The sequence below is a fragment of the Ruegeria sp. HKCCD7221 genome (genome assembly GCF_013031225.1).
Lineage (GTDB): Bacteria > Pseudomonadota > Alphaproteobacteria > Rhodobacterales > Rhodobacteraceae > Ruegeria.
Genome location: NZ_WPZE01000011.1, coordinates 1 through 57,671, shown reverse-complemented (window position 1 = coordinate 57,671; position 57,671 = coordinate 1). Strand labels below are relative to the sequence as shown.

44 protein-coding genes and 1 pseudogene (1 of these 45 running past the window's edge) are annotated in these 57,671 nt (G+C 58.3%); 9 read left to right on the top strand and 36 right to left on the bottom strand.

The features are described 5' to 3' along the window. Together sseA and GOX73_RS19035 are read right to left on the bottom strand one after the other, a co-directional pair. A protein-coding gene (gene sseA, locus GOX73_RS19040; protein ID WP_171126641.1) for a 3-mercaptopyruvate sulfurtransferase crosses the window boundary here: on the bottom strand, positions 1-706 show its 5' portion. It extends 149 nt beyond the left edge of the window; the window shows 706 of its 855 coding nt (coding positions 1-706); the start codon lies at positions 704-706; its stop codon lies off the left edge, out of view. Positions 707-788: 82 nt separating this feature from the next. Then, a complete protein-coding gene (locus tag GOX73_RS19035; protein ID WP_171125850.1) occupies positions 789-1,334 on the bottom strand; it encodes a helix-turn-helix domain-containing protein in 546 nt (181 codons plus the stop codon). Between the two features lie 106 nt (positions 1,335-1,440). On the opposite strand from GOX73_RS19035, the gene ilvD reads away from it, so the two are divergent. Continuing rightward, positions 1,441-3,273, top strand: a complete 1,833-nt coding sequence (gene ilvD / locus GOX73_RS19030) for a dihydroxy-acid dehydratase (protein ID WP_171126640.1) — start codon at positions 1,441-1,443, stop codon at positions 3,271-3,273. 200 nt (positions 3,274-3,473) lie between these two features. Here the strand turns inward: ilvD and GOX73_RS19025 are convergent, their stop codons facing one another. Then, positions 3,474-4,292, bottom strand: a complete 819-nt coding sequence (locus GOX73_RS19025) for a sulfotransferase family protein (protein WP_171126639.1) — start codon at positions 4,290-4,292, stop codon at positions 3,474-3,476. 142 nt (positions 4,293-4,434) lie between these two features. Between GOX73_RS19025 and GOX73_RS19020 the strand changes: the two genes are divergently transcribed. After that, positions 4,435-6,012, top strand: a complete 1,578-nt coding sequence (locus GOX73_RS19020; protein WP_171126638.1) for a DUF5928 domain-containing protein — start codon at positions 4,435-4,437, stop codon at positions 6,010-6,012. Between the two features lie 38 nt (positions 6,013-6,050). On the opposite strand, the gene GOX73_RS19015 is transcribed toward GOX73_RS19020, so the two are convergent. Both GOX73_RS19015 and GOX73_RS19010 read right to left on the bottom strand, forming a co-directional pair. After that, a complete protein-coding gene (locus GOX73_RS19015) occupies positions 6,051-7,547 on the bottom strand; it encodes an aldehyde dehydrogenase family protein (protein WP_171126637.1) in 1,497 nt (498 codons plus the stop codon). Positions 7,548-7,565: 18 nt separating this feature from the next. Next, positions 7,566-8,672, bottom strand: a complete 1,107-nt coding sequence (locus tag GOX73_RS19010; protein ID WP_171126636.1) for a saccharopine dehydrogenase family protein — start codon at positions 8,670-8,672, stop codon at positions 7,566-7,568. Between the two features lie 430 nt (positions 8,673-9,102). Between GOX73_RS19010 and GOX73_RS19005 the strand changes: the two genes are divergently transcribed. Continuing rightward, positions 9,103-12,732 (top strand): flavoprotein, encoded by a 3,630-nt coding sequence (locus GOX73_RS19005; RefSeq protein WP_171126635.1) that lies wholly within the window; start codon positions 9,103-9,105, stop codon positions 12,730-12,732. On the opposite strand, the gene GOX73_RS19000 is transcribed toward GOX73_RS19005, so the two are convergent. The 8 genes from GOX73_RS19000 to GOX73_RS18965 form a co-directional block, all read right to left on the bottom strand. Then, entirely contained in the window at positions 12,729-13,892 is a 1,164-nt protein-coding gene (locus GOX73_RS19000) for a hypothetical protein (protein WP_171126634.1), read from the bottom strand. The two genes, GOX73_RS19005 and GOX73_RS19000, sit on opposite strands and share 4 nt — an antisense overlap. Positions 13,893-13,902: 10 nt before the next feature. Beyond that, positions 13,903-17,172, bottom strand: coding sequence for an adenylate/guanylate cyclase domain-containing protein (locus GOX73_RS18995; protein ID WP_171126633.1), 3,270 nt, complete (start codon positions 17,170-17,172; stop codon positions 13,903-13,905). Between the two features lie 123 nt (positions 17,173-17,295). Next, on the bottom strand, positions 17,296-19,005 hold the full coding sequence (locus GOX73_RS18990) for an ABC transporter ATP-binding protein (protein ID WP_171126632.1): 1,710 nt from the start codon (positions 19,003-19,005) through the stop codon (positions 17,296-17,298). A gap of 4 nt (positions 19,006-19,009) precedes the next feature. Further along, positions 19,010-19,960 (bottom strand): ABC transporter permease, encoded by a 951-nt coding sequence (locus tag GOX73_RS18985; protein WP_171125819.1) that lies wholly within the window; start codon positions 19,958-19,960, stop codon positions 19,010-19,012. After that, positions 19,957-20,937: an ABC transporter permease gene (locus GOX73_RS18980; RefSeq protein ID WP_171125816.1), complete on the bottom strand. Its 981-nt coding sequence runs from the start codon at positions 20,935-20,937 to the stop codon at positions 19,957-19,959. The genes GOX73_RS18985 and GOX73_RS18980 overlap by 4 nt, the downstream gene beginning before the upstream one ends. 48 nt (positions 20,938-20,985) lie before the next feature. Next, positions 20,986-21,933, bottom strand: coding sequence for a glutathione S-transferase family protein (locus tag GOX73_RS18975; RefSeq protein WP_171126631.1), 948 nt, complete (start codon positions 21,931-21,933; stop codon positions 20,986-20,988). Between the two features lie 4 nt (positions 21,934-21,937). Continuing rightward, positions 21,938-23,503 (bottom strand): ABC transporter substrate-binding protein, encoded by a 1,566-nt coding sequence (locus GOX73_RS18970; protein ID WP_171135064.1) that lies wholly within the window; start codon positions 23,501-23,503, stop codon positions 21,938-21,940. A gap of 128 nt (positions 23,504-23,631) precedes the next feature. Then, positions 23,632-25,212: an ABC transporter substrate-binding protein gene (locus tag GOX73_RS18965; RefSeq protein WP_171126629.1), complete on the bottom strand. Its 1,581-nt coding sequence runs from the start codon at positions 25,210-25,212 to the stop codon at positions 23,632-23,634. A gap of 353 nt (positions 25,213-25,565) precedes the next feature. Here GOX73_RS18965 and GOX73_RS18960 point away from each other — a divergent pair, with 353 nt between their 5' ends. Genes GOX73_RS18960 through GOX73_RS18940 form a run of 5 tightly spaced genes read left to right on the top strand, consistent with a single transcriptional unit; the run spans position 25,566 to position 29,772 of the window. After that, positions 25,566-26,558 (top strand): alpha/beta fold hydrolase, encoded by a 993-nt coding sequence (locus tag GOX73_RS18960; protein ID WP_171126628.1) that lies wholly within the window; start codon positions 25,566-25,568, stop codon positions 26,556-26,558. Next, on the top strand, positions 26,555-28,042 hold the full coding sequence (locus tag GOX73_RS18955; RefSeq protein WP_171135063.1) for an FAD-binding oxidoreductase: 1,488 nt from the start codon (positions 26,555-26,557) through the stop codon (positions 28,040-28,042). Before GOX73_RS18960 ends, GOX73_RS18955 begins: the two co-directional genes overlap by 4 nt. Then, positions 28,039-28,449, top strand: a complete 411-nt coding sequence (locus GOX73_RS18950; RefSeq protein ID WP_170567454.1) for a DUF4383 domain-containing protein — start codon at positions 28,039-28,041, stop codon at positions 28,447-28,449. Before GOX73_RS18955 ends, GOX73_RS18950 begins: the two co-directional genes overlap by 4 nt. Then, positions 28,446-29,492 (top strand): hypothetical protein, encoded by a 1,047-nt coding sequence (locus tag GOX73_RS18945; protein WP_171126626.1) that lies wholly within the window; start codon positions 28,446-28,448, stop codon positions 29,490-29,492. Before GOX73_RS18950 ends, GOX73_RS18945 begins: the two co-directional genes overlap by 4 nt. Further along, positions 29,482-29,772, top strand: a complete 291-nt coding sequence (locus GOX73_RS18940; protein ID WP_171126625.1) for a hypothetical protein — start codon at positions 29,482-29,484, stop codon at positions 29,770-29,772. Before GOX73_RS18945 ends, GOX73_RS18940 begins: the two co-directional genes overlap by 11 nt. Before the next feature lie 3 nt (positions 29,773-29,775). Here GOX73_RS18940 and GOX73_RS18935 read toward each other — a convergent pair whose 3' ends face one another. The 19 genes from GOX73_RS18935 to GOX73_RS18845 form a co-directional block, all read right to left on the bottom strand. Further along, the gene (locus GOX73_RS18935; protein WP_171126624.1) at positions 29,776-31,062 is read right to left on the bottom strand and encodes an amidohydrolase family protein; all 1,287 of its coding nucleotides are present in this window, start codon (positions 31,060-31,062) and stop codon (positions 29,776-29,778) included. A gap of 1 nt (position 31,063) precedes the next feature. Next, positions 31,064-32,005, bottom strand: a complete 942-nt coding sequence (locus GOX73_RS18930) for an ABC transporter permease (protein ID WP_170779406.1) — start codon at positions 32,003-32,005, stop codon at positions 31,064-31,066. Beyond that, positions 32,005-33,075, bottom strand: coding sequence for an ABC transporter permease (locus GOX73_RS18925; protein WP_371808671.1), 1,071 nt, complete (start codon positions 33,073-33,075; stop codon positions 32,005-32,007). Before GOX73_RS18925 ends, GOX73_RS18930 begins: the two co-directional genes overlap by 1 nt. Further along, the gene (locus tag GOX73_RS18920) at positions 33,075-34,592 is read right to left on the bottom strand and encodes an ABC transporter ATP-binding protein (protein WP_171126622.1); all 1,518 of its coding nucleotides are present in this window, start codon (positions 34,590-34,592) and stop codon (positions 33,075-33,077) included. Before GOX73_RS18920 ends, GOX73_RS18925 begins: the two co-directional genes overlap by 1 nt. Positions 34,593-34,631: 39 nt before the next feature. After that, positions 34,632-35,621, bottom strand: a complete 990-nt coding sequence (locus GOX73_RS18915; protein WP_171125791.1) for a BMP family protein — start codon at positions 35,619-35,621, stop codon at positions 34,632-34,634. Positions 35,622-35,812: 191 nt separating this feature from the next. Next, positions 35,813-36,745, bottom strand: coding sequence for a sugar kinase (locus tag GOX73_RS18910; protein WP_254429255.1), 933 nt, complete (start codon positions 36,743-36,745; stop codon positions 35,813-35,815). Then, positions 36,739-38,823 carry an FAD-binding protein gene (locus GOX73_RS18905; RefSeq protein ID WP_171126621.1) on the bottom strand — a complete coding sequence of 695 codons (2,085 nt, stop codon included), beginning with the start codon at positions 38,821-38,823 and terminating at the stop codon, positions 36,739-36,741. Before GOX73_RS18905 ends, GOX73_RS18910 begins: the two co-directional genes overlap by 7 nt. A gap of 22 nt (positions 38,824-38,845) precedes the next feature. After that, positions 38,846-40,009, bottom strand: a complete 1,164-nt coding sequence (locus tag GOX73_RS18900) for a Gfo/Idh/MocA family protein (RefSeq protein ID WP_171126620.1) — start codon at positions 40,007-40,009, stop codon at positions 38,846-38,848. Between the two features lie 35 nt (positions 40,010-40,044). After that, positions 40,045-41,022: a LacI family DNA-binding transcriptional regulator gene (locus GOX73_RS18895; protein ID WP_371808670.1), complete on the bottom strand. Its 978-nt coding sequence runs from the start codon at positions 41,020-41,022 to the stop codon at positions 40,045-40,047. A gap of 66 nt (positions 41,023-41,088) precedes the next feature. Next, entirely contained in the window at positions 41,089-41,397 is a 309-nt protein-coding gene (locus tag GOX73_RS18890; protein WP_171126618.1) for a Dabb family protein, read from the bottom strand. Then, positions 41,394-42,995, bottom strand: a complete 1,602-nt coding sequence (locus tag GOX73_RS18885) for a GMC family oxidoreductase (RefSeq protein ID WP_254429254.1) — start codon at positions 42,993-42,995, stop codon at positions 41,394-41,396. The genes GOX73_RS18890 and GOX73_RS18885 overlap by 4 nt, the downstream gene beginning before the upstream one ends. Next, positions 42,983-44,479, bottom strand: a complete 1,497-nt coding sequence (locus GOX73_RS18880; protein ID WP_171126617.1) for an FAD-dependent oxidoreductase — start codon at positions 44,477-44,479, stop codon at positions 42,983-42,985. Before GOX73_RS18880 ends, GOX73_RS18885 begins: the two co-directional genes overlap by 13 nt. After that, complete coding sequence (locus tag GOX73_RS18875) at positions 44,479-45,591, bottom strand: ABC transporter ATP-binding protein (protein ID WP_171126616.1); 1,113 nt, start codon at positions 45,589-45,591, stop codon at positions 44,479-44,481. The genes GOX73_RS18880 and GOX73_RS18875 overlap by 1 nt, the downstream gene beginning before the upstream one ends. Before the next feature lie 6 nt (positions 45,592-45,597). Next, positions 45,598-46,479 (bottom strand): carbohydrate ABC transporter permease, encoded by an 882-nt coding sequence (locus GOX73_RS18870; protein WP_171125776.1) that lies wholly within the window; start codon positions 46,477-46,479, stop codon positions 45,598-45,600. Beyond that, positions 46,479-47,372, bottom strand: a complete 894-nt coding sequence (locus GOX73_RS18865) for a carbohydrate ABC transporter permease (protein ID WP_171125774.1) — start codon at positions 47,370-47,372, stop codon at positions 46,479-46,481. The genes GOX73_RS18870 and GOX73_RS18865 overlap by 1 nt, the downstream gene beginning before the upstream one ends. Before the next feature lie 91 nt (positions 47,373-47,463). Beyond that, positions 47,464-48,714, bottom strand: coding sequence for an ABC transporter substrate-binding protein (locus GOX73_RS18860; RefSeq protein ID WP_171125772.1), 1,251 nt, complete (start codon positions 48,712-48,714; stop codon positions 47,464-47,466). A 59-nt stretch (positions 48,715-48,773) separates the two neighbouring features. After that, on the bottom strand, positions 48,774-50,345 hold the full coding sequence (locus tag GOX73_RS18855) for an aldehyde dehydrogenase family protein (protein WP_254429253.1): 1,572 nt from the start codon (positions 50,343-50,345) through the stop codon (positions 48,774-48,776). Further along, complete coding sequence (locus tag GOX73_RS18850; protein WP_171126615.1) at positions 50,302-51,069, bottom strand: enoyl-CoA hydratase/isomerase family protein; 768 nt, start codon at positions 51,067-51,069, stop codon at positions 50,302-50,304. Before GOX73_RS18850 ends, GOX73_RS18855 begins: the two co-directional genes overlap by 44 nt. Continuing rightward, on the bottom strand, positions 51,066-52,637 hold the full coding sequence (locus GOX73_RS18845; RefSeq protein WP_171126614.1) for an acyl CoA:acetate/3-ketoacid CoA transferase: 1,572 nt from the start codon (positions 52,635-52,637) through the stop codon (positions 51,066-51,068). Before GOX73_RS18845 ends, GOX73_RS18850 begins: the two co-directional genes overlap by 4 nt. A 498-nt stretch (positions 52,638-53,135) precedes the next feature. On the opposite strand from GOX73_RS18845, the pseudogene GOX73_RS18840 reads away from it, so the two are divergent. Then, a pseudogene (locus GOX73_RS18840) lies at positions 53,136-53,372 on the top strand (sugar transferase); the annotation flags it as partial. Positions 53,373-53,428: 56 nt separating this feature from the next. On the opposite strand, the gene GOX73_RS20830 reads toward GOX73_RS18840, so the two are convergent. The 4 genes from GOX73_RS20830 to GOX73_RS18820 all read right to left on the bottom strand — a co-directional run bounded on the left by GOX73_RS20830 (position 53,429) and on the right by GOX73_RS18820 (position 57,202). Continuing rightward, positions 53,429-54,172 (bottom strand): glycosyltransferase, encoded by a 744-nt coding sequence (locus tag GOX73_RS20830; protein ID WP_371808669.1) that lies wholly within the window; start codon positions 54,170-54,172, stop codon positions 53,429-53,431. Between the two features lie 5 nt (positions 54,173-54,177). After that, positions 54,178-55,626, bottom strand: coding sequence for a mannose-1-phosphate guanylyltransferase/mannose-6-phosphate isomerase (locus GOX73_RS18830; RefSeq protein ID WP_171126612.1), 1,449 nt, complete (start codon positions 55,624-55,626; stop codon positions 54,178-54,180). Between the two features lie 232 nt (positions 55,627-55,858). Beyond that, complete coding sequence (locus GOX73_RS18825) at positions 55,859-56,590, bottom strand: metallophosphoesterase family protein (protein ID WP_371808668.1); 732 nt, start codon at positions 56,588-56,590, stop codon at positions 55,859-55,861. Between the two features lie 111 nt (positions 56,591-56,701). Beyond that, complete coding sequence (locus tag GOX73_RS18820; protein ID WP_254429251.1) at positions 56,702-57,202, bottom strand: hypothetical protein; 501 nt, start codon at positions 57,200-57,202, stop codon at positions 56,702-56,704. Between the last annotated feature and the right edge of the window lie 469 nt (positions 57,203-57,671).

The following is a 57,671-nucleotide window of genomic DNA, read 5'->3' as shown; positions in this document are numbered from 1 at the left end:
CGGGTTTCGACAGGTCCACGCCAGCGGCCTCGAACACGGTGCGGCATTCATCGGGCGACTTCATCGTGCCGTTCTTGTTCAGCAGCGTACCAAACGGCACATTGCGCGAGCCTGGAATATGACCCGAACGCAAGCCTTCACGCGGCTCCGCGCTTGTCCCTGCAAATCGGGCGGCAGAGCGTGCATCAATGATCTCGTGATCGGCCAACTTCGCCGCCGCAGACACCTGCGTGACGTCCCGCACCAGATGGTTTTGCACGCGCACCGTCATGTGACGGTCACGAATGACCGGAGGAAGGTCTTCGATCTCACGCCCTTCAGCCTGCCATTTGGGGAAACCGCCATCCAGAACAGCGATGTTTTCCTGACCCATCAGACGGAACAGCCACCAGACCCGCGCGGCGGACATCAACCCGGCGCCATCATAGACCACCACCTGATGACCATCCCCAACCCCCATCGCCCGCAGGCGCGACATGAACTTTTCAACCGGGGGCGCCATGTGCGGCAGATCCGAGCGACGATCCGAGATCTCGTCAATGTCAAAGAACCGCGCGCCGGGAATATGGGCCGCGTCATACTCGGCCTTTGCATCCCGCCCTTGCTGCGGCAAATACCATGAACCGTCCAGAACCCGCAGGTCCGGGTCCTTGAGATGGGCTGCAAGCCATTCGGTTGAAACGAGGGTTTTCGGATCGTCCTGCATCAAAGCCTCCCCAAAGCGAGTTTGGGTTTTCCCTATACGCGCAGGGTTGAGGGTTCAAGGCTGGATAAGGTCGCGGGTCCGCTTATCCGGCCTGACCATAGTGGTGCATGTTCAGAAATGCGGCACCCTCATCACCCGCCCGATAACCATGGGGAATGTCTGCAGCAAAGCGCAGGCCCTGTCCGGCTTGCAACGGCACCCATTCCGCGTCGCGCAAGATTTCCAATGCACCTTTCAGCACGAACACTTCCTCGGTCACGCCGGCGGCATGGGCGGCGGATTCGTGGCTCTGGTTTGGGGCAAGATCAACGTGGAAGGTTTCCGCGCCAAGTGCGGGATCATAGGGGAAGACGATCTTGACCTCGATGCTGCCGGGAAAGGTCACTGTGCGGAACAGGCTGGAATCGGCAGGGTCGCGCAGCGCCGACGACCCGATCAAAGCACTAAGTGGCAGTTGGAATCCTTTGGCGATCTTCCACAGGGTCGCGATGGTCGGGCTGGATTCGCCCCGCTCGATCTGGCCCAGCATTGCCTTGCTGACGCCTGTCATCTCGGCCACCTTGGACAGGCTCAGCCCCGAGGCCGCGCGCACATCCCGCAGTTTCAGCGTTATATCATCCGGTGCCATATCGTTCGTCTTTCGAATCCTCTTGTGCGTTATAGCGCACATGTGTTACGTGCGCTATAACGCACACACCCCGCCATCGCAACCGGGGCATAAGGGAAACAGCATCATGCCAATGTACCGATCCAGAACCTCTACCCATGGCCGCAACATGGCCGGTGCCCGCGGTCTGTGGCGCGCCACCGGGATGCAGGATGACGATTTCGGCAAGCCGATCATCGCAATCGTCAACTCGTTCACGCAGTTTGTGCCGGGCCACGTTCACCTGAAGGACCTCGGCCAGATGGTTGCCCGCGAGGTCGAGGCCGCCGGTGGTGTCGCCAAAGAGTTCAACACCATCGCCGTGGATGACGGGATCGCCATGGGTCATGACGGGATGCTGTATTCGCTTCCCTCACGAGAGGTGATCGCAGATTCGGTCGAATACATGGTCAACGCGCATTGTGCCGATGCGATGGTATGCATCTCGAATTGCGACAAGATCACGCCGGGTATGCTGATGGCTGCCATGCGCCTGAATATACCCGCGATCTTTGTCTCGGGCGGGCCGATGGAGGCCGGAAAGATCGACATCGCCGATCTCGACGTCAAAAAGATCGACCTCGTGGACGCGATGGTCGCCGCGGCCGACGACAAGTACACCGACGAACAGGTCCAGCATATCGAGGAAAACGCCTGCCCGACCTGTGGGTCGTGCTCGGGCATGTTCACCGCGAACTCGATGAACTGTCTGGCCGAGGCGCTGGGTCTGGCCCTGCCGGGCAATGGGTCCACGCTGGCCACGCACTCAGACCGCAAAGAGCTGTTCCTTGAGGCCGGTCGCCGCATCGTCGAGATCACCAAGCGCCACTATGATCTGGATGAAAAGGGCTTCCTGCCCCGCGAAATCGCCACATTTGATGCGTTCGAGAACGCCATGTCGCTGGACATCGCCATGGGCGGGTCCACCAACACCGTGCTGCACCTGCTGGCTATCGCGCATGAGGGCGAGGTGCACTTCACCATGTCCGATATGGACCGACTCAGCCGCGAAGTACCCTGTTTGTGCAAGGTCGCGCCGAACACAGAGAACGTGCATATGGAAGACGTTCACCGCGCGGGCGGCATCTTCTCGATCCTCGGCGAACTCAGCCGCGCCGGTCTGCTGCACGATGATTGTAGCACCGTGCATTCGGCAACGATGGGTGAAGCAATTGCCAATTGGGATATTAAGGTCGCCAACAACCCCAAGGCGCAGGATTTGTTCAAGGCCGCGCCGGGTGGCGTCCGCACCACGCAGGCGTTCAGCCAATCGAATAGGTACAAGGAACTGGACACTGACCGCGAAGGCGGCGTGATCCGGTCCAAGGAACACGCGTTCAGTCAGGATGGAGGTCTGGCGGTGCTGTTCGGCAACATCGCGCGCGACGGCTGTATCGTGAAAACCGCCGGTGTGGACCCTGCCAGCCTGACCTTCACCGGCTCGGCCTATGTCTGCGAAAGCCAGGATCAGGCGGTGAACGACATCCTGACCGGCAAAGTGAAAGAGGGCGACGTGGTCGTTATCCGGTACGAAGGCCCGCGCGGTGGCCCGGGGATGCAGGAAATGCTGTACCCGACCTCGTATCTGAAATCCAAGGGGCTGGGCAAAGCTTGCGCGCTGCTGACCGACGGGCGGTTTTCGGGTGGCACCTCGGGCCTTTCGATCGGCCACGTCTCGCCCGAAGCGGCCGAAGGTGGCGTCATCGGTCTGGTGCATCAGGGCGACAAGATCGAGATCGACATCCCCAACCGCTCGATCCATCTGGCGGTGTCCGACGAAGAACTGGCCGCGCGCCGGGAAGAACAGGACGAAAAAGGCTGGGAACCTGCCGCCGCACGCAAACGCAAGGTGTCCACGGCACTGAAGGCCTATGCCAAACTGACGACAAGTGCGGCTAAGGGAGCAGTGCGCCAGTTGTGACTGTGTTGACCCGGCGCGCGATTATGACGGGCCGGGTTTTCCAACCACCCAAACCCTCCCGCGCCCGAACTACGCCATCGGCTGCGCCGATACCCCGTTCAGTCTTGGGCCCGGCGCCGCGCGGTGCGCGGCGCCGGGCCCAACCAGAGGAGATGTCTTGTCAGAGACATTGATGATGGGCGGGAGAACCTGCCCCTTACTCAGTCGCCAAGTTTGGCATGAACCTCATCCAGATCAATTTCACCAATTGGCATCTTGTTAGCCGGGTTCTCAAAATCATACCGGAACAGCTCGAAATCCTGCTTGTAGATTTCGTAGACCAAGTGCATCGAGAGGTCGTCAAAATAGTCTGCAACCGGATGCGCGCGCTTTGGGCCATGCCCCTCAGATTCGTTGAAGCGCGGGATTGTGGACAGCTCCACATTATGCGGCGTATCCAGATGGTTCAGGACATCCTGCATTCCGTCGTTGAACGCTTCGGTCCAGAAAATCTTGTCATACCGTCCGCCATTCACGATGAAGGTTGAGACATGGCCCGACATGGCGGACCAATGAATGTCGGGGTCCATCGGCCTGCGCCACCGGATCGTGTCGCGCGCGAACAAAAGAAACCGACGGAAGCTGGCGATCTGATCGAACTCACCCTTGCCGTCATCGCCGCCAACCTCGATCCCGTAATTGTAGATCAGCGTCGGCACCAGATTGCCCCGGTACCGTTTGCCGTTTCGCTGAATGCCGCAGATCTTGTCAAAAAAGGAGCTGAGGATACGCGTGTAAGGATTGCGGACACAGGTGAAGGTATAAGACGAGTGGTTTCGGATATTTTGGGAAATCACATCCTGACTGGTCTCGAACGCCCATTTGTGCATTCCGTCATCTGCGTCGTGAATATCACCATCAAAGAACCGACCATGATCCGAATAATACATGATCTGTCCAATGGTCGAGCAGGCGCATTTCGGCACAACCCGATACACCATGCTTTCGCTCTCGGTCATCCATGTGCCGGGAAAACCCATCTGCTTTGCCTCCTCCGCGTGTCAGAACCTAAAATTTCTGCCCGCTTTTGAGATCAAAAAACCAAAAATATTATGTTTATTCAATCGCTCATCCTCAGTATCACGGTTGGAAACGGGCAGAAACGGAATTCACAGAACTGAAATGGCCAGGATTGCCTATATATTGCTGTGCCACAAAGACCCCGAGGCCATCATTGCACAAGCCGAGCAATTGACCGCCGCTGGGGATTGCATGGCCATTCACTTCGACGCACGCGCCAGCGCCGCGGCCTATGCCCAAATTCGGGACGCTCTTGCGCACAACGCAAACGTCACTTTCGCAACCAAGCGGATCAGATGTGGCTGGGGAGAGTGGTCTTTGGTTCAGGCCACCCTGCACGCCATCGAAGCGGCGGTGGATGCATTTCCTCGTGCAACGCATTTCTACATGCTGTCGGGCGACTGCATGGCAATCAAGACGGCGGAATACGCACATCGTTTTCTGGACGAGCGCGACATGGATTTTATCGAGAGCCACGACTTCTTTGAAAGCAAGTGGATCAAGACCGGGATGAAAGAAGACCGGCTGATCTATCGGCATTACTTCAACGAAAGAACACAAAGCCGGTGGTTCTATGCCGCTTACGAGCTGCAAAAGCGGTTTGGTTTGACACGCGACGTTCCCGACGACATTCAGGTCATGATCGGCAGCCAGTGGTGGTGCCTGCGCCGCCGGACGATCGAGATGATTCTGGAATTCCTGAAGAAGCGCCCGGATGTGATCCGCTTTTTCTCAACCACCTGGATTCCGGATGAGACTTTCTTTCAGACCCTGGTTCGCCATCTTGTTTCGAAAGAAGAAATCGAGAACCGCACGCCCACATTCCTGATGTTCTCGGACTATGGAATGCCGGTTACGTTTTACAACGACCATTATGATATGTTGCTGGGGCAGGATTATCTGTTTGCCCGCAAGATCAGCTCTGAAGCTCATGATCTGAAAGACAGGTTGGGCAAACTCTATGCCACCGAAGGCGTCACGTTCCGGATAACGGATGAAGGGCGAAACCTGCACAGGTTCCTGACCGGGCGCGGCCGCGTTGGACGCCGGTATGGTCAACGGTTCTGGGAGGCGGGCAATACCCTTGGACCGAACCGCGAAGTTTATCTGATCGTCTGTAAGAAATGGCATGTAGCCAAACGGCTCGTCGATCAGATCATGTCCGAGACAGACATCCCCTGTATCGAATACCTGTTTAATGAAGAAGACACGGCCCTGCCCGATCTGGGCGGCATTGAAACCACGCTGGGCAAACGGTCTCGGCACCGGCGCGCGGTCGTGCGTTTGCTGTTCGACAATTTCGAAACGGACAAGCTGGTTATTTGCGTCGATCCCGCCAACCTTGAGATCATTGAGGATTTTAATACCGACCAGTCCCATGCGCATGTGTTGGAGATTGATTGCGCGTATTCAGATGCTTACTTGATCGGCCACGCCCGACGCATAGGTCTGGCTGGTGAGAACAGCCCCGACGAGACCGTAGCCGAACTTGTGCCAACCCTACGCAACGCGCTTGCCTACGAATCCGAGTTGATACAGGGGGCCGGTCTTGGCAGTTACCAGCGTATTCGGGAAACCGATACTCCTGCAGAAAAGGAAGCGGCAATTACAGCGTTTTTGGGTGTCTCACCAGACAAGGCCCGGGCAATCTTGCAGTTGGACTACCTGTTCGCCGATTGAAAAACCGGCGACGCTTGGGGCATCGCCGGTCTGGATGTTCAGATGTCGAACTTGACGCCCTGCGCCAGCGGCAATTCAGCCGAGTAGTTAACCGTATTGGTCTGGCGCCGCATATAGGCCTTCCACGCGTCAGAGCCGCTTTCGCGCCCGCCTCCTGTTTCTTTCTCACCGCCAAAGGCACCGCCGATCTCGGCCCCCGACGGCCCGATATTGACGTTGGCGATTCCGCAATCCGATCCGGCTGCGGTCAGGAATTGCTCGGCCTCGCGCATGTTTAGGGTGAACACGCAGGACGACAGGCCTTGCGGCACGTCGTTCTGGATGTCGATGGCGTCGTCGAAATCGTCATAGCCCATCACATAAAGGATCGGCGCAAAAGTCTCGGTTTTCACGGTCGCCGTCTGGCCGGGCATCTCAACGATGGCGGGTTGCATATAGACACCATCCGGCACACCGTCGGTCACGCGCTGGCCTCCGAATACCGCACCGCCCTCAGCTTTGGCCGATTCCAAAGCAGCGATCATGGCCGCGCCGGATGCCTCATCGACCAGTGGGCCGATCAAAGTGCCCTCGGTCAGCGGGTTGCCGATAGGCAGACCGGCATAGGCCCTTTTCAGGCGGCCCACCAGCTCCTCACGGATCGAGTTATGCACGATCAGGCGGCGCAGCGTGGTGCAGCGCTGACCAGCCGTACCCACAGCCGAGAACACGATCGCGCGCACCGCCATTTCCAGATCGGCCGAAGGGCCAACGATCATCGCGTTGTTGCCGCCCAGTTCCAGAATGCACTTACCAAAGCGGGATGCCACCACGGGGGCAACCGCGCGGCCCATGCGGGTGGAACCGGTGGCCGAAATCACCGGCACATCCTCGCTGGCGACCAGCGCCTCGCCCAGCGCGGCACCGCCGATCAGGGTTTGCAGCAGGTGGTCGGGCGCATCGCCGAAACGGGCTAGTGCGCGTTCAAAGATCTTCTGGCAGGCCATCGCGGTCAGCGGCGTCTTTTCGGACGGTTTCCAGATCACCGTATCGCCGCAGACCAGTGCAATCGCCGCGTTCCACGACCAGACCGCAACCGGGAAGTTGAAGGCCGAGATCACGCCGACCGGCCCCGCCGGGTGCCATGTCTCCATCATCCGGTGGCCGGGGCGTTCAGAGGCGATGGTCAGGCCATAAAGCTGCCGCGACAGACCTAAGGCAAAGTCGCAGATGTCGATCATCTCTTGCACTTCGCCCAAACCTTCCGAGGTGATCTTGCCAGCCTCCCAACTGACCAGCGCGCCCAGATCTTCTTTGGCGGCACGTAGTTCCTCGCCCAGCAGGCGGATCAACTCGCCCCGGCGCGGGGCGGGTACAGTACGCCAGGCTTTGAATGCAGTTTTGGCATTGGCAAACACCGCCTCCATGTCGCTCGCAGGGGTTTCATGCACCTCGGCCAGCAGGCTGCCGTCGATGGGGGAATGCACCGGCAGAGTGCCGCCGGTCAGCTCAGCCGCTGTCAGGTCCAGATTGGCAAGGGTTGTTTGCGCAGTCATCACGATGTCTTTCATATCTCAGGCCGCCTTGTTCTGTGGGGTTGCGTCGCCAGCGCGGTAAAGCTGACCAAATTCGGTGTTCAGGAAATCAGACAGGGCCACCTGTTCCTGCCGGATAAAGCCCTTGGCAGGCAGCGCCCCGGTGCGCATCAGATCAACCACGCCCAGGACGCCTGCGGCGGTGGTGACCTGAATGGCGCTCCAGACCTGTCCGTTGATCTTGCGGGCATAGCTTTTGTTGATCAGGGACTTCTCGCGCAAGCTTCCGTCGATCATGCCTTTTGCGGTGCAATAGACCAGCACCACGTCTTGATCCGTGCGCGGAAGGGCGGCCTCGAAAATATCCTTGAGCAGATCGCGGCGACGCTCCAGCCCCAGATCCTTGAGCAGCAGTTTCAGGATATCGCAATGGCCGGGATATCGGATCGAGCGATAGGATACTGCCCGCGCCTTGCCGTCCAGCGTTTCGGGTAATGTGCCCAAACCACCCGAGGTGTTGAAACACTCATATTCCACCCCGTCATGGCCCAGCACCTCGTAATCTTCCAGCGGCGCAGTCTTGACCCGGTCGCCGTTCACGATGGCATCGCAGGGGTTGCAGTATTCGTTGATCAGCCCGTCGGTAGACCATGTCAGATTGTATTTCAGCGCATTGGTCGGATAAAGCGGTAAAGCACCAACCCGCATGTGCAAACTGTCCAACTCATCAAACTCTGACGCCAGCGCTGCCCCGGCGATTCCGACAAACCCGGGTGCCAGACCACATTGCGGCATGAATGCTGTTGCGCTGTCTTTGGCCAATTCGCGCACGGCATTGGTGGCCGCAACATCCTCGGTCAGGTCAAAGTAATGTGCGCCTGCAGCCTTGGCGGCATTGGCGATTTGCGGGGTCAGAAAAAACGGAGCGGCCGAGATGACGGCATCAAAGCCGGTCAGCGCCTTGGCCAATTGCGCCGCGTTGCTGACGTCGATCTGCCGGGTCGCAATGCCTTGGCGGTTCAGAACCGACAGGGCTGACAGATCACGATCCGCAACCGTGACCGAGTAATTGGACGAAGATTTTAGCAGGGTCGCGATCATCTGACCGATCTTGCCTGCTCCGATAACACAGATATTCCAGCTCAAAACGCGCCTCCTCTTTCGTTTTCTGAAAGTATGACGGGCCGCTTGTCCGGCTCGCAGGGGTTATCTTGTCGGAAACACGGAATGATCCGTCATAGTGTCGGAGTTTTCATCATGGTGACGAAATCTTGGCGCCATCCGCCGCGACCGACCCCTATTGCGTGTTGTGACCTGAACGCAATCAACCATTGACCCCCGTGCCGTTGGCAGGGGGCGCCACCCCAACTGTATCAGTGATTTTCGTCAACAAATACGATAATGTGCGCTCTATTGGGCCGGTATTGCGCACTAATTCCTTGCAAACTCCAGCCCATCCAGCGCCGGGCGCTATGAGGGGCGGTTTCGTTTCCAGCTAACCGATTTGGGGCCCGTTACCAGCCAAGAGCCGGTGTTGGTCAGTGATAGTTTCAAGACGAGTTCAGGGGGAATAAGCGTGCCAAAAGATCCGATTGATAATTCAAAACCATTCGAGCCGACGGATGGGGATTGGAAACTGATTCATTCCATTCTTTCATCCAGCGACAGCGCGGCAATTAACGCGCATTTCGAATTCTTCGACATTGCAGAAGAAACGGTTCTGCCTCCGCAGGGCATGTATGTCGTTCTTTCCGGCATCGTCCAGTTACGGCAGGACGGAACAACTTTGACCACCGCCGATACCGGCGACTATTTCTATGAAGAGCATCTTGAAATCTTTGACATTCCCGTCAGCCTCGAGGCCGTGGCCACGCCCGGCACCAAGCTGGCTTACCTGTCCAGCAACCAATGGTTCGAAATCCCGGTCAAAATCCGCGAAGCCTGTTACGCAACCCTGTTCGGCGATCTGGTCAGCGTGCATTTGCAGAACTTCCAGCAACCGATCAACTGTTGCAGTGTCACGGCGGCCGCGCTCAGCATGTCGGCATTGGGCTTCAGTTGCGAGGTCAACGACATCTTCCGCGAATGCGCTTTGCCCACATCCTTTGTTGTGAATGACGGGATTTCATTGGGCGAGCTTTATGACGTCGCCTGCACATTCATCCACACGCAGGGCCTGCGCAAGAAGATACAAGTGCAGGCCTATTTCATGGACGAGGCCACGACCTCGGTCGATCTGCTGCTTGCGGCGATTGACGAATCCAACCGGGTGGGCGGCGACAACGACATTCTGGTGGCGAATTTTCAGGTCGGCGTGGCGCATGGCAAACAGAACATGCCCGGCGGTCACTTTGCGATCATCGCGAAATGCAACCCCAGCACCGGGTTGGTGCATATGATGGATGTCCACCCCGAGAAATACGGCAAGCTGTGGGTGACGACGATTGACCGGCTATGGGCAGGTATGTCCGACCGCGACGGAACCTCGATGCGGTCGCGGGGGATTTTGCGGTTCTCGGCATTGGATGCGGTGAAGACCACGCTGCAAACGCTGCAACAGGATTGCAATTACGTAGACAGCACCGAATATCTGGCAAAAGACCCCAAGAAACGCCGCAACCTGTTCCGGCGGGCCAGCCCTAACATGAATTCGATGGGGGTTTTGGCCGAAAGCCTGAACATTCTGGGCGACCAGCAGGTCGACGAAGACAAGCTGCTGATCGCGACACAGGCCAATCTGACAGACGCGCTCAGCCGGGTTTCCACGGCCAAGGAGATGCACGCGCTGGCGCAGCGCTATCTCAGCCAGACACCTGACGTGCATCTGGGCAGCACTTTCCGAAGCTATGCAGAACGCCCCGACAAGGACGACAAATCGCCCGAGGACTGGTTCCGCGATCAGTTGCACAGCCTGAATGCGCACGACGATCGCCATCTGATGATCAATATTGATTTCAACCGCGTGCTGGGGTTCGAAGTCATCCGCCCCCCCGCAAATGTCTTTCGCGAGACAGCCCTGCTGGAAGAGTTCTGGTGCCTTTGCATCGCCTATGACGAAAAGACCGATCTGGTTACGGTCGTGGATATGAGCCCGGCAACCTCGCAAGTCTGGCAGGCCCCGCGCGGGCATATCTTCCGCGGTCTGCGCGACCTCGGAAACCCGGCAATGTTGGTGATCGAGGAACATGAACCGCCCGAAGACCCCACGGATGTCGAACGCATCGTCAACACCAACCCGATTGTGCTGTTCTACGCGGATGAGGACCCCTGGTCCTATATGCTGCGCAGTATGTTGGCCAATATCGGCATCACCAGTGCCCGGCTGATTGACGTCGAAGGCCACGGGGCCAACGTAATGAAAATGCGGCGGCAATTGACGATAATGACTGGGAAGGAAAACCCACCCTACCTGTTCTTCAAGGGCGAATGCCTGGGTCGCAGAAAAGATATTGTCGATGTGGTGCTGGATGGCAGCTTTCAGAAAAGCGTCAAGGAAGCCGGGCTGCCGGTGCTGCTGCGCCATGAATCGCCCAGTCTGGACAAGAACATCTTTGGCTACCCCAAGGGCGGGTTGACCGATGCGCCCAGCGAAAAGCGCAATGTGCTGCTGTGTGCCTGCGGGTCGTCGGCGGCAGACAAGGTTCCCGATCTGGTCAAGCGGATCAAGGATGCGGGGCATAACGTCAAGCTGATCCCGTCCGTGTCAGCCGAGAAGTTTTTCCGCGATATCGAGGTCGAAGAGGAAACCGGCAATATCAAGAAAGCCAAACCAAAGACGATCGAGGATTACATCTCGCATCACGACTATTACCGCGACGATGACGAATGGAATTTCCGCTATACCGAGTTCGGGATGCCCCTGCGCGCCTCGCATCTGGCGCTGTGTGACTGGGCCGACTGCGTGATCGTGGCGCCGGTGACCTGCAACACGATGGGCAAGATCGCCAACGGGATCGCCGACAACCTGCTGACCTCGGTCTTTGTGGCATGGCAATACCGGAACAAGCCGGTGATCCTCTGCCCGGCTTGCAACACAAACATGTGGAACAATGTCACCACCCAGAACAATGTCGAAAAACTGCGCGATCTGGGGGTCGATATCGTTGGCCCGCGCAAGGGTCGATTGTCCAACGGCATGATGGGGATCGGCATGATGGCCACCCCGGATCAGATCATGGAGGTGTTGGACGAGGCGTTCGAAGAACTGGCCGATCAGGAACACAATATCTGCAAATGGGCGCAGGAGGCTGCAGCCTCGGACGAGTTCGCGCAATGGACTCGTGTTTTTGACGCTATCGACAAGGGCATGGCCGGGATCGACATCGTGGATGACAGCAACGGCGATACCCTTCTGCACTATGCGGCGGGTGGCGAAGGCGAGCTGCATGAAAACGGCCAGAACCTTGGCAAGCCCGATCTTGAGGCGGCGCAGGAGTTGATTAACCGCGGCATCGACGTCAACGCCACCAACGATCACGGGTTTACCAGCCTGCATGTGGCGGTGATGAACAACTCGGCCAAAATGGTCGAAGTGCTTCTAGGCGCGCCGGGGATCGACGCCAGCAACTGCATCAACTTCCTGCGGGACCCGAAGAATGCCAAAGACGTAAAGCAGGTCAAACCCAAGATCAGGGCCATGCTGGATGACTGGGCCAATGCCCATACCGTCATCGCGCCCGAGGAAGACCACGACAATGATCTGATCGACGACCGCGAGCGGACCTATCTGTATTTCACCTACGGGTCGCTCAAGAAAGGGTTCCCCAACCACGACGCCCATGCAGACGTGCTGGACGATTTCGTGGGTGAGGCCGTTACCCGGCAACGCATGCCCCTGATCGTCCCGCACGAGCCGCATTGCGACAATCCCAATTGCGGCTACCTGCACCGGATGGCCACGCTGGTCGATCAGAAAGGGCGTGGCGAACCCATCCGGGGTGAGGTCTATCGCGTCTCATCCTCGGGGCTGAAGGAGTTGGACAAGCTCGAAGGCTATCACGGCCCCGGCTCGCCCGAGAATGTCTATGTCCGCAAGCGGATCAACGTGCTGATGGACGGGGTCAAGAAGCCTGCCTATGTCTACGTCATCGCCCACCCGACCAAATATCTGGACCAATGGGCCGACGGCACGTCCGGCATCGTGGCGGAATACACGCTGGACATGGCCACGGGCACGCCGAAACCGGGGTTCCAGCCAACGCCCTAGTTAAGCATCTCGATCACGGCTTCATCCTCGGGGTCGGCCTTGAGACTAAGGTTGTAGGCCGTGATCGCCACCGTGCAAATCAACACAAAGGGCCAGAACGCGGCCTTTGGGATCAGGTTGTCCCGGTAGTGGATGAACCGCAGAGACGGCACGGCCTCGGACGCGAACAGGTAGGTGTTCACCGAAACGGCCAGCAACAGGAAATACATCAGGAAAAAGAACGATTCCATATAGATCACCGGCGATCCGGCAAAGCCTTCACGCAGTTGCACATGCGCCAGCAGGATCACGAAGAACAGAACCGAACAGGTGCCAATCACGCTAGAGGTGCTGAAATCGTGCCGCTCGATCAACTCGGGCCGGCGGGTCACGGTCATGACTGCGCCAAACAGCAGCATCGTAACGACGATCAGGGGGATCATGTGAACGACGAAGGCGTTGCCGAAGTTGCGCTTGATGACAAAGTTATAGTGCAACTCGGGCAGGTTGGTCTGGAATTCGGCATCACTGATGCCCAGCGTGGTGCCCAGATCGGACAGGCGATAGTCGAAATAGGTATTCTCGCGCTCCCACGTGCCCATGACGATGCGGCTGTCGATCCCGAATATGTCATCGGGGCCCGTGGCTGGATAGGCCGCGAAATCGGGGATCAGGGCCACGGCGGTGTCGAAACTGGCGGGCCAGAACCGGACCCATACGGTTTTATGGTCGAAGGGATAGCTGGTGTAGTCGAAATTCTGCCGTAGGGTCTGTTCAAAATACCAGCCGATCAGTTCTTCGCCGTCCTGATCCATGCGATAGGCTTCTTCGATCATCCCGCTGGCGGCGTCCGAGGCATCGGGCAGCACGAACCCGACAGCATCGCCGGTCGGTTTGATCGCGTCATGCACACCGTCTTCGTAATGCTGCCAGACATATCCGGTGACATGGACATCGCTGGCATCGGTGAAAACAAACGACTTGATGAAAATTCCGGTCCTGACCTGATACTCCGGCACGTTTTCCAGGTCTTGCAGATAGCCGTCGACCGATGCCTGATCAGGCAGTTGCGTCGGGTCGCCTTCGAAATGGTTCAGCGCCACCAACAGCCTGAACAACAACACAAGCAGTCCAAGCGTCAGGGCACCGGAAATCAACCAAACCTTCTTTTCGATACTCATTCAGTCCCTTTCAAACTTGGTCCAGACGTCCGACCAGGGACTGTGTGATACCCATCTCAGAGAAACCAGCGCCCAGCGCTTCGAACTCTTCATGTGCGCTTAACGGGATGCCCCAACCACCGCACGCGGCCAGAACCTTGGTGTGCTGGATCGAAAGATCGACCATTGGCAAAGGCTCATCGGCGGTAAAACGGGCCAATGCGTCGGCATATCCGGTGGCCTTGTCCCATTCCTGCCGCGCCAGCATGACGGCGCTTGCATCGGGGTAGAAATGCAAATGGCTGTGCCCGACGCAGCCCTCGGCAATGATCTGTGCGCCCAGTTTCAAGTGTTGATCCTGTTTGTCAGGGTCTGTTTCAGCCAAGGCCAGCGCCGACAGCGCCTTTGGCCCCACAAAGTTGCGCCCATGTTCCAACGCAATGTCCACGGCCCGCCGACCTGTTTCGCGCGCCTGATCCTTCTGCCCGGCATAGACCTGTGTACGTGCCAGATGCTCCAGCGCCTGCGCCTCCAGCCGCTTGGCCCCAACTCGGGCGGCAATTTCGGCCGAGAGGGTAAAGGACTCCAGCGCGCCGTCCATTTCACCCAAAAAGGTCTGCGCCACACCAAGACATGTTTGGGCCACACATTCCGGCACAAAGGCAAAGTACTTCTGCGAAATCTCTATGGCTTCCTGCGCGTCCACCTTGCCTTGCGCCACGTCGCCGGAATAACTGCGCGCAACACTGAGATTGTGCAGGTTTGCAGCCATATCCCGCACCAACCCTTCTTCGCGCGCACGCTCGACGGCCTGCGTGTAAAACCCGGTCGCCGACCGCATGGTGGCATTCATGAAATTGGCGTCACCAAAGCCGCTAAGAGCGCCCACCTCCAACCGCGCCGATTGTAACTTGCGCGCCAAAGTCAGCGCTTTTTCATTGCTGGCCAGTGCCTTTTCGACCTGACCCAGCGGGAAATAGATGTTGCCGCGCACATAGTTGATCTGCGCGATGTCTCTTTCCGATCCGCAGCGTTCAGCGGCAGCCTCGGCGATTTCAAGGCTATCCAGCGCCTCTTGGTACAGGCTTGCCTGCCGGTCGGTTTGCGCCAACCCGATATAGGCGCGGCAGGTCTGCTCATCGGTTTCGGCAAGACTGGCTGCTTCTTTGAACTCGCGCAGCGCGTCTTCTGAATATCCCTGCAACCGGTGCGTTTCCCCGCGTGCGCACAACAGATCGAACCGAACACCATCCGGGGCCGGTAATTCCAAAGCGCGCTCGATCAGGGGGCTGGCTTCATCATATTGGAAGCCCTGAATCAGGTTTTCAGCGGCCTCAAGATAGGCTTGCGCCGCGTTGCTGGCCCCGGCGCGATCCAAATGCTGTGCGCGCAGGGTCGCGTCCCGCTCTTCAAACCATTTGGCAGCCTCGCGGTGCAGCCGTGTACGCTCGGACTTTACCAGCGTGGCATAGGACCCGTCCCGGATCAGGGCGTGCGCAAACATCAGATCTGTCCCTGCCTCGCGGATCAGGGCCGAGCGGATCAGTGTCGAGGTATCCAGATGCCCTTTTCCCAGAATAAAGTTCAAAACCTCAGGCCAGAAACGCTGCCCCAGAACCGAGGCCGCCTGAATCGCGGATCGGCTGGACGGATCCAATGCATCCAGCCGTGACTGAACAATGCCTTGGATGCTGCCGGGAACCGAGTCTCGCTTGAGCACGTCGATATTGCGCAGCAACTGCTCAAGAAACAGCGGGTTGCCACCTGCCCGACGCACACAGGCGTCCAGAAGTTCGGGGTCTATGCCGGTGAACTCTTCGACCAGTTGCCGGGCCTGATCATCCCCCATAGGTGCCAGTTCCAGTTTCGAAACCAGCGCGCCCTCGGTGCCAAGCTGCCAATCGCGATCAATCGGGTCGCCTTCGACACGGCTGGTCATCAGCAACACACAAGGCAGGTCACGCGTAGCGGCCGCGATATGGGCGCAAGCCGTCAGGATGTCGGGCGTCGCCCAGTGGATATCCTCGATCTGGATCAAGAGCGGGCTGTCCTGACTGCAGGCGGCAATCAACTCGTCAATCACCTGACGCCGCCCGCGCAGGCGGGTGGCATTGTCCATGACTGCATAGACTTCGGCCAGTCCGGGGTCCTGTTCAAGCTCAAGCAGCGCGTTCAGATGCGTGGCATTGGACGGCGACACCCAACCCTTGCCGATTGCGCTTTTGGCCACCTCAGCGCAGGTTTCGGCGTTATCGGTTGCCTCAAGCCCCAACATGCTGCGGGCCACGGATTGAATGGCTGAATGCCCCTCGCGCGCACCGAAATCCATGACGACGCCGGTATGCACGGCGTAAGACAAGCTGTCGGCAAGTTCGGCAACCTGTTCAGACAAGTGCGTCTTGCCGATGCCCGGCTCACCCAGAACGATATGAACCTCGCCCTTGCCGTGCCGCTGGCATCGGTCGAACGTGGCCGAGAACAACGACATCTCGCGCTCGCGACCCACAAAACGGTGACGGCGCGAACGGATGTTCCTCGCCATCCGATCCAGCCGCCAAAGCTCGATGGGTTCGTTCAGGCCCTTGATGGCCTTGGCCCCCATAGACTCGCCCACGAAAAGCGGCCCCAACGCGCGCTGAATGTCATGTGACACAAGCGTTTCACCCGGCGCAGCCATGTCTGTCACCCGCGAGGCAAGGTTCACCCCGTCGCCGGTGACGGTGTATTCGGTATGGGCTTCGCTGCCTGTCGTGCTGGCGATGACCTGCCCCGATGCGATTCCGATATGGCAGGACAGGGGCCGTGTCAGGGTGGGCAGAGCCGCATGAATCTCCAACGCAGCCCGCGCTGCGCGTTCGGTATCGTTGGTGTGTGAAATCGGCGCGCCGAATACAGCCATCACCGCGTCGCCGATATGCTTGTCGATCCGTCCTCCGAATTTTTCGACGACGTGATCCACCTTGTGAAAGAACTCGTTCAGCAGCGCGTGCATGTCCTCGGCGTCCAACTCGCTGGACAGCCGGGTAAACCCTGTGAGGTCCGCGAACATGACCGTGACTTGTCGCTTTGCGGGCTCAAGCGGGGTTTGCGGTTCATAAGGTTGAACAAGGTCGACTGGTTCAAGTTCGGAAATCGCACGCAAAAGACGCCGGCGGTCACCGACGGCGGTCACTCCGATTTCGATCAGGTCTTCGCCCGTCAGATCGGGCAAAATTGCGAAATCAATTTTGTTATCCAAAAAGGCCTGCGCATAGTCAGACAAACCAAGTGCGCTTAGCCAGTCCCTAAGGTCCTGAGACATATCGCCCCTCTGAAGCCCCCAACTTCAGACATAGGCGTAGCACAGCAGACCCGTCCGAGTCTGCAATCGTTAACTAATTTAATTTTTTGGTATAGCCCAAAGCCCGAAAATCGGGCGTTGGGTTCAAGTTTCAGCTTCTAACCCCTCGGTCGACAGATCGTCGAGTTTGGGCATCAGGCGCAGCAATTCGCTTGCGTATTCAGTTTGCGGGTTGGCAAACAGATCGTTGGTCTCTTGCAGTTCGACCACCTTGCCCTGTTTCATAACCGCGACCCGGTCGCACATCTGGCGCACCACCGGAAGGTCATGGCTGATGAACAGCAAGGTCAGACCCAGATGTTCCTGCAAATCCTTCAGGATGTTCAGGATTTGAGCCTGAATCGACACGTCCAGCGCACTGGTCGGTTCGTCACAGATCAGGAAACGCGGCTGCGTGGCAAGGGCGCGCGCAATCGAAATCCGCTGACGCTGACCGCCCGAGAATTCATGCGGGTATTTCAACCCGGCCTCGTGACCCAGCCCCACCTGATCCAGCAGCTCATCCACGCGGCGCTTGATGTCGGTTCCGTCCATCAACCTGTGATGACGGATCGGTTCGGCCACGATCTCATCCACGCGCATCCGTGGGTTCAACGAGGAATACGGGTCCTGAAAGATCATCTGGATGTTCTTGCGATAGGCATCCAGCGCGGCTTTGTCGGTCAGGTCGCTGACCACCTTGCCTTCAAAAGTGATCGACCCGCCGTCAACCGGATACAGCCCTGCGATCATCCGCGCGACCGTGGACTTGCCCGAGCCGGACTCGCCCACCACGCCAAACACCTCGCCCGCGCGAATATCAAAGCTGACATCGTCAACTGCGGTGAAATAGGTGCGGTCCCATGGCAAAAGCCCACGCTTTTGCAGGAACTTCTTGGTCAAGTTGCGAATTTCGAACACAGGCTTGCTGGTGTCATTGTCGACCTTGGGCCAGTGGCGGGCCATATCCTCGATCGCAAAGCGGGTTTCGCGCCCGCCATAGCTGATCTGGGGAAAGCGATGCAGTTTCAGCGTCGGGCGCGGCACGGCGGCGATCAGGGATTTGGTATATTCGTGGGTCGGCTGGCCCATGACCTGCGATGTCGGGCCACTTTCGACGACCTTTCCCGCATACATCACCGTCACCTTGTCGGTGGTGTCTGCAATCACACCCATGTCGTGCGTGATAAGAATGACGCCCACCTGCCGTTCGGTCGCGAGTTCCTTGATCAGGTCCAGAATCTGCGCCTGAACAGACACATCCAGCGCGGTCGTCGGCTCATCCGCAATGATCACGTCGGGTTCTGTGCAAAGCGCCAGAGCGATCACAACGCGCTGCCGCATCCCGCCCGAGAACTGGTGCGGGTATTGATCCAGCCGCGTATCAGGGTCAGGGATACCCACCCGGTCAATCAGATCGCGGGCCCGTTTGTTGGCCTCGGCATCCGAGCCACCCAGATGCGCCTGAATAGTCTCGACCAGTTGCTCGCGCACGGTGAACAGCGGGTTGAGCGAAGTCAGCGGATCCTGAAAGATCATCGAGATCTTCTTGCCGCGCAGCCCACGCATCGCCTCGGCGTCGATACCGCTGATCTGGTCGCCGCTCAACTTGATCGTACCGCTTGCGATACGACCGGGGCGGTCCAGCAGCCCCATGATGGCGGCCCCGATAGTGGATTTACCGGCACCGGATTCGCCCACAAGCCCATGGATTTCACCCGGTTCAACCGACAGATCCACATGGTCCACGGCGGTAAACAATTGGCGGCGGGTCGGGAATTCGACCGTCAGGTCATTGATTGTCAGAAGGCTCATGAAATCACCGCAGCTTGGGGTTCAGCGCGTCGCGCAGCCAGTCGCCCAGCAGGTTTACGGACAAGGCCAGCGCCAGAAGGGTGCAGGCCGGGAAGAACAGAATCCACCACTCACCCGAGAACAGGAAGCCCTGCCCAATGCGGATCAGCGTGCCCAGCGACGGCTGAGTCGGAGGCGCGCCTACACCAAGGAAACTCAGCGTCGCCTCGGCAATGATCGCCAGCGCCAATGAGATCGTGGCAATCACCAGAACCGGGCTGAGGACGTTGGGCAAGATATGGCGGAACATGATCGGGAAAGACCCGCGACCGATCAGGCGCGCGGCCTGAACGTATTCCTTGTTTTTCTCAACCAGCGCCGCGCCGCGCACCACGCGCGCGAATTGCACCCAGTCGGACAAGGCAATCGCGACGATCAGAACATAGATCGCCATCTCATCCCTGTATTCCGGTGGGGTAACACCCTTTGCGATACCAAAGATCAGCATGGCGACCAGAATGGCCGGGAAGGTTAGCTGTACGTCGGCAATCCGCATGATCAGAGTCTCGATCCAGCCACCGAAATAGGCCGCGACCAGACCCAGAACAACGCCGATAATCAAAGCCAGAAGCACCGCTGAGGCCCCCACGAACAGGGAAATCCGCATCCCGTACAGGATGGTCGAGAACACGTCCCGCCCCTGATCGTCGGTGCCCAGCAGAAATGTCTCCTGCGTGAACGCGTTGGGTGTGCCAGGCGGCGTAAACCCGTTCATCAGGTTCAGCGACGAAGGATCGAACGGGTTATAAGGTGCAATCAGCGGCGCAAAGATCGCCGACAGCACCAGAACAACGACAACCAGCGTGGCAATAATCGCCACAGGCGAATGCCGGAAGGACCAGGCGAAATCGCTGTCCCAGAACTTGGCAAACCGCGTCTTTTCCGGGGCTTTGGGGGTATCGAGAGTATCGGTCATGTGGCCCTCGCGTCGACACGCAGGCGCGGGTCAATGGCATAGTAAAGAAGATCGACAATCAGGTTGATCGTCACGAACATGACCGAAATCAGCATCAGATAGGCGGCCATGACGGGAATATCGACGAACTGGATCGCGTTGATGAACAACAGGCCGACACCCGGCCACTGGAACACAGTCTCGGTGATGATGGCGAAAGCGATAATCGACCCAAGCTGCAATCCGGTGATGGTAATCACCGGCACCAGAGTGTTCTTTAGCGCATGGCGGAAGTTGATCACCCGGTCCGACAATCCACGGGCACGGGCAAAGCGGACATAGTCAGCGCGCATCACCTCAAGCATTTCAGACCGCACCAACCGCATGATCAGTGTCATCTGATAGAGGCCCAGCGTGATCGCCGGGAGGATCAGCGCCTTGAGCCCCGAGGTCGTCAGAAAACCTGTGGACCACCAGTCTCCAATCATAACGGTCTCGCCCCTCCCGAAGCTGGGCAGAAGGTCAAGTTCAACCGAGAAGATATAGATCAGCAAAATACCGATTAGAAACGTGGGCAACGAAACCCCGATCAGACTGACAGTCATGATCACGTTCGCAGCGAGCCCTTGTCGTCGTATCGCCGTAAATACGCCCAGAGCGATGCCCAACGTGATCGCAAGGAAACCGGACACAAAGGCAAGCTCCAAAGTCGCAGGCGCGCGCTCGGCTATGATCGTCGACACCGGGCGGCCTTGGCGGTATGAAACGCCGAAATTGCCCTGCACGGCACCTTGCAAGAACTTGAAGTATTGAACTGGAAACGGTTGATCCAAACCAAGCTCGGTGCGAAGGCGGTCGATGTCAGCCTGAGTGCGCTCTTGCCCCAGCATGTTGTCGATCGGATCGCCAACAAACCGGAACATTGAAAACGCGACCAGACCCACGACCAGCAACACGATCACGGATTGGAACATCCTTCGGACGATATATGCGAACATTCACTTTCCCCATTGATCTTCGTGTCTACGCACGCCCTGACCGAATGGTCAAGATGTCGCGGATGACAGCGACCGTCTATCCTGCGGAGCCGTCCAGTCGACCTCTGGCCCCAACGGGACAATACCCAAAGGATTTCTCAGCTCGGATGGTGAGAAATACCCTGCCTTATAGATGTCTGGTTTGACTGTCCGCCCGATCTCGGGTCGTGCATAGAGATCGCGCGCATATCCCCACAGGTTCGGGTAGTCAACCAGCCGCCGCAAATTGCAGCGGAATGCGTAGTGATACGCCACATCAAAGCGCGCAAGCGTCGGAAACAGGCGCAGATCAGCTTCGGTCAGGACGTCACCGCAAAGATAGCGGTTGGTGTCCAGATGCGATTCGATTTCGTCCAGCATGGCGAAGACGTCCTGAAACCCGGCTTCATACGCCTCTTGCGTGCGGGCAAACCCGGCGCGATAGACGCCATTGTTCAGGTGCGGGTAAATCTTTGCGTTCCAGTAGTCGATCTGCTCCAGCTTATCCGGCGGGGCAAGGTTCGGGCCATATCCTTCAAGCGTACCCAGCATCCGCACCAGATCGGCGGATTCATTGGACACAGCACAGTTTTCGACACGATCCCACAGCAAGGGAACCGTGATACGCCCGGTATAGGCGGGATCAACCCTTGCATAGACCTGATGCAGCGCGGTGACGTTGAACAGGGAATCGGAATACTCACCCTCGAAGTCATAGACCCAACCATCGGGCGTTCGACGCGGGCGGGCATAAGCAACCGTGATCACGTCTTCCAAACCCTTGACCGCGCGGGTCAGCAAAACCCGATGCGCCCAAGGGCAGTTCCACGCGGCGTAAAGGTGGAACCGACCCGCTTCAACAGGATCACCCGGCAAAGCGTTGCGGATGGTCGACGCCTGACGGCGGTATGCGCCGTCAAGCTTTGAGTCCGGGGCGGGGTCTTCCAAATGGTAGACCCCGGCGATCATTACACCCATGCGGTCAGTTCACCGTCACCCAGCGTAGGATGAAGAAATTGTCCGGGCGTTGTGTCAGGTCGATATTGCTGCCGGTCCCCCAGACTAGGGGCTGCACATACATCGGCACGTACACATGGTCGTCCTGATAGATTGCCGTCACCTCATCCAGCATGGCCTGACGTTTTGCGGCGTCCAGTTCGGACTGAATCATCGGCAATAGCTCATCTACCCGCTCGTTCGAGTAGCCGCCGAAATTCCAACTGCCCAGTTTCTTTTCCTCGTTCGGCGTGGCGACAAGGAAGCGCACGGGATGTTCGGCATCAAAGGTTCCGGGGCTCCAGCCCAGCAGATACATGTCGTAATTGTCTTCACGCAGTTCCGGCCAATAGTTGCGGACAGGCATGGCGTCCAGTTCCGCCGTCACTCCGATCTGAGCCAACATGCTGACAATCGCCTGACAGACCGCTTCGTCATTCAGATATCGGTCATTCGGGCATTTCAGACCGAACGAGAACCCATCGGCATAACCGGCCTCGGCCAGCAACGCCTTGGCCCCTTCGACATCAAAGGCGGGGCGTTCGGCATTGGCCTCGGAATAACCACTCATGACTGGGCTGACCAATTGCGAGGCGGCCTCGGCATTGCCACGCATGGTCGTGGCGAGAATGGCATCGACATTCACCGCGTTCGCGATGGCCTGACGGACCCGCACGTCACGGAACGGGTTCGGATTGCCTGCGTCATCGGTGTATTTCAACGCTTCGGCTTCGTGGTCAAAGCCCAGCATGATCACGCGCGCCTCGATCCCCTGAATGACGTCGACATCGCCATTTTCCTTCAGGCGCGCAACGTCCTGAATGGGGACAGGGTTGATCATGTCCACATCGCCCGACAGCAGCGCCGCCACAGCGGTCGCCGGGTTTTGGATCGGGTTGAACTCGGCGCGGGTAATGTTGTGCTCGACCTCACCCCACCAGTCGCCATGCGGCTCTAACACAGTCTTTAACCCCGGTTCTCGCTCTGTCACCTTGAAGGCCCCGGTGCCATTTGCGTTGATCGTGGCGTAGTTGCCAGATTCCTTGTCGGGCACAGCGGCATCATTGGCTTCGGTCCATCCCTGATCCATGATCATCCAGTTGGCGATCGAGGACGGGAACAGCGGGTTGGGTGCTGTGGTCATGATGTCGACGGTGTAATCGTCTACCACAATCACCTCACTGACCGGGGCGAACCAACTGCGGGTATCGGCGGCCTCACCCGAGGCGCGCTGATAGCTGAACAGAACGTCCTGCGCATCAAAACTGCTGCCATCATGAAAGGTCACGCCCTCACGCAGCTTGAATCGCCAGCCGTCGCCCTCTCCGATGGGCTCCCAGCTTACGGCCAGTGCGGGTTCGACCGTCATGTCTTTGCCGCGACGCACCAGCCCTTCGTAGACATTGTTGAGAAAGCCCAGGACCGGGGCCGAGTTGACGGCGTGCGGATCCATGGTCTGCGGATCAGTGGTCGAGGCCCATTTGAACTCGGCCGCCTGAACACTGGTCGCAGCTAAAAGGGCCAGGCCAATGGCGCTGTTTCTGAGGATCATTGTGATGTCTCCCTGTTTTCTGCTGCCGAGTGTTCTTGGTTTTTTGTGCGCACGCAAGGAATTCTCAGGCCGACACAAAAAAACAGGGCGCGGAACTCGCGCCCTGCCTGATACTTGTTGGAACCGATTTAGTTCATGGTAAAGTATTTGACCTTGGGCTGGTCTTCGGCATCCACTTCGATGCCTACACCGTCGGCCATACCCCAGTTCAGGACCTGGTGGTGAATGGGGATGTAAAGTGCTTCATCCTGAACCACTCGCCAGATGTCGGCGATGTCGGCATTCCGTGCGTCAAGATCAGTGTTGGACGCCAGCGACTTGATCTTCGCGTCCAGCGCATCGTCCTGATAGCCGGTACCATTCCAAGTGCCGATATCGTCTTCGCGACCATGTACAAGGAAGTTGAAGATGTATTCCGAGTCATATGTCGGCACACCCCAACCCAGCATGTAGAAGTCTGTCTTGCTGTCGGTGATCAGCGGGAAGTGCTGCGCTTTGGGCTTGGCGTCCAGATTCACGGTCACGCCAATCTGACCCAGCATCCCAACGGCCGCCTGACAGATCGCCTCATCGTTGATGTAGCGGTCATTCGGGCAGTCCAGCCGCAGCGAGAAACCGTCAGGATAGCCCGCCTCGGCCATAAGTGCCTTGGCTTTTTCCAGATCGGTTGAGGATTCACCGTCCATTTCGGCGGTCCAGCCGTTGACGAATGGCGGTGCGATCATACCCGCAGGCTGCGACTGACCGCGCATCACGACCTGCTTGATCGCATCGCGGTTGATCGCCATCGACATCGCCTGACGCACCCGCACATCGGCCAGAGGATTCTTGCCATCGACGTTATCCGCTTCGATGTCGTCCGAACCCTGGTTCATACCAAAGAAGATGACGCGGTTCTGCGGGGCTTGCTTGACCATCAGGCCATCGGCGCCGTTTACGCGCTCAATATCCTGCACCGGCATGTCCTGCAGGAAGTTCACCTCGCCCGACAGCATCGCTGCCACACGGGTCGCAGCGTTCTGGATGGGGGTATAAACGATCTCGGTCACTTCCATCGGGAACTGGTCGATGCCCCAATAGTCGTCGTTGCGCACCATCACGGTTTTCACGTCAGGCTCGCGGCTTTGCAGTTTATATGGCCCCGTGCCGTTGGCGTTGGTGGTCGCATAAGTGATCTCGCCACCTTCGAAATCCTGCACGTTGACGGTGTTGTTCGCCTCGGCCCAGCCTTTGTCCAGAATGAACAGGTTGGTCAGGTTCGACGGCAGGATCGGGTTCGGGCCATCGGTGACAATCTCGACGGTATAGTCATCGACCGCGCGCACTTCGGTGATAGAGCCGATCAGCTCTTTCATGTCCGAGTTCGGCTGCTTGGCGCGCTCAAAGCTGAACACCACGTCTTCGGCGTTGAAGTCAGCGCCGTCATGGAATTTCACACCCTCGCGCAGCTTGAAGACCCAGACATTCGGGTCATCTGCCTTGGGCCCCCACTCGGTCGCAAGCGCGGGTTCAAACGCACCGGTCACATCGCGGATGATCAGCGGCTCGTACATCTGGTGGCGAATGGTGTGTGACGGACCTTCGTTTTGCGAGTGCGGGTCAAGCGTCAGCGCATCGCCAGCACGCGCCCAGCGCAAGGTTTCAGCCGATGCGCCTGCCGCCATCAATGCAGTCGCACTGGCAGCAATCATCAGGTTTCTTAGGATCATTTTAGTCTCCCCGGGTTTTCGTTAATGCCGCCTTTCAACGGCCGACCGTTTTTTCGGTCCTGGTGGCCATGATCATCCAGATCATTTTGACAGTTGCAACACCTGATTGTGACCAAACCGAATTGAAGTCGTTTGAACCTCCGTTTTCCCAAAGAACAAGTCCTCACCCCGACGTCTAGGGTGTTGCTACAGGTACGGTCGAGGAAAGATTTGATACCAACATAGGCTCTAATCAGGGTGAAACAGCTAAGAACACTAGCAGGCTCACCCAGTATGGCCCAAGCGCCGCACTATTGCGCAGTAGGGTTTTCCAGCGGTTGTTTTATTTCCGCAGGCGCACAACTATCGTCCCAATGAAGAAATTTATCAGGTTTTTTGTTTCAGGCTTATTGCTTGTTGCCGTGGTTCTGATCTGTTTCCGTCTGGCAGCGGACGTTCGCGAAACCATCGCAGCCGGTCACGACTTACCGGATGGTGGGCGGCTAATTGATACGTCCGACGGCGCTATTTTCGTGCTGGAACGCGGACAGCCCCAGAATATTCCTGTTGTTTTTGCGCATGGTACAGCCGCCTGGTCAGGCTTGTGGCAGCCAACTCTCGACGCGGTATCTGAGGCCGGGTTTCGCGCAATCGCCTTTGACATGCCGCCGTTCGGTTGGTCGGAATATCCGCACCCCCCCGAATATGGCCGTGTAAAACAGTCAGAGCGCGTCGTCGCCCTGTTTAAGGCGTTGGATCAGCCGCCTATTGTCGTTGCCCACTCGATCGGCGCAGGTCCGGTGTCCGAGGCCGTCATGCGCCGGCCCGACCTTGTTTCGGGAATGATCATCGTGAACGGGGCCATTGGTCTGGGCACTCATGAATCCGCAACGGAAACACCCGTGTTTCTGATGAATCAGACCCTAAATAGGCACATTGTCGCCGCAACCATATCCAACCCTATGCTGACCCGGACATTCCTCCGCGGGTTTATCCACAACAAGTCCGCGGCAACGCCCGAACGCGTGGCCCTGTTGCAAGCCCCAATGCAGCGTGAAGGCTATACCGCAGCCGTGGCGCAGTGGTTGCCACATCTTTTGGTTCCGCCTCAGGATGCACTCAGCACCCGGCCAGATAACTGGCGGGCGCTCGATCTGCCTGTTGGGATCATTTGGGGTGTCGAGGATACAGTAACACCGCTGGATAAAGCCGCAGACTTGCGTGCTTTGATTCCAGACGCCCAATATGATGCCCTCGCTGGGGTCGGGCACATTCCGCAAATCGAAAGCCCTTTGGAATTTCAGGATACATTGATCAAAATGCTGACAAATATTGCCAACTCGCAGGGACATGAGGCCGAGTCATGACGAATTTCACCAGACGGGCCGCCCTGTTTGCCGCAGGGGGCGTTGCAGGATGGGGGCTTTCTCGTTGGTTAGGCTCGGATCTGCCGGTCTATGACGGGACCGACCGAACCTTTGCCCCGACGTCCGATACCATCATGAATGACGCCAGCGGGCTGTCACCGACACCGATCAACAAGCATCTGGTTCTGACCGAAGACGCAGGGGACAGGCTGATCACAGCGCTTCGCAACGAACTAGCCGAAGCCACCGCCGAAGGTCGCCCTGTCAACGTGGGCGCAGCGCGTCATTCAATGGGCGGGCAGGCCATTCCACGCGACGGGACGGCAATAACCTTTGACAATGGCGCTTTGCAGATCGACAGCGCAGCCAAAACCTATCGCGCACATGCGGGTGCGCGCTGGTCACAGGTAATTGCCGCGCTGGACCCGGCGGGGTGGTCGCCCAAGGTAATGCAATCGAACCATGATTTCGGCGTTGCGGCCACTTATTCGGTGAACGCCCATGGTTGGCCCGTGCCGTTTGGACCGATGGGCTCGACGGTTCGGTCGCTGCGGATGCTTCTACCAACCGGAGAGCTGGTGACATGCTCACCCACCGAGAACACCGACCTGTTCAATCTTGGCATGGGTGGGTACGGCCTGATTGGGATCATCGTCGATATGGACGTGGAAATGGTCCCAAACACCCGCCTGTCTCCATCATTCGAAGTGATGGAGGCACAGGGCTTTGCGGCGGCCTTTCAATCCGCGATCGACGACCCTGCGGTCACGATGGCTTATGGGCGGCTCAACGTGGAACGCGACACGTTTTTCGAAAAAGCGCTGCTGATCACCTATCGCGAGACAGATGACCAGACCGAATTACCGCGAGCCGCAGGATCAGGGTGGATGTCGCACGCGGCCAGCCGCCTGTATCGGGCGCAACTGGGAAGCGAAGCATTCAAAAGCTTCCGCTGGTGGAACGAAACAACGCTTGGGCCGGCTCTGGGCGGCGGCGACGCAACCCGCAATTCCCTGATCAACGAACCGGTCGTCACACTGGACGACCGCAACCCGGACCGCACCGATATCCTGCACGAATACTTCGTGGGTTTCGATGCGTTCGACAATTTCCTGACCGCCTGCCGCGAGGTGATCCCCGCCTCGTATCAGGAGTTTCTAAACGTCACCCTGCGCTATGTCGCGCAGGATGATCAGGCGGTTTTGTCCTTCGCGTCCGAGCCCCGGATCGCCGCCGTAATGTCGTTCAGTCAGGAAATGACCCAACGCGCCGAGGCGGACATGGCTCGGATGACGCAGGCTTTGATAGACCGGATCGTCGAGATCGGGGGCGCATATTACCTGCCCTACCGTCCGCATGCGCGGCTGGATCAATTGACCTCGGCCTATGCGCGGGCAGCGGAATTTGCGCAGGCCAAACGCCAACTGGACCCCCGGCTTGTGCTTCGGAACAACCTTTGGGACAGCTATCTGGGGCAACTATGACCAATCTGCAAAAACTCTGCCTTGTATATTTCGTCGCGCTGATGATCGCGGCATCGCTGAATTATGTCCCCGGCCTGACGGATGAAAACGGACTGGCGTTCGGGATCTTTGCACTCGATATCTACGACGACGCGCTACACGTCGCCTCGGCGGTCTGGGCGCTGGTGGCCGGACTGTGGTCACACCGCGCCGCGCGCACCTTTTTGATCCTGTTCGGGCTGGCCTATCTGGGGGATGGCGTTTTCGGGTTTTTCACAGGCTATGGCTATCTGGATCTTGGCATCTTCACCAACGCGTCCGCAGGAATTGACCTGTCGATGGGACGTATTTTTGCAAACCTTCCACATCTGGCCTTGGGCGGTATCGCGGCTTGGGCGGGTCTGCGTGATATCAGGAGAACGGCATGAGATTTCTACTGCGCTGGATGCGCCGACTGGTTCTGCTGATTGTGGTCGTCGCGATCTGCCTTGTTGCCCCGATCGTCTATGTCGAGACAAGCTGCAAGGGAACGGCGCAGTTTAAACCCTATGACGCCCTGCTGCCTCCCGAACACCACCGGCCTGAGACCCGGACGCTGATGACCTATCCGGAATGGCACATCGTGCACGCCTATGAGGATTACGCCGAGGTTCTGCGGCAGGGCGATCCGCATGACTATGGTTTCTGGCAGGGAATCACCGGGTTCTGGAGCTCGCTCTGCGCCCTGTCGCAAAGCGCATCGGCCCATGGCGAGGTCGATGCTGCGACCAAGCAGATGGTCTATGTCATCAGCACCAGCTTCACGGCCGAGCTTGCTCTTAAGGCCGCCTATGAAGAGACACTGGGCCGCTTGTTCACAGCTCTGCGTGGGCCGCAACGTGCACCGCTGGATGACCTGTCGGCGCAGCAGGCGGCAGAATACGCCCGGTTTCTGCAACAGGTGCCTTGGTACAAATGGCCCTTCGCAGAGAATGCGCATGACCTGTTGAGCCAATCCAGTGGGTCATTGCGTGACAGCGAACGCGCAATCGCCTTGGGGTTCGAAAACACGGTCAAAGACGGTTACGCCGGCCTTATCGAACAGGCAGTCGCTCAGGTGGGCACGGATGAACTGACCCTGCGCATGATTATCACCGCGCCCGAAACGCTTCCGGCTTACCCGGATGTGCAGGTCATCGGCTCTAGACCCGAAGGGACCGAGATTGAAACGCCCCGGTATCGCGTATTGACAAACCTTCTGGTCGAAATGGCGCGTGATGGCGTTGATCTGGTCGAAATCGCAGGGAATGATGACATCATGTTTACGGCCCTGTCCGATCAGCCAACCGAAGAGGGAGCGGTTTTCAGCGCGCCGCGCCAGGGATTTGACGATTACCGTCACCTGATCGTGGTCAAGGTTCCGCAGCTTGCCGAACGACTGCGCCAGTTGGACGGCTCTGGCCTGACGCTGGAACACATCCATGACTATTAGGTCCGTTCTGATCGCCCTGCCCCTGTTGGTGCTGGGCTGGCTATCGACATTGGTGGTCGTGGCGTTGCTAACGGACGAAGCGCCAGCCTATGTGGTCGTGCTGCCGCAAGACCGGATGCTGGATAGGTTGCCGGGTGACACGGCAGTTCTGGCCGCGTCGCGGTTTAGCGTGACGGTGGCGTCAGACGCGCCGGGCTTTGCCAAGGCGCTCTATTCCAGCGGTGCGCGGTTGGTTCTGCCTGCGGGCCTGCCGGGGTGCCTGCCCTTGCCAAAGGTATGAGGCTTACCCTTCGAACGGCACGCGCGCCTCGTCCAAAGTTCGCTGGGCAGATGGCAGGTTCAGCGCATGTGTCACCGGGGCCGAGCGCGAGATCACCCGCCCCTTGCGCACCACGGCCAGACGATGGGCGCGCAGGCGGATCGCCTCGATCGGGTCGGCGGCCTGCAACAGCACGAAATTCGCGTCACACCCCTTGGCGACGCCATAGCCCTCAAACCCCATGATCCGGGCAGAATTCTGCGTCACCGCGTCAAAGCACCATGTCATATCGGCACGGCTGGACAATTGACCCACATGCAACCCCATGAAGGCCACATCCAGCATGTCGGCCTTGCCCAAAGAATACCAAGGGTCCATCACGCAATCGGACCCAAAGCCCACCGTGATCCCCGCATCGCGCAGCTCGCGCACACGGGTTTGACCCCGGCGCTTTGGATAGGTGTCGTGGCGGCCTTGCAGCATGATGTTGATCAATGGGTTCGGGATCGCATGAACCCCTGCCTCGACCATCAGCGGAATCAGTTTCGAGACATAGTAATTGTCCATCGAATGCATCGAGGTCAGATGTGATCCCGCAACTCGCCCATTCAGACCCAAACGCTGGGTTTCAAAGGCCAGCGTTTCGATATGACGGCTGTGGGGATCGTCGCTTTCGTCGCAATGCATATCGACCATCAAGCCGCGCTCGGCCGCGATTTCGCACAGCAGACGCACGGATTCCGCCCCGTCCGCCATGGTCCGTTCGAAATGCGGGATGCCGCCCACCACGTCCACGCCCATATCCAGCGCACGGATAGTGTTTTGCATCGCGGTTGGGTCGCGCAGCACACCGTCCTGCGGGAAGGCCACCAGTTGCAGGTCAAGGTAATCCTTCACCTGTTCACGCACCTGCAACAGCGCCTGCACGCCTTTCAGTTCATCATCGCAGGTATCCACATGGCTGCGGATCGCACCGATCCCCTTGGCCACCGCCAACTCGCAATAGCGCAACGCGCGGGCGACGATGTCATCAACGGATTGCAACGGCTTCAACTCGCCCCACAGCGCGATGCCCTCAAGCAAAGTGCCTGAGACATTCATGCGCGGATTGCCCAGTGATAGGGTCGCATCCATGTGGAAATGCGGGTCGACGAAGGGGGGTGAAACTAACTGACCTTCGGCATCTATGACCTCGGCGGCGTCTGCGGTGATCCCGGCCTCGACCGCTGTGATCCTGCCGTCGGCGCAGGCGATGTCCACTCCGGTCTGACCGTCCGTCAGGGTGGCGTTTTTGATAAGCAGATCGACCATATCAGCGTTGACCTTTGAACCAAGGGGTAAGCAATGCACGCGGATAATCGGCCGAGCGCGCTGCGATCACAAGGGCGATGATCGACAGAACATAGGGCACCATCAAGAAGACCTGACCGGGGACCAGCGCGCCGACCTCGGTCTGTAATCGTACCTGAAGCGCATCGAACGCGCCAAACAGCAGCGCGCCCAGCAACGCCTTGCCCGGACGCCAACTGGCGAAAATGACCAACGCGATACAGACCCAGCCGCGCCCATTGACCATACCGAAGAAAAAAGCGTCAAAGGCGCTCATGGTCAGGAAAGCGCCCCCCAGCGCCATAAGCGCCGACCCGACCACGATAGCCCCGATCCGCAGGCCGTAAACCGACAGACCCTGCGCATCAACGCTGTCAGGGTTGTCCCCAACAGCCTTGATCGCCACGCCCAGCGCTGTGCGGTTCAGCACGTACCAGACCACCGCCACCAGCAGCAGCGCCAGCCAAGTCAGCGCCGTTTGCTGAAACAAAACAGATCCTAAAAAGGGTAAATCTGACAGAACCGGCAGGTCAAGCGGCTGAAATGGCTCGATCCGAGGCGGTGACGACACATTCGGCAGCGCCGTGCGATAGGTGTAATAACTGACCGAGGTTGCAAACAACGTGATCCCCAACCCCGAAACGTGTTGTGACAATCCCAAAGGCACTGTGAGGATCGCATGAAGCAAGCCAAAGAACGCCCCTGCCAGTGCCGCGACCAGCACGCCACCCCACAGACCCGCGCCCAGCCAGACGGCCATCCAGCCGCACATGGCGCCGACGACAAAGATGCCCTCGATCCCAAGATTCAGCACGCCTGCACGTTCGCAGATCAGCGCGCCCAGCACGCCAAAGATCAACGGTGTCGCGATGCGCAGAGAGGCCGCCCAGAAGCTTTCAGAGAGCAGAATATTAAGAATATCCATCATGATGCAGCCCTCGCGGTGCTGGCTCGGACAATGCGATATCGGGCGACAAACCCGCCGACCAGAACGCAAAGCAGCGAAACCGAGACCACCAGATCCGCCAGGAAAGACGACACGCCCATCGCGCGGCTCATGCTGTCAGCCCCCACAAAGACCGAGGCGATGAACAGCGCGGCGATCACCACGCCCACCGGCGACAACCCCGCCAGCATCGCCACGACAATGCCGGTATAGCCAAAGCCGGGCGACAAGTCGGCGGTCAGGTATCCCTTCAGGCCCGCGACCTCGCTCACGCCCGCAAGCCCGGCCAGACCACCCGACAGGATGGCCACGCCGAACAGCGAGCGGTTGACGTTGATCCCCGCATGGCGCGCGGCGGCGGGGTTCTCACCCACAGCGCGTAGCTTGAAGCCCCAGACGGAACGCGCCAGCATGAATTGGGCCAATCCCGCCAGTATTAGAGCCAAAACAAGCCCCGAATGCACCCGCATCCGTTCCATCAGTGGCGGCAGCATTCCTTGATCCAGAACCGGTGCTGATTGTGGCCAGCCCAGCCCCACCGGGTCCTGCAGCGGCCCTTCCAACATCATCTGCACAAAGATCAGGATGATGAAGTTCAACAGTAGCGTCGTCACCACCTCATCCGCGCCAAAGCGGGTTTTCAGATAGGTTGGGGCGACCATCCCCGCCGCCCCTGCCGCAGCGCCCATCAGGACAATCAGCGGCAACAGCAAGATGCCTGAGATATCCAGCACCCCCGACCCGATGGCCACCGCAGCCATCGCGCCCAGATACAACTGACCCTCGGCCCCGATGTTCCACAGCTTTGCGCGAAAGGCAAAAGCGGCGGCCAGCCCGGTGAATATTAGTGGCGTGGCGCGTGTCAACACCTCGGAGAACGCAAAGACCGAACCGAAGACGCCGCGAAACATCTCGGCATAGGCGACGATCGGGTTTGCACCGGCCGCCAACAGCGGGATCGCGGCAAAGCCCAGTGCGATCACGGCCGATAGGATGGGAACGCCCAACGTGAAAGCCCGCGACTGGGTCTGACGTGGTTCAATGCGGATCATGCCGGTTCTCCTGCCATCATCAACCCGATCTGTTCACGGTCGCGCCCCGGTGCCTCGTGCAATTCTCCGTCGCGGATCACCACGATGCGGTCGGCGAGGCTTAGCAATTCGTCGAGGTCCTCGGAAATCAGTACCACACCCGCCCCACGCGCCCTTGCATTCAGCAGGCGCTTGCTCACCTCGGCCGCGGCACCCATGTCCAGACCGCGTGTCGGCTGGTTCGCAAGGATGAGGCGGGGCGAAAGATCGAAGACACGTGCCAGAATAAGTTTCTGGATATTGCCCCCGGACAACAGACGCGCAGGCGCATCCACGCCCGGCCCGCGCACGTCATAGGCTTTCGACAAACGCTCGGCATTGTCCTGGATGTCTTCGCGGCGCAACAACCCGTATGATTGAACCTCGGGATCGTTCAACCGTTCGATAACCATGTTTTCCGCCACGGTCATGGCACCGACGATGCCTTCATGGTGGCGATCTTCAGGGATGCGGCCAACCCCCGCACGCACCATCTTGGCCGGGGTGGGTGAGGTAACCTCGACTCCATCAACCTTGATTAGACCCTGTTCTGGGCGCACAAGACCTGCGATGACATTGGCCAGCCCGCTCTGACCGTTACCAGAAACCCCGGCGATCCCCAGAATTTCATGCGCGTGTACCGTCAGGTCGATCGCCGTCAGCGTGTCGCGTTTGGACCGCCCCGCGACCGATACGCCCGACATGGTCAGGACCGGATCACCGGGCGTCAGGTAAGAGCCGGCAAGCTCGGGTGTCTCAGCGCCAACCATCATCTGCGCGATCGACTTTTCGTCCGCGTCGGATGTGGCCATCTCTCCGACTTTCCGACCATGCCTAAGAACGGCAATGCGATCCGAAAAGGCCAGAACTTCGCGCAGCTTGTGACTGATGAAGATCACCGACAGACCTTCATCGGTCATCAGACGGATGTTTTCGAACAATGTATCCGCTTCTTGCGGGGTCAGAACAGCGGTTGGTTCGTCTAGCACTAGTATGCGGGCATTGCGGTACAGCGCCTTGAGGATTTCCACTCTTTGCCTTTCGCCTACCGACAGTCGGCCAACCGGCGTATCAAGAGGCGCGGACAGACCGCTTTGCGCCATGATGCCTTCGATCCTGCGCCGCGCTGCACGTCGGTTGCGGCGCAGGGAAATCAGGGGTTCCGATCCCAAGGTTATATTGTCGAGGGCCGAAATGTTCTCGGCCAATGTGAAATGCTGGTGCACCATCCCTACGCCCGAGGCCAGCGCCACCTGCGGGTGGCCCAGCGGCAGAGGGCGCAACACCCCGCCTTCATCCGCAACCTCGATTGAGCCGGCATCGGGCAGGTAATGCCCGAACAGCATATTCATCAGCGTGGTCTTGCCCGCGCCGTTTTCGCCCAGCAACGCCAGAACCTCGCCTTTGTTCAGGGTCAGGCTGACATTGTCATTGGCGATGACCGGGCCGAAATGCTTGCTCAACCCGTTGAGTTTCAGAACTGTGGAATCTGTCATTGGAAAAACGGGCCAGTTTGTGGACCGGCCCGAACAAGATCAGTTGTCGGAAACGGGTCGGTCGTCGTTCACGTTGACGCGGAACAGCCCGTCCATAATCTCGGCCTGTCGCGCGTTGACCGCTTCGACCACATCGGAGGGCACCAGTTCTTCATCCAGAACCATGGAACCGCCGCCATATCCCATAAAGCTGTACTGGCCGTAATCCGCGGCCTCGAACGACCCGCTGGCGACGTTGGCAATGGCCTTGTCGATGGTGGGCTCCATGTGCCACAGAGCCGACGCCATGATCGTACCGGGATAATCACCCGACGTGTCGATCACGTTGCCAACGGCTTTGACGCCACGCTCCACCGCAGCATCCGACACACCAAAGCGTTCGGCATACATGATGTCCGCGCCTGCATCCATCATCGCAATCGCACTTTCCTTGGCCTTGGGCGGGTCATACCAGCTGTCGATGAAGGTCACGAGGAATTTGACATCCGGGTTCACCTCGCGCGCGCCATCCATGAAGGCGTTCATCAGGCGGTTCACCTCGGGGATGGCATATCCGCCGACCATACCAATAACGTTCGATTCCGTGGCCGCACCAGCAACCATACCGGTCAGGTAGGACGGCTCGTGAATCCAGTTGTCAAAGACCGAGAAGTTCGGACCGACAGGCCCAAAGGACGATCCCATCAGGAAGGCCGTGTCCGGGTAATCCTTGGCCACCTTGCGCGCGGCGCGCTCCAGCCCGAACACCTCGCCCACGATCAGTTGCGAGCCCTGTTCGGCATATTCACGCATCACGCGCTCATAGTCGGTGTTGGCCACATTCTCGGAAAAGACGTATTCGATGTCGCCCCTCTCAGCCGCCGCGTTAAGCGCCTTGTGGATACGGCTGATCCATTGCTGTTCCACGGGCAGCGTATAGATCGCTGCAACCTTGACCGTTTCGGCCGCAGCCACACCGACAGAGTATATCGTTGACGCCGCCGCAACAGCGGCAAGAAACAGTCTTCTTGTCATGTTATTTTTTGCCATCACACTCTCCTGTTTTCAGGGATGGCAGCATTTTTTTACTGTTCAGTCAAATTTTTTCCGGTCAACAGCGGTGTATGAAACAGCAGGATGAGCAATTTTTAGGCACTGAAATCGGGACGTTTGTTCTGCGCAAAACCAGCGTGTCCCGGACCTGATCGTGGCCGTTCGGGTGGCCCGATCCAATACATTGGTCAGTTCTCAAAACGAGGCATCGCGGCCTTGGGAATGCGCGCGCCATAGTGCCGAATAACTTCACCCGACAGCTTTTGACCCCACGCGATTGCCGCCGCCTGAGGCTTTCCGCTCAAGCGTGCCGAAAGATAACCCGCATTGAATGCATCGCCAGCCCCGGAAGTGTCACGAATTCCTTCGACCTTGGGGGTCTCAGACGTCGTTATCTGACTGTCCGCCAACGCTAACATAGGGGCTGGACCGTTCTTGACGACAACTTCCGAAATGCCCGCTGCCCCAAGCCGTTCAACGGTATGCGCCGGGGACGCATCGCCCCATAGACCTTGTTCATCATCAAAGCTGGGGAATGCGATGTCGGTGATCTGGTTGAATCTGGCGATCGTCTCACGCGTTTCATCGGCAGACGACCAAAGCCGGGGGCGTATATTCGGATCGAAAGAAACCAAGGCGTTGGCCGAGCGCGCTTCGGCCAGCACATCCCACAAAACCGCGCGGGCTTGGGCCGACAGAATGGCCAGCGTAATCCCGGACAGGTGGATCAGACCCGCACCTTCGACCACCTGCTGCAACCAATCGCGATCCTCCGCAAGCAGACGCGCCGCCGAAGCCTCGCGCCAGTATTGAAAACTGCGTTCGACGCCATCCAGTTCGATCATGTACAAGCCCATGGTGCGACCGGTGACCCGGCCTATCCCATCCGTTACCAGACTGTCCTCGTCCAACTGCTTAAGAAACGCGGACGAGACCTTGTCGGTCCCGACCTTCGTGACAAAACCAATCGACGCCTTTTCGCCAAGGATCTGCGCCATATGCCAGGCGGTGTTGAACGTATCCCCGGCAAAGCCGCGCTTGTACGAACCGTCGCCCAAATCGGCCATTTCGATCATGGCTTCACCAATCGCGACGGCCTTGTTTGACGTGAAACTCAGCAAGGCACCGTATCCCCATCGTTTTGATCGTAGATGGCCCCGGTTAACCACGCGGGCCAGTCACGTTCGAAAAAAGTACGGGCATCTTGATCAAACCTGCGGATTTTTCGGTGCGACACAACCATATCCTCGCCGTCCATATGAACGAGAAGTTGTTCGCGCATGTCTGCTTCTCGTTCGGATCGAAACCTAACCTCCGGTATCGGTCCATGCGCCGCTTGGGGCAGAGCATCCCCGTTGGGATCGCAAATTGCGCGGGCCCCGCGGCTGCCGCCGCCCTTGGCGATATAATGATCCAACGCCGCCAATACAGCTTCGGAGGCCAGCGACATCTGCTGCCATTGCAATACGCGCCCGACCTCGCCGCTGCGCTTAAACGAGATCCCGTTGCGCCGGATTTGCGCGTTCAGGTCGCTGGCCGCCTTATGCGCGGCCGATACGTCCTTGGGCGTGCACAGGATGCCGGCGTGATCGCTCATGCGGGCCTGGACTTCGGAACGAATATCGGCAGCGTCGCGGGAGCTGTTGGTATTCAGAGTTGCCTCAATCCGGGTCAACGCGTGTTCTGCCAAGGAGGTGATTTCCAGTTTCGACGCCTCATGCGCCATCCGGCTTGCCGCGATATGTTCCGCGACGCGGGTGCCAAAAACCTGTCCGGCGTTCAAAGCCGATCCACCGGGTCGCGTGACGCCATGGGTGCCCGCGGCTTCTCCAACTGCATAGATCCCGGCGACGTTGGTGCGGCCCCAGATATCCACGGCAATACCGCCATTCATATGCTGGTTATTCACCGCGAATTCCAACGGGTCGATAGTGATGTCCACCTTGTAGCGCTTATACAGCTCAATCGAGAGCGGGTTCATATGGCGCAGCCGGTCGATTGGCAGATCGTGAACGGCCCCGGCATGTCGCAGATAGCTGCGCACATCGTCATCCAAATGGTCCAGACTGAACGGCTGATCACCCGGCACAGGCAGAAGGTTGCGGTTGAAATCCATGAACACCCGCCGACCTTTTTGGTTTTCCAGCACGATTGCCAGATCGACAAGGCTGGACTGAAAGTCCAGCATCCGTGTGGCATGGAACGGCCATTGATAGCCCTTGCGAAAGATGTTCGAGGCCATCTCTTGCGTGCTGCGATAATAGTCAGCCAGAAAGTGATGCTCGGCCCCGCTGTCATCCACCGAATAAATATGCGGGATCACTTGCACATAAGTGCCCGACAGGTTCCACGGAAACCCCTCGCGCCGCGTGCCGATGCCAAACTGACTTTCGGTGATATTGACCAGTTCCAGACCGGCCTCAAGCGCAAGCCCCAACGTGCCGAAACAGCCATTGGGGAACACGCTGTCGCGGTACAGCTCTCCGGGCCCTCCGGCCGCGAAGACCAGTGCATTGCAGGTGAACAGCGTCAGCCCATAGGGGTTTGCATCCGAACTGGCCTTGGGGCGGATTGCCAACAGGCCAACCACGCGGTCATCTTCGGTCAGAACGTTTACAGCCGTCGTATGGTTAAAGAAGGGGATGTCCAGCCGGATCGCCTCTTGCGCCAGCACCTGCACCATCAATCGCGAGGTGCGGGGACCGCAGCTTGTGGCACGCCCGACCTCGTCATGATCCGTCTGGTAGCGCAAGGTGCCACCCAGCGCATCCTGCGGCAGGGGCAGCCCCAGATATTGCAGGGATGCCATCGCGCGGATCGAGCCGACCGCCTCGATATATGCCGTGTCCTCGTCCATTGCGCCGCCTGCCCCAATTGCCGCTGCCATGTCCTGAAAGTCATCGCCATGATCTTTCGTATTTGCCGTGTGCAGAGTCTGTTTGTCCGAACCGGAACAGGCCGAGGTCCCGCCCCACGCGCTCTGGCTGACGATGGTCACGTCCACGTCGCGCCTTTTCATCTCGACGGCTGCGCGCAACCCGGCGGCTCCGCTGCCGATCACAAGACCTCCGCAGGCATGGACGGGAATGTCATACCCGCCGATCCGGACGGTTCTCGACAATTCCGGTTCCGGCCGCAGGCGCGGCATGGCCACATCGGTCAGTGCATCGAGAATATCCTGAGGGACAGTGGTGCTCATGAAGATCGGTCCTTATGGCGTATCAGTCGATATCGACCCAGCGCTTCAGGCGCGATGAAGACATGCAGGCGTCGACGATCTGGCAAATGCGATGGCCCGCATCGAAAGTGGGCCACATCGGTTCGCCTGTGGTGATGGATTTAATGACTTCGGCGGCTTCGATGATTTTGCTTTCGTTATAGCCCAGCCCAAAATTGGGCAGCGGCAGAAACGCGCCATAGGTGTCGTGCTCGGGACCAACATCAATCTCACGATAGCCGCGCCGACCGGTCGGATCATCATTAGTGTAGAATCTCAGACGGCTCAGTTCGTCATAATTGTAGGCCAGACTGCCCTTGGTGCCGTAAACCTCATAGCTTTGCATGAATTTTCGGCCCGTTGCGGTGCGGCTAAAATCGACCATCCCGCGGGCTCCGTTGGCGAAATGGCACAGGAGATTCGCGCCGTCCGGGTTGGTGATGGGCTTCCATTCTTCATTCCCGGTCAGTTCGGGAACTTCACCAAGGCCGAGACCTTCCACCACCGGGCGTTTGTCGGTCACGACATAAGTGTCCGCGATCAAGGATGTTACCGGCCCGACCAGAAAATCCATGAAGCTGAAGACATGTGAGCCCGTGTCCCCAACAATGCCGGTGGGGGCAAGATCCCCGTCGGCGCGCCACATATAGGGCGTCTGCGGATTCCCGTACATGTCGACATGCTGACAGCCCTTGAACAGGGTAATCTCACCAATCTCACCCGCCTCGATAATCTCTTTCGCGCGGTCATGCACCGGGTTGCGGGGAAAGGCGTGGCCAACGCGGGTGATCACGCCCTTTTCCCGCGCGATCTGGGCCAGCTCCAGCGCTTCGGCCGCGGTGTCGGCAAGGGGCTTTTCACAAAACACGTGCTTGCCCGCCAAAAGCGCAGCCTTGGCCACCTCGTAATGTAGATTGTCAGGCAGGCAGATGTCGATCAGGTCGATCTCAGGGTCGGCCACGGCCTCTTGCCAAGTCTTCAGAATCTTGGCGTCAGGGGCGCGAAACGCAAGCTCTTGCACGGCGTTGGGATTCGAGGAAACCAGCGCCGTGACCCGCGCAGTACCAAAGCTGTTGCCAAAAAAATGCGGAAAGGTCTGGAACGCCATCGTGTGAACGCGGCCCATCCAGCCCGATGCGCCCAGAACAGCAACTCTTACCTCAGACATGATCTTCTCCTTTTTCTTCAGCAAGTCTCGCCTGACTAAAGATCGCTTGAGGCGCGCGCGATCAGGCGCACCGGGCTGCGATTCAGGCTGCTGGGTTTCGTTCCGGTCTTGACCCAATTCAGGATCTGTTCCGCCGTAGACTTGGCAAAGTCGGGAATGTCACAGCAAACCGAAGACAAGGGCGGGTGGCTGTCCTTGCTGTCTTCGATATCGTCAAACCCCACCACACGCAGGTCGGTGCCAATCTCGACCCCCAACTGATGCGACGCTGACATAACACCCAAAGCCACCAGATCGTTGAAACAGATCGCGGCATCCACATCCGGATGGTCGCGCCGCAACTGTCCCACAATGGACTTCCCGAAAGAGCGTGTGGCCTCGCCGGTCAAAACCAGTGGCGGCAAACCCTTTTCGTTCAGAATTTCCAGATAGCCGCTCATGCGCTCCTGCGTGACAGGGCGCCCTTCCAAACCACCCAGAAAGGCGACGCGTTTGCACCCTTTCTCCAACAGATGTTCGGTCGCCATACGACTGCCAAGATGATAATCCGGCGCAAAAAACGGCAGGCTTTGCGCCTGCGCATCAAGGGTTCTGAACACTTGCAATGTCGGTGTACCGGACGCGGCCAACAGGGCCAGCGTGTCCTCGACATCGCCATACGCCGGAGAGATCACGAACCCTGAAACCCCATGCTCGGTCAGGGTCGAGATCATGCTTTTTTGCAGTTCTGGATCTTCATCCGTGTTGGCCATGACCGTGGCAAAGCCGTTTCGCGCCAATTCCATCTGAAACAGGGCCGCAAACTCGGTGAAAAAGGGGTTGCGCAGATCATTGATCACCAATCCGATCAAACCGGATGAGGATGACCGAAGCATTGCGGCAGAACGGTTGTACACATAGCCGATCTCAGCCATCGCCTTGCGGACCGCGTCGCGCGTTTCAGCCTTGACCGAGTCGCTTCCCTGCAAAACAAGGCTGACAGTCGATTTTGAAACGCCTGCGTGCTTTGCCACGTCTAAGATCGTTGGTCTCTGGCCCATATTCTATGTCGCCCTGTTCTGTTTACCCCGAATATTTGCCTACACGTTCAAATCCAGCACCAGAATGCCGTCAATCCCTCCGACCGCGTTTTCAACAAGCTGACGGCCCAATGCCTTATGCTCGGAATTGTCGGTGTAATTTTGCAGCGCATCCCAGTTGTCAAAGTCGATGACAAAGCCGTGCATATAGCCGCGCTCAATCTGCTCGGGGCTTTCCGAGCGACCACCTGTGAAACTCCGCGCACCGGGCAATTTTTCGGTCACGGCGGCCAGCCCGGCATAAATGCTCTGGATAGTGTCTTCCGGTACGTCGGGTTTGAATTTGGTCAGTACGATATGTCGGATCATGTCGCGTATCCGTTGTCCTGTTTGATCATGTCTGCCGCTTTTTCGCCGATCATGATCGACGGCGCGTTTGTGTTGGACGAGTTCACCGTCGGCATCACCGAGGCATCGGCGACCCGTAACCGCTCGATCCCGTTGAACCGCAGGCGCGGGTCCAGAACCGCCTGATCGTCGTTCCCCATACGGCAGGTTCCGGCGCAGTGATGCGAGGTTTTGGAGTGGACGCTGATGAAGTTGAAATAATCTTCGTCGGTGCGCACATCCGGCCCCGGCAAACGCTCGGCCAGAACATAGGGTTTCAGCGCGTCCTGAGCCAAAATCTGCTGCACCAGTTTCAAGCCACGAATGGACATCTCACGGTCATAGGGGTCCGACAGGTAATTGGGGTCGATCAAGGGCATATCTGCCGGGTTGTCGCTGCGCAGCCGGACCGAACCTCGGGACCGTGGCCGCAGGTGGCACGCGTTCAGCGTCACCCCTCCATTGGGCATCGCCTCGACCCCGGCCTCGATCCCCGTGCCGAGACCCAGATGCATCTGAATATCGGGCGAACGGGCATTTTCGTCTGCGTACCAGAACCCCCCAGTCTCAAACAAGCTCGAGGCGACAGGCCCTTTACGTGTAAGCAGATATTGCAGACCCGCAAGCGCCGACAGGTGCAGCTTGGCATAGCGGTCATAGGTGTGCGGGCCCGTGACTTCGCAAATCGCATACAGGTCCAGATGATCCTGAAGGTTCGCGCCTACATTGGGCTGGTCGAACACGACGTCGATCCCCAGCGCCCTTAACCCGTCTGCCGGGCCAATCCCCGACAGTTGCAGCAGGCGCGGCGAACCGATCGCGCCGGAGGACAGGATCACCTCTTGGTCCGCGGTAATCTTGCTGCCATCGGCCATCTCGACCCCTGTGGCCCGACCACCTTCGACGGTGATCCGGCGCACCTGCGCATTGGTCTGGATCGTCAGGTTGGACCGCGACCGCGCGGGCGCAAGAAACGCCATGGCCGAGGATGATCGGCGCGCGTTGCGCTGGGTGAGCTGATAATAGCCTGCCCCGTCCTGCTTTTCCCCGTTTACATCGGTGGTTTTCGGAATGCCCACCTGCCCCGCGGCCTCGATAAACGCGTCACAGATCGGCAGCGGCGCGGCGGGCATGGAAACGCCCAACGGACCGCCCTGACCGTGGAATTCCCCGCTATAGGTATCGTTGTCTTCGGACTTCTTGAAATAGGGCAGAACGTCGTCATAACCCCATCCTTCGCAACCCATTTGACGCCATTCATCATAATCCTGCGCCGCGCCCCGCGTATAGATCTGCGCATTGATGGCCGAGCCGCCGCCGATCACCTTGGCCTGCGTGTAGGTGAAAACCTTGTCCTGCATCGAGCGTTGCGGAACTGTGCTCCATCCCCACGACCCGATGCCTTTGGTCATCTTGGCAAACCCTGCGGGAAGGTGGAACAGGGGGTTGCGGTCGCCACCACCGGCCTCGAGCAGCAAAACGCGCGCGTCGGGGTTTTCCGACAGGCGGGCGGCGATGGCTGATCCGGCGGAACCGCCTCCGATAACAATAAAGTCGTAACCAGCGGTCATGCGGCCCATTCTCTTTCCTGGATGTGGCGTCCGGCGCGAAAGGCCAGCGCCGCGATGGTCAATGCGGGGTTTACAGCGGCCGAGGTCGGCAGGACCGAGGCGTCGACAATGAACAGGTTCGGGTGGTCGTGGCTGCGGCAGAACGTGTCCACCACACTTGCGGTCGGGTCCGCGCCCATCCGTGCGGTGCCGCATTGATGCGACGGGGTGCGGCGGTCAAAGGACCTGGACAAAACAACGGGAAAACCTGCCTTGCGAAGCTTGCGCTTCAGCACGCGCACCAGCTCCAAATGCGCGTCCCAGTTCGAACGCTGCCAGTCCAGCCTAATCTGCCCGTCCTTCAGCGTCACGCGGCTGTCGGGGTTAGGCAGATCCTCGGACATGGCGTAGAAATCGAAACTGCGGTCTGCAATCAACGAAGCAACCCAACTAGGCATTGGCGTCGTTGCCGCGAGGATCGGACCGGTGATCTTGCCCAACATCTGGATATTACCCAGCGGAGCCCCACCCTGACCGTCTGTCAGGTAGAAATCGTTCACCATCAGGGTTTTCTGATAGACCGACCTGTTGCGGCGTAGTGGGTGCAGCGCCAGCACAGCCGAGCAGTTGTGGTTCATGAAGTTCCGTCCCACCTGATCCGACCGATTGGCCAGACCCGAAGGGCGCGCCGCATCCGCAGAAGTCAGAAGCAAAGCCGCAGATTGAACCGCGCCCGCTGCCAGCACCACAATCGGCGCGGTCAGTGTCTCCTGACGGCCGTCCACTTCAACTTCAACACCGCTCACCCGACCATTCGCGTCTGCAACAAGCCGCTGCGCACGCGCGTTGGTCTTGAGTGTCACGTTTTCATGTTTCAGTGCCTCGGCCAGTCCACAGGTTTCGGCATCCATCTTGCCGCCGCAGGTGTTGGGAAAAGCGTCCCACGTGGTAACGCCAGCGGCCAGCCACCTGTCCAGATCCAGCCCAAGCGGGATGGTTGACGGCGACATGCCAACGGACCGGAGCCGTGCAAACAGATCCTGCATGTCCGGCTCATGCGTCACCGGACCAAACGGGTAAGCACCGGAATGCGGTGGCTCGGTCGGGTCTTGGCTGGGATCGCCGCGTACGCAATACAGGTCTTCGGCGGCCTGATAATCGGGTTCCAGATCATCATAAGTAATCGGCCAGCCCGGTGTTGTGCCGTCACGGTGCAGCATTGGGGCAAAATCTTCGGCCCGATACCGGATCAGAGCCGCGCCGTAGAATTTCGAATTGCCGCCGACAAAGTAATAGTTTCCGGGATTGAACGGCTGATCATGTCCGTCCAACCACGTTTCATCAGGACGAAACACGCCATCGCCAAAGATCGCTTTAGCATCCCGGTCCTGCGCAGACGGTTCCAACCTGACGCCGCGCTCAAGGATCAGGATGCGACGACCGGACGGGGCCAACGCTGCCGCAAGGGTCGCGCCGCCCATGCCGGACCCGATTATGAGGATGTCGGGTTGCATTACCCCTGAATGCGGTTCTCGGTTTCAGGATCGAAGGCCACAGCCTTTTCCATGTTCACGGCAAAGGTGAAATCCTGCCCCGGCGAGACCTCGGCATCCGAGCGCATCCGCGCAATCACATCGCGCCCGCCCAATTGCATTGAGACAAACGTGTCTGACCCGGCGGGCTCGGTCACCACGATCCGGTTGGTCATCGTCGCAATGTTTGAGGATTTTCGATCCGCGCCATCCATATCCGTGATGGTCTCGGGCCGAATGCCCAACAGGATGTCACGCCCGTCCCAATGGGACAGGTTGTCCTGACTGAAGGGCAGTTGTGCCATCGACCCGTCAAACAAGGCGACTTCGGCGTGGGGCCGCCCGTTCAACATCACCACCTTTGCAGGCAGCACGTTCATCGCGGGCGAGCCCATGAAGGTCGCCACAAAGATATTGGCGGGGGTGTCATAGATCTCTTGCGGGGTGCCCAGTTGCTGCACGTAGCCGCCATTCATCACGGCGATACGGCTGGACAGGGTCATCGCCTCGATCTGGTCGTGGGTCACGTAGACGATGGTGGTGCCAAGGTTCTGGTGCAGCTTCTTGATCTCGGTCCGCATGTCCACGCGCAGCTTGGCGTCAAGGTTGGACAAGGGTTCGTCGAACAGGAACACATCCGGCTCACGCACCAGGGCCCGCCCCATGGCCACCCGCTGCCGCTGACCGCCCGAAAGCTGCCCCGGCTTGCGGTCCAGCAACTGTTCGATCTGCAACAGCTTGGCGACCTCGGCCATGGCCTTTTCACGCTCGGGCTTGGGGACACCGTGCATCTCAAGTCCAAAGGTGATGTTCTGGCCCACGGTCATGTTGGGGTACAGCGCGTAGCTTTGGAACACCATGGCGATGTTGCGGTTCGACGGGTGCACCCCGTTCATCACCTGATCCTTGATGCGGATCTCACCACTGGTGATCTCTTCCAACCCTGCAATCATGTTCAGCAAGGTGGACTTGCCACAGCCCGAGGGCCCGACCAGAACGAGGAACTCTCCTTCCTGCACCGAGATGTCGACCTTGTGCAGCACTTCAACCGAGCCGTAAGACTTGGTCGCGTTGTCGATATCGAGAAAGCCCATGACGCCTTATCCTTTCACGGAACCCGCCATCAGGCCGCGGACGAAGTAACGACCGGCCACGATATAGACGAGCAGAGTTGGCATGGCGGCCAGAATGGCGCCAGCAAAATGTACGTTGTATTCCTTAACACCCGTCGATGACTGCACCAGATTGTTGAGTGCTACAGTCATCGGCTGGCTATTGGCATCGGCAAACGACGCGCCGAACAAGAAGTCATTCCAGATGTTCGTGAACTGCCAGATGATCGACACCACCGCGATCGGGCCCGAGCTAGGTAGCAGGATGCGCCAGAAGATCTGAAAGAATCCCGCCCCGTCGATCTGCGCCGCGCGGATCAGCTCGGTCGGGAACACGGCATAGTAGTTGCGGAAATACAGCGTGGTGAACCCGATCCCATAGACCACATGCACCAGCGCCAGACCCCAAGTCGTGCCCGCCAGTCCGATGATGCCCAGCATCCGCGCCATCGGGATCAGCACGATCTGGAACGGGATGAAACAGGCAAACAGCATCAGCCCGAACAGGATGGTGTCGTATTTGAACCGCCACTTGGTCAGCACGTAACCGTTCAGCGCACCAAGGACGGTCGACACGATAACAGCCGGAACCACCATCTTGATCGAGTTCCAGAAGTAAGGCTTCAATCCCGTAGGATCGACCCCGATCTGGGCCGAGGACCACGCCTTGAACCACGGCTCAAGCGTGAACACCTGCGGCAGGTTCATCATGCCGCCGCCGGTGATTTCCTCCAGCGGTTTGACCGAGTTCACCAGCATCACGTAAAGCGGCAGCAGGTAGAACAGCGCAAACAGCAGCAGCACCAGATAGATCAGCGTGCGGGCAACGCGGCCCGTGCGGATCGCGGTATCTTGCGAGGCCTGAGACATCAGCGTTTCTCCCGCAATTCAGCGTATAGGTAGGGGATCATGATCGCCGCGATGGTCATCAGCATGATCGTGGCCGAGGCCGCGCCGATCCCCATCTGGTTCCGCGTAAACGTATAGGAATACATGAAGGTTGCGGGCAGTTCGGTCGCCCGTCCCGGTCCGCCACCCGTCAGCGCGATTACAAGGTCAAAAGTCTTGATCGCAAGGTGGCTGAGGATCACGAAGGCTGACAGAAATGCCGGACGCAGTTGCGGGATGATGATCCGGCGATAGAGGTTCCAGTTCGACGCCCCATCCATTTGCGCCGCGCGCAGGATTTCATTGTCGATGCCGCGCAGACCGGCCAGAAACATCGCCATGACAAACCCGCTGGTTTGCCAGACAGCAGCCAGGACGACCGTGTAGATCGCGTAATCGCGGTTCTTGATCCAGTCGAATTCGAAACTGGTCCACCCCCATGTGTGCATGACGTTTTCCAGCCCGATGCCCGGGTCTAGAAACCATTTCCACGCCGTGCCGGTAACGATGAAACTCAGCGCCATCGGGTACAGGTAGATCGGGCGCAACAGCCCTTCGCCGCGGATTTTCTGATCAAGGAAGATCGCCAGTCCCAGCCCGATACAGGTGCAGATCACGATATAGAGCCCTGCGAAAATCCCCATGTTGATCAGCGAGGTTTCCCAATGGCTCAGACGCCACAGCTTGTCGTAGTTTTCCCATCCGACCCAGCCAAAGGTCGGCAGGATGCGGCTGTCGGTAAACGACAGGTAGACCGAGAACAGGATGAACCCGTACACAAAGACCAGCATCATCGCCAGCGACGGTGACAGGACCAGCTTGGGTATCCAATTCTGAAGGCGAGTCTTGAAATCCGCGTCGGCTGAAGCAGCCATGGCGCGCCCTCCTGCGAGTTGTGTTTTAAGGCGTTGAGCGCCCTCTTTGGACAGGGCGGCTAAACCGCCGCCCCGTCACGAGGATCACTGATCACTTGGCAATCGACACCGCGTCGACCAGTTCGGCCACTGCGGTTTCGCTGTCATATTCGCCGTTGAAATGCGCCGTTACGACGTCATAAACGGCGTTCTTGACCGATGCGGGCGCCGCGTGGCCATGCGCCATCGAGCCGAACAGGTTGCCCGAAGCCGCAGCCGCAGCCAGATCTTTCATGCCCTGCTTGCCGCAGTCGTCGAAATCCGCGTCGCTGACATCGGTCCGCGCCGGAACCGAACCTTTGACCACGTTGAACGCCGACTGGAACGAGGGTGACAGGATCGCGCTGGCAAGCGCCGCCTGCTCTGCCGAAACCGATCCACCCTGATCGAACATCATGAACTGGTCGGCGTTGAAGGTCACCTGATCTGCGGTACCGGGGAAGCGGAAGCACAAGAAATCCTGACCCGGCACTTTACCTGCGTTCAGGAACTCGCCCTTGGCCCAATCACCCATCATCTGGAAACCAGCTTCGCCATTGATGACCATCGCCGTCGCCAGGTTCCAGTCGCGACCCGAGAAGTTCTCGTCAACATTGTCGCGGATAAAGGCCATGCGATCGAACGCCTCTTTCATGGCGTCCCCACCCAAAGTGCCTTCGTCCAGATCAATAAAGGCGGCTTTGTACCCGTCCGGGCCAAGCGTGGACATTGCCACGGCGTCGAAAACGGTCGCGTCCTGCCATGCCTGACCACCATGCGCGATGGGTGTCACACCCGCCGCTTTCAGCGCCTCAACAGCGGCCACGAACTCGTCCCAGTTGGTCGGCTGGGCGATACCGTTTGCGTCCAGCACTGACTTGTTCGCCCAAACCCAGTTGGTCGAATGCACGTTGACCGGAGCCGAAACCCACTTGCCGTCAAACTTTGCAAATGCCTTGAGCGCGTCCGGAACCACATCGTCCCAGCCTTCCTTGGCCGCCACGTCGTTCAGATCAGCCAGCGCACCCTGCGCGGCCCAGTCCTGAATATCGAACCCCAGACCCTGAACGGCTGTGGGTGCGTTGCCTGCAGTGACACGCGCGCGCAGAACAGTCATTGCCTGCTCACCGCCGCCCCCGGCAACTGGCATGTCCGTCCAGCCAACGCCCTGACCCGAAAGGTCGTCTTTCAAAACATTCAGCGCCGCGGCTTCACCGCCCGAGGTCCACCAGTGCAGAACCTCAACCTCTTCGGCGTGCGCCAGGCTGGTGGTACACAGCAGCCCTGCCACAATTACCGATTTCGTTTTCAAAAGTTTACGCATTGTTGTTTCCTCCCTAAATGCGATCTTTTTCTGGCGCTTATTGATGTTTGATGCGCCGTTCAGTCTTGCGACACCCATGGCGCACGGCTGTCGCCGATGCGCATAACCACAGATTTCACTTCGAAGAATTCCTCGAACCCATATCGTCCGATTTCCCGCCCCTGCCCGGATTGCTTGACCCCACCGAACGCAACCTCGGGGAATCCGTCCATCCAGGTATTGGTCCAGACCGTTCCCGCTTCTGCGCGGCGGGCGAATTCAAGGCAGGTGTGGACATTGGTACTCCAGACCCCAGCCGACAGACCGTAAACGCTATCATTGGTCAGCACGACGGCTTCGTCCAGTGTTTTGAATGTCAGGACCGTCAGAACCGGGCCAAACACCTCATCCCGCGCAATCGGCATGTCCGGCTGAACATTGGTGACGATGGTAGGCTGGTAGAACTGATCGCCAAGCCCCTCGACCTGCAGACGGTCACCGCCCATGGCAATCTCGGCACCGGCGGCCTGAGCGTCTTTGACGTAGGCGTCGATCTTGGCGTTGTGTTCCGGCGTGACGATGGCACCGACCTGTGTAGTCGGATCCATCGGATCACCGAATTTCACCTTACGGGACAAATCAACCACCCGCTTGGTGAAGGCTTCGGCAATGTCCTCATGCACGATTATGCGACTGCTCGAGTTACAGCATTGGCCGACATTGAAATAGACCCCAAACACGACCGCATCCGCCGCCGATTCCAGATCCGCGTCCGGGAAGATCACCTGCGGATTCTTGCCGCCCAGTTCCAGCGCCACTTTCTTGAGCGTATCCGAGGCCACCGCACTGATTGTCTTGCCGACTGCGGTCGAGCCGGTGAAGCTCACCATGTCTACCGCCTGATGCGTGGACAATACGCTGCCGACCGGTACGCCATGGCCCAGAACAATGTTGCACACGCCTGCCGGCAGCCCGGCCTTGATCAGCAACTCGCCCAGCATCAGGGTGGTGGAGGGGGTCATTTCCGAGGGTTTCACGACAACCGTGCATCCCGCCGCCAATGCAAAGGGCAGTTTCTGGCTGAGAATCCAGAACGGGAAGTTCCAAGGGGTGATGATCGACACCACACCAATAGGCTCTTTCAGAACCACACCCATCATGTCGGCGCCCAGCGTGTTGTGGCTGTCGCCATGGGTGCTGCGCGCCAAGGACGCGGCATATCGCCAGAGGTCGGCCGCTCCATCGACCTCACCTCTGGACTGACTGATCGGCTTGCCGCTTTCCAGCGTTTCGATGACGGCGATCCGATCTACGTTCTGTTCAATCAGGTCAGCGACCTTCAAAAGAACCGTGGCACGCTCTTTGCCCGACGCGCGGCTCCAAGCCCCACTGTCGAACGCTGTGCGGGCGGCATGAATGACCGCCTCAGCTTCGGCCTCGCCCCCCAAGGCGGACCGGCTGACGATATGCCCGTGCGAGGGCGAGCGACGCTCGAACGTCTCGCCCGATGCGCTGTCCTGCCAGGTTCCGTTGATCATATGCCGACCTTCGAACAGCGGCGGCAAGTCGAACGGGATGGCTGGGTTGATCGTCATATCTTTCATTACGTCACAGGCCCGAATATTTAGGGTTACGTTTTTCCAAAAAGGCATTCACACCTTCGTCACGGTCGGCGGAGGCGGCTATGGCCGCGCTTCCAAGCGCTTCGACGGCCGCGTCCCGGTCTTCGCCTACGGCCGCGTGGATCATGTTCTTGGCGATTTCAGTGGCGCGGGGGGACAGGTCCGCCAGATCAGCAGCCAGTTCCAGCGCGCGGCCCAATACGTCTTCGGCCACTTCAGCCGCAAAACCCAGCGACACCGCGCGGTCTGCCCCGATCCTGCGTCCAAACAGGGCCATTTCCTTGACGGCCCCTTCAGGGATGAGCCGGGTCAGGCGTTGCGTGCCGGACCAGCCGGGAACAATACCGACCCGCGCTTCGGGAAGGGCGAGGGTTGCACGTGGGGCCAGCAGGCGCAGATCACAACAGCTTGCCAGTTCCAGCCCACCGCCAAAGGCATGCCCGTTCATGGCAGCGATGGTGGGTTTGCCCAACCGCGCCAACCGGTCAAAGATACGATGTCCATCCCGCACCCAATGACGCGCGAACTCGGCGGGGCTGAGTCCACCCCACGCGCCGATATCGGCCCCGCAACAGAACGCCTTTTCGCCAGCTCCGGTCAAGATCAGACAGCGGATTGCTGCATCCCGTTCAACCTCGCGCACGCGGGCCTCCAACGCGTCAAGCATTGGGATCGTCAGGGCGTTCAACTTGGCGACATTGTCCAAAGTGACAATCGCCGCGTGGCCCCGGATATCAAAGGCGATATTGCTCACAACTGCAGTCCCATCGGTCCTTCAAGGAACAGAGAGGCCGGCATCAGCGTTGCGTTTTCTGCCACTGTCACGCGCCCGCCCGAGGCGGCAATAATATCGCGCTGCGCGTCGATCCCCGGCATGATTTCAGTCGCAACCAACCCCTCATCCGTCAAGCGAATCACGCAGCGTTCCGTCACATAGATCACCTCTTGCCCGGTTTCCCGTGCACGACGACCCGAGAAGGTGACATGTTCAACCTTGTCCACCATCTTGGTGAACTTGCCCGGCGCGGTAACCCGGATGCCGTCGCTTCCCAGATCAATCTTCGCCCCAGCCTCAAACCAGCCCGAGAACACGATCCGTTTGGCCCGCGCTGTAATATCCACAAAACCGCCGCACCCTGCGGTCAGATAGGGCTTTTTCCCAAGCTTCGACACGTTCACATTGCCGTCCACATCGACCTCAAGGAACGAGAGGAATGACATGTCGAACCCACCCCCTTGAAAATAGATGAACTGCTGCGGCGACGGCACAAAGGCATGAGCGTTCGAGGCACAGCCAAAGGCGAACCCGGTCAAGGGAACGCCGCCAACCGCACCCTGCTCAATCGCCCAGGTCACGGCTTTGGGGTGTCCTTCCTCCAACAATATCCGGGGGACCATGGCGCTGATGCCGAACCCAAGATTTGCGCTCATGCCCGAGCGCAACTCCATGGCCGCGCGGCGTGCGATGACCTTTTCCACACCGTGCTCGGCAAGCGAGAAGCTGTCCCAGGGCCGCATGATCTGACCCGAAATCGCGGGATCATAGGGTGTTTCGGTGGTCTGCTTCTGGTCCGGATCTTCGACGATCAGGTCCACCAGATGCCCCGGTACGCGGACATCGTGGGGACGCAGGCTACCTTCCGCTGTTACCCGCTGAACCTGAGCAATCACAATCCCTCCGTGATTTCGCACGCAAATCGCCTGCTCCAACCCACCCAGATAAGCGCCCTCATGCTCATAGGTCAGGTTGCCGAATTCATCTGCTGTGGTGGCTCGCAGAATACAGACATTGGGTATGATGTTTGGAAAGTGCAGCCATGTCTGGCCACCAAACTCGACGCGCTCGACAATCGGGTCCGTAGCCCCGCGTGCGTTCATCGCGCAACCTTCTCGGATCGGGTCGACAAAAGTATCCAGACCCACCTGCGTCAGCACGCCGGGTCGATGCGCCGCCGCCTCGCGCTGCATGTCGAACATGATGCCGGACGGCACATTGTAAGCCGCGACGCGATCTTCGACGATCATTTTCCAGATTTCCGGCATCTCAAGGCTGGATGGACCCGAAGGATAAGACCCCGCCAATACCCGCGTCAGCAACCCGTCTTGCGCCAGATACTCCATCCCCTTAACACCATACATATCGCCAGCCGCGATAGGGTGAAGCGAAGTGATGTCGCGCGGATGGCCGTCCTGCTGAAACCGGTCGCCGATGGCTTTTAGAACAGCATCAGGACAACCCAAGGCCGACGACGACGAAACCGAGACAACAGCCCCATCAGGGACCACTTCGGCAGCTTGCCGGGCTGATACCAGTTTCTTCATGACGACCTCCCCGATTCCAGCGATTCACGGATTTACTGGAACGATCCAATCGTTACTGGAACGATCCAAAACTTGCAACAGGAAAAACCAACCCTGCGCTTGCACCAAGTCCAACACCATCTTCAACAAGGGGAAGTGCACTGCAATTTCGCGCAGCGCGAAACCACGAGGTTGCCTACGTGGGCGCCTCAAGTCACCCAGTCGCTTTACGTCAGGTCGACACACTGAACGCAATGAAGCGTGTTGGCTCTCCCCTGACGGCGTGGTATGAGGGGGAACGGCCATGCTCTCCTTATACGTGTAAAATAACGTAGGGTAACCTTCTCATTTTGCGACTATTTCATATCCCCCGCTCAACAAATAAACAGGGGGTTAAAAAATTCACAAAAATATCATTTTTAATCTTAAAGTTTTGACCTTCTAAGTTTAACAGAAAACCCAGTCACTCCTCTTAGCGCTGCATTCACTAGCGCTGACTAAGTTTCAGGGTTTGTTTTTATGCTTGATTTTTCTCACCCGTCCCGTTTCCAAGGCAGCAAGACCCAAGAACCCTCGACGCAAACACCCCCAACCGGGTTTTACGCGGGAATTGGCAAACGTGTTTTTGACGTTTCCCTTGCCCTTCTGCTTCTGCCGATCCTTGCACCCGTAATCTTTGTTCTTTGGTGTCTGGTCCGCCGCGACGGCGGGCCGGGTTTTTTTGGTCATACGCGTATCGGAAAAGGGGGTAAACCCTTTAAATGCTGGAAAATCCGCAGCATGGTCGTAGACGCAGAAGAAAAGCTTCAGGCTTATCTGGATGCAAATCCCGACGACTTGCGCTCAAGCGTCTCTCGCATTTCGCCGTCGCCCACAACGACCAGCTTTCTGCCCGATTGGTTGAACGCATCAATCGCAAGATCAGCCCGTTTGTACGACACCATTTCCCCGGCCAGCAAATAATGCTCACCGACCTCATTCGAGATCTGGAATTCTTCAGTATCGACCGGGGGGAAGATAACGTCCGCATCCCGCCTGTAGTATTTGCCAATACGCTGACGGATAAAGGACGAGTTGGCGATGAACTGATCGACCCGCGCGGCAGTCGACACGTCCCAGACACGCAGCTTATGGGCCATGATAGGCATTGCCAACCGCGCGACACGGCCAGCCTGCGCGCGGTACACATGGTAATGATCCCAGATATATCGCATCGGTGAATGGCAGTAGCTAATATGCGTCGCATCAGGGCGCGGGATAATCCCCTTCGCAGGCCCAGACTCACTGGACAGGATCAGATCAAACTCCTGCATGTCCATCAGTTCCAGCGCCATAGGCATGAACGGAAGGTACTTTTGATAGTGCTTCTTCGCCCCCGGCAATCGGCCGATGAATGTCTCGCGAACTTCGTGCTGCCGTACCTTTGCACTGACTTTTTCGGGGTCGTAGACATGGGTGATGATGACGGCGTCCGGATACATGTCCAAGAACGCCTCAAGCACCTTTTCGCCGCCGCGCATACCGACAAGCCAATAATGAACAATCGCGACTTTCACGAGGGTCAGCCCTTAGCGCCCTGGCCGCGCGCGTATTTGTCCTCGTACCGGACGATGTCGTCCTCGCCGACATACACGCCCGTTTGCACCTCGATCAGGACCATCGGTACCTTGCCCGGGTTTTCCATACGGTGGACAGCACCCAGCGGAATATAGACTGACTGATTTTCAGTCACCAATTGATCAGTGTCGTCGATGATGACACGCGCCGTGCCCTCAACCACGATCCAGTGTTCGGACCGATGAAAATGGCTTTGCAGGCTAAGGGACGCGCCCGGATGCACACAAATGCGTTTCACCTGAAAACGATCGCCAACAACAAGGCTTTCGAACCATCCCCAGGGACGGTGGTCTTTTGGAAATGCGGTGGCCTGAGGAACGTTTTTCTTCTTCAGCGCAGACACCGCCTGTTTTACGTCCTGAGCCCGCGAAGCATCCGCCACCAAAACCGCATCATTCATCGCAACCGCGATGATATTTTCCAGTCCAATACCAACAACTTCAAGCTGTTCACTATCCGACCGCAACAGCGTGTTGTGACAGTCAATCGCTGTGGCGCCGTCACTTGTGACAACACCCTGTTCGTCGGGGCCACTTTCGCGCCAGACCGCGTCCCAGCCACCCAAATCAGACCACGCCGAGTCAAAAGGGACCACGGATAGGTTGTCAGCTTTTTCCATCACGGCATAGTCGATGGAAATATCTTTGGCCTTTTGCCAATGCTCCGGGTTCAAACGCAAAAAGCCCAGATCGGGCGTTGCGGTTTCAACAGATGCCTGAACGGGTTCTATCAGCTCTCGGGCGTACTGCCGGAATGCCGCTATAATGTCAGCAGAGCGGAACAAGAAAATACCAGCGTTCCATTTGAAATTCCCAGCGGCCAGCATCTCGGTCGCGCGGGCCAAATCCGGTTTTTCGACAAACTGTTTCAGCGGGACCGGTGATCCATCACTGTCCGGCGCCGAGGCAAGTTCCAGATACCCATAGGCTGTTTCCGCGTGCGTCGGAGTAATGCCAAACGTCACCAGCTGACCCCTTGCAACCGCATCCAATCCACGGGCGACTGCGGCCTGAAATGCATCGGAGTCTGGCACCACATGATCGGACGGGGCGACCAAAAGAACCGCATTCTCGTCTTCGTTGAATGTCTGAATCGCAGCGGCCAAAACTGCAGGTGCAGTATTGCGCCCTTCCGGCTCGATCAGAATTTTGCCTGGATCAATACCAATTGATTGCAGTTGCTCGGCAACGATGAATCGAAAGTCCGAATTGGTAAGAACGACTGGTGCCGCAAATTGCAAATCTGCGTTTTTCCCGGACAGACGTCGCGCCGACGCTTGAAACAAAGTTTCCTCGCCAACAAGCGGAACAAATTGTTTTGGATAGCTTTTCCGGGACAGAGGCCACAACCGAGTACCGGAACCACCGCAGAGAAGGACAGGTGTTATCAACATAAAAAGCTCGAAATTTGATTTACTTGGGGTGGTCCTAATAAATGAGGCTGGTGCTGACAAGGGTATGAATTGCAGGAGGTAGAATTCACGCGCAATCAGGATGAAACAATAAGCACCGCCCAATCTTTGAGCCTGCGCTGCGTCTTCAGGGCAGTTTTACAATGCGGTAGGTCTATCTATCGCTGAAGGTAATCAGGAAACTATCGGCCAATCGCGCCAATTGCTCCTGTCGTCAATGACCTGCCAAAACAAACCTGGGTTCACTTCCGTCAAGGCATACGGCGCTCAGGGAGCCAGTTGCAAATGCTCCGGTATCAACAGCAATGCGACCACGTTCGGCGCTCGGCTCATCAACTATTGTATGGCCATGCACGACCCAGACCCCATCGCTGCGATCCGACTTCTGAAAAGACGGGTGCCCCCAGATCAGAATTTCCTCTTTTTGCTGATCGACCGGAACATTCGGGTCCGCACCGGCATGGGTCACAAAAACGTTGCCCGACAAGTCCGATGTCGGGAGTTGTTCAAGCCAGCGGCGCATGTCTTGGCCCATGACGTCTTCCAACCTGTCGCGGCAGTCCTGTAACTCGGCATCGTTCATTTCTGATCTCACGCCGCGAACGCCGAAAGAGGACAGTGTTTGTAATCCACCATACCGCAACCACCGTGGTCCATGACAGGTGGGATCGCTCAGAAATTTCAGCAACATCTGCTCGTGATTTCCCATGAGACAGGTAAAGTCCGAACGCTCACTGACTAGACGCAGCACCTCGGCGCTGTGCTCTCCCCTGTCTACATAGTCCCCTACAAGTATGACGCAGTGGTCCTGCGGAACTTGGGAGAGCATTTTTTCCAACTGGGCAATGCACCCGTGGACGTCCCCGATTATGCAAATCGGGGCATCCGGATCAGGCGTCGAAAAGGCCGCTGGTTGATTAAATCGTTTGAGCAACGAAGACAGCACTATTGCAGCATTCCCTTTAACCTTTAGTGCACAGACTTGCGGGCTTGGCCGGTAGTCGCTCCGGCTTGTGAGTGATAGCCGCCCGCACACCAATGGGCAAGCAAGGACCGTTCAAGCCTCTCTACAAGGGGATATCCCCATTCGAATAAGCTCAGCCCCTTTGACTTTATACACACCACTGATGCGGTTTCGGGCCTTGTTCATGAACCATGACTTCAACGGTTCGGGATAATAGCCCGCCATGACGCGGCTAAAATATTCGAAATCTTCCTTTGGAAGTTTGCGACCACTTCGCGATGGTCCATGAAAGCCAAACATAGTATCGGGATCGACACAGGCGCCCGGCAACCCAAGAAACATCGTACATGTTGAAAAACAGACCCGGCCACGTATTTCAACCAAGACCCGGTTCCGCTGTAAGTTCTTCAATTCGATCAACCGGTCGTGCAAGTATCCACCCCGATCGTTGCCGACTACATACAAATTTTGGGTATTGGCAGCGGCCTGAAAAGCCGTGCCAGAAAACAAGGCACCAAAGACCAGAAAACCCACCAATATCCTTGCACGAAACCCTCGTAGACTTAAGCGCGGCGAAATACCCAATCCCGACATAACGACATCTCCAATTCCAGTTGCGGTCTGGGTTGAAACTAGAAAGAAGGGTTGCGGAGTACGTGGGCTCGGCGTGTCTTTTTTGTGCTTTAAATCAACAAGTTAATTCGTTTTTACCTAAACATTGGGTAAATTTTTCGGCAACGACAAATGCGTCATAAACCGTTGCCACGAGCGCGACGGCGTATAGCAAGAACATCAGAAATCGCTTTTACGATCGGCTTTGAGACAATCCGTTGGATAGATATTCGTTTTGGCGATTTGATCGGGTATTGGTTCTGGTGAAATACTTTGCAATTGTGGCGATCAGTGCAGGATTTCCCACGCGGGGTGATTCCAAAGTGCTTACAGCGGGATAGGCCCAGAACGACAAAAGCCACCTTGCGGCGGCTTGTTCGAGACTCTGTTGGACCCAAGTGGTTGCGGGAGCAGGATTTGAACCTGCGACCTTCAGGTTATGAGCCTGACG

Excerpts from the sequence above, each read along its gene's own strand:
- GOX73_RS19035 (WP_171125850.1), bottom strand. The coding sequence starts at position 1,334 with ATGGCACCGGATGATATAACGCTGAAACTGCGGGATGTGCGCGCGGCC.
- ilvD (WP_171126640.1), top strand. The coding sequence starts at position 1,441 with ATGCCAATGTACCGATCCAGAACCTCTACCCATGGCCGCAACATGGCC.
- GOX73_RS19025 (WP_171126639.1), bottom strand. The coding sequence starts at position 4,292 with ATGGGTTTTCCCGGCACATGGATGACCGAGAGCGAAAGCATGGTGTAT.
- GOX73_RS19020 (WP_171126638.1), top strand. The coding sequence starts at position 4,435 with ATGGCCAGGATTGCCTATATATTGCTGTGCCACAAAGACCCCGAGGCC.
- GOX73_RS19015 (WP_171126637.1), bottom strand. The coding sequence starts at position 7,547 with ATGACTGCGCAAACAACCCTTGCCAATCTGGACCTGACAGCGGCTGAG.
- GOX73_RS19000 (WP_171126634.1), bottom strand. The coding sequence starts at position 13,892 with ATGAGTATCGAAAAGAAGGTTTGGTTGATTTCCGGTGCCCTGACGCTT.
- GOX73_RS18995 (WP_171126633.1), bottom strand. The coding sequence starts at position 17,172 with ATGTCTCAGGACCTTAGGGACTGGCTAAGCGCACTTGGTTTGTCTGAC.
- GOX73_RS18990 (WP_171126632.1), bottom strand. The coding sequence starts at position 19,005 with ATGAGCCTTCTGACAATCAATGACCTGACGGTCGAATTCCCGACCCGC.
- GOX73_RS18985 (WP_171125819.1), bottom strand. The coding sequence starts at position 19,960 with ATGACCGATACTCTCGATACCCCCAAAGCCCCGGAAAAGACGCGGTTT.
- GOX73_RS18980 (WP_171125816.1), bottom strand. The coding sequence starts at position 20,937 with ATGTTCGCATATATCGTCCGAAGGATGTTCCAATCCGTGATCGTGTTG.
- GOX73_RS18975 (WP_171126631.1), bottom strand. The coding sequence starts at position 21,933 with ATGGGTGTAATGATCGCCGGGGTCTACCATTTGGAAGACCCCGCCCCG.
- GOX73_RS18970 (WP_171135064.1), bottom strand. The coding sequence starts at position 23,503 with ATGATCCTCAGAAACAGCGCCATTGGCCTGGCCCTTTTAGCTGCGACC.
- GOX73_RS18965 (WP_171126629.1), bottom strand. The coding sequence starts at position 25,212 with ATGATCCTAAGAAACCTGATGATTGCTGCCAGTGCGACTGCATTGATG.
- GOX73_RS18960 (WP_171126628.1), top strand. The coding sequence starts at position 25,566 with ATGAAGAAATTTATCAGGTTTTTTGTTTCAGGCTTATTGCTTGTTGCC.
- GOX73_RS18955 (WP_171135063.1), top strand. The coding sequence starts at position 26,555 with ATGACGAATTTCACCAGACGGGCCGCCCTGTTTGCCGCAGGGGGCGTT.
- GOX73_RS18950 (WP_170567454.1), top strand. The coding sequence starts at position 28,039 with ATGACCAATCTGCAAAAACTCTGCCTTGTATATTTCGTCGCGCTGATG.
- GOX73_RS18945 (WP_171126626.1), top strand. The coding sequence starts at position 28,446 with ATGAGATTTCTACTGCGCTGGATGCGCCGACTGGTTCTGCTGATTGTG.
- GOX73_RS18940 (WP_171126625.1), top strand. The coding sequence starts at position 29,482 with ATGACTATTAGGTCCGTTCTGATCGCCCTGCCCCTGTTGGTGCTGGGC.
- GOX73_RS18935 (WP_171126624.1), bottom strand. The coding sequence starts at position 31,062 with ATGGTCGATCTGCTTATCAAAAACGCCACCCTGACGGACGGTCAGACC.
- GOX73_RS18930 (WP_170779406.1), bottom strand. The coding sequence starts at position 32,005 with ATGGATATTCTTAATATTCTGCTCTCTGAAAGCTTCTGGGCGGCCTCT.
- GOX73_RS18920 (WP_171126622.1), bottom strand. The coding sequence starts at position 34,592 with ATGACAGATTCCACAGTTCTGAAACTCAACGGGTTGAGCAAGCATTTC.
- GOX73_RS18915 (WP_171125791.1), bottom strand. The coding sequence starts at position 35,621 with ATGGCAAAAAATAACATGACAAGAAGACTGTTTCTTGCCGCTGTTGCG.
- GOX73_RS18905 (WP_171126621.1), bottom strand. The coding sequence starts at position 38,823 with ATGAGCACCACTGTCCCTCAGGATATTCTCGATGCACTGACCGATGTG.
- GOX73_RS18900 (WP_171126620.1), bottom strand. The coding sequence starts at position 40,009 with ATGTCTGAGGTAAGAGTTGCTGTTCTGGGCGCATCGGGCTGGATGGGC.
- GOX73_RS18890 (WP_171126618.1), bottom strand. The coding sequence starts at position 41,397 with ATGATCCGACATATCGTACTGACCAAATTCAAACCCGACGTACCGGAA.
- GOX73_RS18885 (WP_254429254.1), bottom strand. The coding sequence starts at position 42,995 with ATGGGCCGCATGACCGCTGGTTACGACTTTATTGTTATCGGAGGCGGT.
- GOX73_RS18880 (WP_171126617.1), bottom strand. The coding sequence starts at position 44,479 with ATGCAACCCGACATCCTCATAATCGGGTCCGGCATGGGCGGCGCGACC.
- GOX73_RS18875 (WP_171126616.1), bottom strand. The coding sequence starts at position 45,591 with ATGGGCTTTCTCGATATCGACAACGCGACCAAGTCTTACGGCTCGGTT.
- GOX73_RS18870 (WP_171125776.1), bottom strand. The coding sequence starts at position 46,479 with ATGTCTCAGGCCTCGCAAGATACCGCGATCCGCACGGGCCGCGTTGCC.
- GOX73_RS18865 (WP_171125774.1), bottom strand. The coding sequence starts at position 47,372 with ATGGCTGCTTCAGCCGACGCGGATTTCAAGACTCGCCTTCAGAATTGG.
- GOX73_RS18860 (WP_171125772.1), bottom strand. The coding sequence starts at position 48,714 with ATGCGTAAACTTTTGAAAACGAAATCGGTAATTGTGGCAGGGCTGCTG.
- GOX73_RS18855 (WP_254429253.1), bottom strand. The coding sequence starts at position 50,345 with ATGCCTTTTTGGAAAAACGTAACCCTAAATATTCGGGCCTGTGACGTA.
- GOX73_RS18845 (WP_171126614.1), bottom strand. The coding sequence starts at position 52,637 with ATGAAGAAACTGGTATCAGCCCGGCAAGCTGCCGAAGTGGTCCCTGAT.
- GOX73_RS18830 (WP_171126612.1), bottom strand. The coding sequence starts at position 55,626 with ATGTTGATAACACCTGTCCTTCTCTGCGGTGGTTCCGGTACTCGGTTG.
- GOX73_RS18820 (WP_254429251.1), bottom strand. The coding sequence starts at position 57,202 with ATGTCGGGATTGGGTATTTCGCCGCGCTTAAGTCTACGAGGGTTTCGT.